This is a genomic window from Faecalibacterium sp. BIOML-A1, from assembly GCF_009679715.1.
Lineage (GTDB): Bacteria > Bacillota > Clostridia > Oscillospirales > Ruminococcaceae > Faecalibacterium > Faecalibacterium taiwanense.
Map to the genome: position 1 here is coordinate 1 of NZ_WKZJ01000016.1, position 57192 is coordinate 57192.

Annotated in this window: 47 protein-coding genes, 7 tRNA genes and 1 other annotated feature; of the genes, 23 read left to right on the forward strand and 31 right to left on the reverse strand. The window is 57.7% G+C overall.

Annotation, left to right across the window (positions count from 1 at the left end; all coding sequences use genetic code 11):
• Positions 1-360: 360 nt before the first annotated feature.
• The 7 genes from GKG36_RS13235 to GKG36_RS13265 all read right to left on the reverse strand — a co-directional run bounded on the left by GKG36_RS13235 (position 361) and on the right by GKG36_RS13265 (position 8659).
• On the reverse strand, positions 361-1032 hold the full coding sequence (locus GKG36_RS13235; protein WP_097776626.1) for a sigma-70 family RNA polymerase sigma factor: 672 nt from the start codon (positions 1030-1032) through the stop codon (positions 361-363).
• A gap of 27 nt (positions 1033-1059) precedes the next feature.
• Positions 1060-1494, reverse strand: a complete 435-nt coding sequence (gene spoIIAB, locus GKG36_RS13240) for an anti-sigma F factor (protein WP_005945484.1) — start codon at positions 1492-1494, stop codon at positions 1060-1062.
• Between the two features lie 3 nt (positions 1495-1497).
• Positions 1498-1815 (reverse strand): STAS domain-containing protein, encoded by a 318-nt coding sequence (locus GKG36_RS13245; RefSeq protein ID WP_005945481.1) that lies wholly within the window; start codon positions 1813-1815, stop codon positions 1498-1500.
• A gap of 96 nt (positions 1816-1911) precedes the next feature.
• Positions 1912-3177 carry a folylpolyglutamate synthase gene (locus GKG36_RS13250; protein WP_154261145.1) on the reverse strand — a complete coding sequence of 422 codons (1266 nt, stop codon included), beginning with the start codon at positions 3175-3177 and terminating at the stop codon, positions 1912-1914.
• A 3-nt stretch (positions 3178-3180) separates the two neighbouring features.
• Positions 3181-3693, reverse strand: a complete 513-nt coding sequence (locus GKG36_RS13255) for a VanZ family protein (RefSeq protein WP_101956512.1) — start codon at positions 3691-3693, stop codon at positions 3181-3183.
• A gap of 1 nt (position 3694) precedes the next feature.
• On the reverse strand, positions 3695-6400 hold the full coding sequence (locus GKG36_RS13260) for a valine--tRNA ligase (RefSeq protein WP_154261147.1): 2706 nt from the start codon (positions 6398-6400) through the stop codon (positions 3695-3697).
• Between the two features lie 59 nt (positions 6401-6459).
• Positions 6460-6681 (reverse strand) — a binding site (T-box leader).
• A gap of 190 nt (positions 6682-6871) precedes the next feature.
• Positions 6872-8659 (reverse strand): bifunctional homocysteine S-methyltransferase/methylenetetrahydrofolate reductase, encoded by a 1788-nt coding sequence (locus GKG36_RS13265; protein ID WP_154261149.1) that lies wholly within the window; start codon positions 8657-8659, stop codon positions 6872-6874.
• Positions 8660-8810: 151 nt separating this feature from the next.
• Between GKG36_RS13265 and GKG36_RS13270 the strand changes: the two genes are divergently transcribed.
• The 5 genes from GKG36_RS13270 (at position 8811) to GKG36_RS13290 (ending at position 13465) form a co-directional block, all read left to right on the forward strand.
• Entirely contained in the window at positions 8811-9416 is a 606-nt protein-coding gene (locus GKG36_RS13270; RefSeq protein ID WP_154261151.1) for a GNAT family N-acetyltransferase, read from the forward strand.
• Positions 9413-10678 (forward strand): GTPase HflX, encoded by a 1266-nt coding sequence (hflX, locus tag GKG36_RS13275; RefSeq protein WP_005945458.1) that lies wholly within the window; start codon positions 9413-9415, stop codon positions 10676-10678. Before GKG36_RS13270 ends, hflX begins: the two co-directional genes overlap by 4 nt.
• A 532-nt stretch (positions 10679-11210) precedes the next feature.
• A complete protein-coding gene (locus tag GKG36_RS13280) occupies positions 11211-11651 on the forward strand; it encodes an Lrp/AsnC family transcriptional regulator (protein WP_005945452.1) in 441 nt (146 codons plus the stop codon).
• A gap of 151 nt (positions 11652-11802) precedes the next feature.
• On the forward strand, positions 11803-12360 hold the full coding sequence (locus tag GKG36_RS13285) for a DUF4358 domain-containing protein (protein WP_154261153.1): 558 nt from the start codon (positions 11803-11805) through the stop codon (positions 12358-12360).
• A 103-nt stretch (positions 12361-12463) separates the two neighbouring features.
• Positions 12464-13465: a glycosyltransferase family 2 protein gene (locus GKG36_RS13290; protein ID WP_005945443.1), complete on the forward strand. Its 1002-nt coding sequence runs from the start codon at positions 12464-12466 to the stop codon at positions 13463-13465.
• 51 nt (positions 13466-13516) lie between these two features.
• On the opposite strand, the gene GKG36_RS13295 is transcribed toward GKG36_RS13290, so the two are convergent.
• Both GKG36_RS13295 and GKG36_RS13300 read right to left on the reverse strand, forming a co-directional pair.
• Positions 13517-14431: an Ice-structuring protein gene (locus GKG36_RS13295; protein ID WP_154261155.1), complete on the reverse strand. Its 915-nt coding sequence runs from the start codon at positions 14429-14431 to the stop codon at positions 13517-13519.
• A gap of 107 nt (positions 14432-14538) precedes the next feature.
• Complete coding sequence (locus tag GKG36_RS13300; protein ID WP_005945436.1) at positions 14539-14880, reverse strand: ArsC/Spx/MgsR family protein; 342 nt, start codon at positions 14878-14880, stop codon at positions 14539-14541.
• Between the two features lie 115 nt (positions 14881-14995).
• On the opposite strand from GKG36_RS13300, the gene GKG36_RS14630 reads away from it, so the two are divergent.
• The 3 genes from GKG36_RS14630 to tsaD all read left to right on the forward strand — a co-directional run bounded on the left by GKG36_RS14630 (position 14996) and on the right by tsaD (position 18888).
• Positions 14996-15184, forward strand: a complete 189-nt coding sequence (locus GKG36_RS14630) for a ferredoxin (RefSeq protein ID WP_005945433.1) — start codon at positions 14996-14998, stop codon at positions 15182-15184.
• A gap of 119 nt (positions 15185-15303) precedes the next feature.
• Entirely contained in the window at positions 15304-17877 is a 2574-nt protein-coding gene (gene polA / locus GKG36_RS13310; protein WP_154261157.1) for a DNA polymerase I, read from the forward strand.
• 3 nt (positions 17878-17880) lie between these two features.
• Positions 17881-18888, forward strand: a complete 1008-nt coding sequence (gene tsaD, locus GKG36_RS13315) for a tRNA (adenosine(37)-N6)-threonylcarbamoyltransferase complex transferase subunit TsaD (RefSeq protein WP_005945426.1) — start codon at positions 17881-17883, stop codon at positions 18886-18888.
• A 53-nt stretch (positions 18889-18941) separates the two neighbouring features.
• Here the strand turns inward: tsaD and ribF are convergent, their stop codons facing one another.
• The 14 genes from ribF to GKG36_RS13385 all read right to left on the reverse strand — a co-directional run bounded on the left by ribF (position 18942) and on the right by GKG36_RS13385 (position 35851).
• Positions 18942-19859 carry a riboflavin biosynthesis protein RibF gene (gene ribF, locus GKG36_RS13320; RefSeq protein WP_154261159.1) on the reverse strand — a complete coding sequence of 306 codons (918 nt, stop codon included), beginning with the start codon at positions 19857-19859 and terminating at the stop codon, positions 18942-18944.
• Positions 19860-19876: 17 nt separating this feature from the next.
• A complete protein-coding gene (gene truB, locus GKG36_RS13325; RefSeq protein WP_097780832.1) occupies positions 19877-20761 on the reverse strand; it encodes a tRNA pseudouridine(55) synthase TruB in 885 nt (294 codons plus the stop codon).
• Positions 20762-21751, reverse strand: a complete 990-nt coding sequence (locus GKG36_RS13330; RefSeq protein ID WP_097773879.1) for a bifunctional oligoribonuclease/PAP phosphatase NrnA — start codon at positions 21749-21751, stop codon at positions 20762-20764.
• Positions 21752-21768: 17 nt separating this feature from the next.
• Complete coding sequence (gene rbfA / locus GKG36_RS13335) at positions 21769-22161, reverse strand: 30S ribosome-binding factor RbfA (RefSeq protein ID WP_005945412.1); 393 nt, start codon at positions 22159-22161, stop codon at positions 21769-21771.
• Positions 22162-22330: 169 nt separating this feature from the next.
• On the reverse strand, positions 22331-24811 hold the full coding sequence (gene infB, locus GKG36_RS13340; RefSeq protein ID WP_154261161.1) for a translation initiation factor IF-2: 2481 nt from the start codon (positions 24809-24811) through the stop codon (positions 22331-22333).
• Positions 24808-25185, reverse strand: coding sequence for a 50S ribosomal protein L7ae (locus tag GKG36_RS13345; protein ID WP_097780834.1), 378 nt, complete (start codon positions 25183-25185; stop codon positions 24808-24810). Before GKG36_RS13345 ends, infB begins: the two co-directional genes overlap by 4 nt.
• Entirely contained in the window at positions 25169-25468 is a 300-nt protein-coding gene (locus GKG36_RS13350; RefSeq protein ID WP_005945403.1) for a YlxR family protein, read from the reverse strand. Before GKG36_RS13350 ends, GKG36_RS13345 begins: the two co-directional genes overlap by 17 nt.
• A gap of 33 nt (positions 25469-25501) precedes the next feature.
• Positions 25502-26608: a transcription termination factor NusA gene (gene nusA, locus GKG36_RS13355; protein WP_097773881.1), complete on the reverse strand. Its 1107-nt coding sequence runs from the start codon at positions 26606-26608 to the stop codon at positions 25502-25504.
• Positions 26609-26645: 37 nt separating this feature from the next.
• Entirely contained in the window at positions 26646-27131 is a 486-nt protein-coding gene (rimP, locus tag GKG36_RS13360) for a ribosome maturation factor RimP (RefSeq protein ID WP_005945397.1), read from the reverse strand.
• 137 nt (positions 27132-27268) lie between these two features.
• Entirely contained in the window at positions 27269-28510 is a 1242-nt protein-coding gene (locus tag GKG36_RS13365) for an aminopeptidase (RefSeq protein ID WP_173012981.1), read from the reverse strand.
• Positions 28511-29015: 505 nt separating this feature from the next.
• Positions 29016-30437, reverse strand: coding sequence for a glycine--tRNA ligase (locus GKG36_RS13370; RefSeq protein WP_097773884.1), 1422 nt, complete (start codon positions 30435-30437; stop codon positions 29016-29018).
• Between the two features lie 182 nt (positions 30438-30619).
• Positions 30620-31105, reverse strand: a complete 486-nt coding sequence (gene rlmH / locus GKG36_RS13375; protein ID WP_044954166.1) for a 23S rRNA (pseudouridine(1915)-N(3))-methyltransferase RlmH — start codon at positions 31103-31105, stop codon at positions 30620-30622.
• A 212-nt stretch (positions 31106-31317) separates the two neighbouring features.
• On the reverse strand, positions 31318-33567 hold the full coding sequence (locus tag GKG36_RS13380; RefSeq protein WP_154261163.1) for a DNA gyrase subunit A: 2250 nt from the start codon (positions 33565-33567) through the stop codon (positions 31318-31320).
• Between the two features lie 292 nt (positions 33568-33859).
• Entirely contained in the window at positions 33860-35851 is a 1992-nt protein-coding gene (locus GKG36_RS13385; RefSeq protein ID WP_154261165.1) for a toprim domain-containing protein, read from the reverse strand.
• A gap of 354 nt (positions 35852-36205) precedes the next feature.
• Here GKG36_RS13385 and GKG36_RS13390 point away from each other — a divergent pair.
• The 5 genes from GKG36_RS13390 (at position 36206) to GKG36_RS13410 (ending at position 36758) form a co-directional block, all read left to right on the forward strand.
• Positions 36206-36281, forward strand: a tRNA-Phe gene (locus tag GKG36_RS13390).
• A gap of 30 nt (positions 36282-36311) precedes the next feature.
• Positions 36312-36387, forward strand: a tRNA-Gly gene (locus GKG36_RS13395).
• A 29-nt stretch (positions 36388-36416) separates the two neighbouring features.
• A tRNA-Asp gene (locus GKG36_RS13400) sits at positions 36417-36493 on the forward strand.
• 86 nt (positions 36494-36579) lie between these two features.
• Positions 36580-36655: transfer RNA gene (locus GKG36_RS13405), tRNA-Gly, on the forward strand.
• A gap of 28 nt (positions 36656-36683) precedes the next feature.
• Positions 36684-36758 (forward strand) — tRNA-Cys (locus tag GKG36_RS13410).
• Positions 36759-37139: 381 nt separating this feature from the next.
• Here the strand turns inward: GKG36_RS13410 and GKG36_RS13415 are convergent.
• Complete coding sequence (locus tag GKG36_RS13415; protein ID WP_046414970.1) at positions 37140-37622, reverse strand: GNAT family N-acetyltransferase; 483 nt, start codon at positions 37620-37622, stop codon at positions 37140-37142.
• Between the two features lie 150 nt (positions 37623-37772).
• Between GKG36_RS13415 and recG the strand changes: the two genes are divergently transcribed.
• Complete coding sequence (gene recG, locus GKG36_RS13420; RefSeq protein ID WP_005945362.1) at positions 37773-39833, forward strand: ATP-dependent DNA helicase RecG; 2061 nt, start codon at positions 37773-37775, stop codon at positions 39831-39833.
• A gap of 70 nt (positions 39834-39903) precedes the next feature.
• On the opposite strand, the gene GKG36_RS13425 is transcribed toward recG, so the two are convergent.
• A complete protein-coding gene (locus GKG36_RS13425; RefSeq protein WP_154261167.1) occupies positions 39904-40596 on the reverse strand; it encodes a metallophosphoesterase in 693 nt (230 codons plus the stop codon).
• A gap of 175 nt (positions 40597-40771) precedes the next feature.
• On the opposite strand from GKG36_RS13425, the gene GKG36_RS13430 reads away from it, so the two are divergent.
• On the forward strand, positions 40772-42112 hold the full coding sequence (locus tag GKG36_RS13430; protein WP_154261169.1) for a D-alanyl-D-alanine carboxypeptidase: 1341 nt from the start codon (positions 40772-40774) through the stop codon (positions 42110-42112).
• Between the two features lie 78 nt (positions 42113-42190).
• Here GKG36_RS13430 and GKG36_RS13435 read toward each other — a convergent pair.
• Positions 42191-42264, reverse strand: a tRNA-Gln gene (locus tag GKG36_RS13435).
• 314 nt (positions 42265-42578) lie between these two features.
• Between GKG36_RS13435 and GKG36_RS13440 the strand changes: the two genes are divergently transcribed.
• The 8 genes from GKG36_RS13440 to GKG36_RS13475 all read left to right on the forward strand — a co-directional run bounded on the left by GKG36_RS13440 (position 42579) and on the right by GKG36_RS13475 (position 50910).
• The gene (locus GKG36_RS13440) at positions 42579-43037 is read left to right on the forward strand and encodes an InlB B-repeat-containing protein (RefSeq protein WP_044954164.1); all 459 of its coding nucleotides are present in this window, start codon (positions 42579-42581) and stop codon (positions 43035-43037) included.
• Positions 43038-43085: 48 nt separating this feature from the next.
• Positions 43086-43307 carry a hypothetical protein gene (locus GKG36_RS13445; protein ID WP_223388047.1) on the forward strand — a complete coding sequence of 74 codons (222 nt, stop codon included), beginning with the start codon at positions 43086-43088 and terminating at the stop codon, positions 43305-43307.
• Positions 43308-43642: 335 nt separating this feature from the next.
• Positions 43643-44185 carry a hypothetical protein gene (locus GKG36_RS13450; RefSeq protein WP_097773892.1) on the forward strand — a complete coding sequence of 181 codons (543 nt, stop codon included), beginning with the start codon at positions 43643-43645 and terminating at the stop codon, positions 44183-44185.
• On the forward strand, positions 44182-44772 hold the full coding sequence (lepB, locus tag GKG36_RS13455; protein ID WP_154261171.1) for a signal peptidase I: 591 nt from the start codon (positions 44182-44184) through the stop codon (positions 44770-44772). Before GKG36_RS13450 ends, lepB begins: the two co-directional genes overlap by 4 nt.
• 15 nt (positions 44773-44787) lie before the next feature.
• Positions 44788-47385 (forward strand): LPXTG cell wall anchor domain-containing protein, encoded by a 2598-nt coding sequence (locus tag GKG36_RS13460; protein WP_154261173.1) that lies wholly within the window; start codon positions 44788-44790, stop codon positions 47383-47385.
• Between the two features lie 103 nt (positions 47386-47488).
• Positions 47489-49114, forward strand: a complete 1626-nt coding sequence (locus tag GKG36_RS13465) for a SpaH/EbpB family LPXTG-anchored major pilin (RefSeq protein ID WP_243139127.1) — start codon at positions 47489-47491, stop codon at positions 49112-49114.
• A gap of 79 nt (positions 49115-49193) precedes the next feature.
• A complete protein-coding gene (locus GKG36_RS13470) occupies positions 49194-50039 on the forward strand; it encodes a class C sortase (protein ID WP_154261175.1) in 846 nt (281 codons plus the stop codon).
• Positions 50026-50910 carry a SpaA isopeptide-forming pilin-related protein gene (locus GKG36_RS13475; RefSeq protein ID WP_154261177.1) on the forward strand — a complete coding sequence of 295 codons (885 nt, stop codon included), beginning with the start codon at positions 50026-50028 and terminating at the stop codon, positions 50908-50910. The genes GKG36_RS13470 and GKG36_RS13475 overlap by 14 nt, the downstream gene beginning before the upstream one ends.
• Positions 50911-50989: 79 nt before the next feature.
• On the opposite strand, the gene GKG36_RS13480 is transcribed toward GKG36_RS13475, so the two are convergent.
• The 5 genes from GKG36_RS13480 to GKG36_RS13500 form a co-directional block, all read right to left on the reverse strand.
• Positions 50990-53140 (reverse strand): polyribonucleotide nucleotidyltransferase, encoded by a 2151-nt coding sequence (locus GKG36_RS13480; protein ID WP_120079681.1) that lies wholly within the window; start codon positions 53138-53140, stop codon positions 50990-50992.
• Between the two features lie 277 nt (positions 53141-53417).
• Complete coding sequence (gene rpsO, locus GKG36_RS13485; RefSeq protein WP_005933138.1) at positions 53418-53672, reverse strand: 30S ribosomal protein S15; 255 nt, start codon at positions 53670-53672, stop codon at positions 53418-53420.
• A 158-nt stretch (positions 53673-53830) separates the two neighbouring features.
• Entirely contained in the window at positions 53831-54670 is an 840-nt protein-coding gene (locus GKG36_RS13490) for a CPBP family intramembrane glutamic endopeptidase (protein ID WP_005945318.1), read from the reverse strand.
• A 108-nt stretch (positions 54671-54778) separates the two neighbouring features.
• Positions 54779-56389, reverse strand: coding sequence for a glycosyltransferase family 39 protein (locus GKG36_RS13495; RefSeq protein WP_173012982.1), 1611 nt, complete (start codon positions 56387-56389; stop codon positions 54779-54781).
• Positions 56390-57108: 719 nt separating this feature from the next.
• Positions 57109-57184, reverse strand: a tRNA-Pro gene (locus tag GKG36_RS13500).
• Positions 57185-57192: the final 8 nt, after the last annotated feature.

The window sequence follows — 57192 nt, forward strand, 5'->3', positions numbered from 1 at the left end:
ATTGTTTTTAGTGTTTTTCCAAACACTTAAAAGGTTCCTTACAAGTTTTTCGATATTGTTCAATTTTCAAGGTCCTGCGCGCCTCAGCCTTGCGGCTGAAAGCTCATTTATTTTATCACTTTCGTGATAAGCTGTCAAGCACTTTTTTGAATTATTTTTGAGTTTCTTGTGGAAGCTCATCGATTCTTCACGTTAGGACGTTCCTTCTGAAGTGTTTCATTCTGTCGGATGTCCGCCTGACAGTAATGTATTTTAGCACAGCCTTTTGCAAAAAGCAAGCATTTTCTTCATATTTTTCGCAAAAATCCGGCTTTTGGCTTTTTGCCCAGTTTTTTTCTTTTAATCTGGAAAGTATGACATCTAATCTTCTAAAAGTCGGCGGCGCAGCTGCACCAGTATCTTGCGTTCCCGCCGGGAGATCTGCACCTGTGTGGTATGCAGTACCTTTGCAGTTTCACTCTGGGTCTTGTTGCCATAAAACCGCAGGCGGATCAATTGCCTGTCCTGTTCCGGCAAAGCGTGAAGCACCTCTTCCAGACTGATACGTTCTGCCAATGCTTCTTCCGGAGATTCTACTGGAATATCCATCTGCCGGTCCTCTTCTTCATTTTCCGGGGTCAGGCTCATGGCGGGCTGTGCCGCCTGAATGGCAAGTGTGATGTTCTCTGTAGGTTCATTCAATTCTTCCGCCAGCTGAGAAAGGGTCGGCTCCGTACCGCACACTTTCATGTGATGCTCCCGTGCCGCCTGTACGCGCATTCCTAATTCTTTTAAGGAGCGGCTCACCTTGACTGTGCCGCTGTCCCGGAACAGCTTTTTGATCTCGCCTAAAATTACCGGCACTGCATAGGTAGAAAAGCATACGCCGCGGCTCTCATCAAAATTATCGCAGGCTTTTACAAGTCCCATGCATCCGGCACTGTACAGGTCATCGTACTCTATGCCCCGCCCGCGGAAGCGCCCGGCGCAGGCGTGCACCAGCCCCAGATTCTGCTCAATGAATGCGTCCCGCCGGGTCTTATCCGATACCATGCTCCTGCCTGCCTTTCCTGTTATGTATCATTCTCTCTGGGCCAGACGCTTGATGAGCAGCACCTTTGTACCCTTGCCGGGCTTTGAGATGACCTTGACCTTATCCATAAAGCTCTGCATCACCGCAAAGCCCAGCCCGGAGCGTTCCTCCGGGTTTCCGGTGGTGAACAGCGGTTCCATGGCCTGCGGGATATCCGGGATGCCGATGCCCTTATCTGCCACCGTGATGTGCACCTCCCGCCCGGGATAGACTGCAATGCTCATGGCCACCGGCCCGATGTGGTCCGGGTAGGCATGGACGATGCAGTTGGTCACCGCCTCAGACACTGCCGTTTTGATATCGGCCAGCTGCGGCACGGTGGGGTCGTACCGGGCAAGAAAGGCCGCTGCTGCGCCCCGGGCGTAGCTTTCGTTCACGCTGAGGGAATCAAACTGGATCTTTGTTGTGTTTTCCGCTTTCATGGTTTATTCCTCCTTCTGTCCTGCATCCGTGCAGGGGATGCGCGCCAGCTGCAGTACCTTTTCCAGCTGGGACGGTGTGTGCTGCACCCGCAGTGCCGTGCCCAGTGTGCGGGCAATGCGCTGCCGCCCCAGGATCAGCCCTACACCAGATGAATCCATAAATCCGACCCCGCCAAAATCCAGGATCATGGTCTGTGGGGCACGGCTGACCAGTGCATCATCCAGCTGGATGCGCAGGCTTTGCGCCGCATCGTGATCGATCTCGCCCGCAAGGTAGGCATAAAGCACATCGCCCGCCGGGCTGAAGCTTACCGTTGCCATGGTTTGTCCATCTCCTTTGCCAAAAATAAAAAGATCCCGTACACATGGTTTCAGTGTACGGGATCTTTCGTTTATTTTTTAGGGAAGCGTGTCGGCTCAGTTGTTCACCAGCAGTTCAGCCGCTTCCAGCGCGGCAGCTTCACCGCCGCAGACCAGCAGGCCGCGGCGGGTGTTGGCATGAGCCAGCTCCACTGCTTCGGCAATGCTGGTGCACATCTCGGCATCAAAATGATATTTTGCCTTTTCGGTCAAGCGGGCCGTCATCTCGTCATCGCCGCCTGCTGGGGTGACAAGATACACCTTATCAAAGGGGTTCTCACTCATGCCGGGCATGGTGGACTTATCCTTTTTCTGCTCTTCAGGGGTCAGGCCGGTCTCCAGTGCGGAGAAGAACGCTTCGGCTCCCTCCTCCTCTGCCAGACCGATGATGGCGCTCATATGGCGCACCTTGGCCATGTTGAGCACACGCAGCAAGGCCGCTGCCTGCTGCGGGGTGCGGCAGGCATCCAGAATGATGAGTGGGCGCTGCGAGATGACCCGGATGCTGCTGCGGTTCTCCACCGCAGCCAGACCTTCCAGAATGGCATCGTCGGTAATATCAAAGCCCTTGCGGCACAGCGCCAGCGAAAGCTCCACAGCCATGGCAGCGCTGCCCGCCGCATGACGGCCCAGAAAAGCCAGCGGCACGGTATATCCGCCGTAGTCCACCTTGCTGGCAAACTTTTCTGCCTCCAGAAAGGTGATATCCTCCGGGTCCGGCACCACCAGCTCACAGCCGCACTTGCCTGCGGCCACGATCAGCTCGCTGAGCACAGACTTGGGCTGCTCCGGCGCGGTGACGCAGATGCTTTCCTTGCGCATGACACCTGCTGCCAAAGCCGCAAGGCGCTCCACCGAGCGGCTCACACCGTCCGGGCCGACCGACGTGACGGCGCACACCGGCATGCCGGGCAGCGCTTCCGCAAGGCCCGCATCCGGCAGTTCCACCACGGCCAGCGTGCAGCCCGCTGCGCCAAAGCAGTTGGCCGCAGCGGCCAGCTCCGCTGCATCCTGCGGCAGGGCTTCGGCTGCGGAAAGGGCATCCGCAGTCAGAGCCAGCAGGCCCTCGTCCACCGGGGCATCATCGATGCAGATGCGCTCCGACAGCGGGCGGCACCCGGCATGGTACAGGCCGGCATGGATCCCCTGTGCGTGCAGGATGGCCGCAAGCAGACGGGCCGTCACGGTCTTGCCTGCCGTGCCTGCCACGCCCACGAACTGCACCTTCTGCACCGGCGCGGTGAACGCGGCGCGCAGCTGTTCGGTGGAGGCAAAACCGTCCGGCAGGGCGGCAAAATACTGATTTGCCTGTTCGATGGTCATTGGTTACTCCTTATTACGATGGTTGAACAACAATCTGCACAGCGCCATGAGCACCAGCGCCGTAAGGATGCCCGCCAGAACACCGGCTGAATCCAGCCACACATCGGTGACCTGACTGCTGCGTCCGGGCGAAAAGATCTGGATGGTCTCATCGGTCAGCGCAGTGAGCACACCGCCCAGCATGGGCACGCTGATGTGCCAGATATACTGCCGGGTATACACCCGCATACACAGCATGAGCAGAAAGCCCTCCAGCATATACTCGCAGAAGTGTGCCAGCTTGCGCACGATGTGGTCGGTCAGGCGCTGGGCAAGGGCCGGATGGCCCAGACGGCGCAGAGCCGCCTGCAGCAGAGTGAGCACCCGGCTGCTGGACACAGTAGACACCGAGGCGATCTTCATGGAATTGGAAAAGATGAACGCGATGCAGCCGATGAGAGCAAGGGTAAAGATCACCCGCCCTGCGGTCACCCACGGCGAAGTGCGCTGTGCGCTGCTGTTATATTCCCCGCTCAAATCAGCCCAGAGCCTTGATGCTCTGCTCGATGTTGGCCAGCTTATCCTGGCTCTTGGCGTACTTATTGCGGATATCCTCCACCAGTGCCGCCGGGGCGCGTTCCACGAACTTGGGGTTGTTCAGCTGGTTCGCGAACATGGCCATTTCTTTTTCGGCCTTGGCCTTTTCCTTGTTCAGGCGGGCCAGTTCCTTGTCGCGGTCGATCAGCTCCATCATGGGGATGAAGCCGCGGGCGGCGTGGGTGGACACCTGCACCATGCCGTCGGTGCTGCCCTCGTACTTCTCGGTAAAGGTCACGTCGGTGGCAAAGGCGAACTTTGCCAGATAGACCTGTGCCTTCTGGAAGGGTGCAGCGTCGGCGGTCTCGATGATCATGCTGGTCTTTTTGGCAGGGTGGACATTCATCTCGGTGCGCATGGTACGCACGGCCTTGATGTAGTCCATGACCTTTTCAAAGGCTTCCTCTTCATCGGCCCAGTTGTGAGCTTCGTCAAAGGTGGGCCAGCTCTGGGTCATGATGGTCTCGGCAGAGCCGGGCAGAGCCTGATACAGCTCCTCGGTGATGAAGGGCATGAAGGGATGCAGCAGCTTGAGGGCCTTGTCCAGCACATACACCAGCACACGGCGGGCGGTGTCGGCCTGCTCGGCATCGCCGGAGTTCAGGCGGGGCTTTGCGATCTCGATGAACCAGTCACAGTAGACATCCCAGATAAAGCTGTTGATCTTGGCGGCGGCCAGACCCATCTCGTAGTGGTCGAGGTTGTCGGTCATGGCACCGGCCACCTGATTCAGCTTGGTGAGCACCCACTTGTCGCTCATATCCAGCTTGTCCTCACTGGGCAGGCCCGGGGTAAAGTCCTCGGGCAGGTTCATCAGCACAAAGCGGGTAGCATTCCACAGCTTATTGGCAAAGTTGCGGGCAGCCTCCACCTTCTTTTCGATATAACGCATGTCGTTGCCCGGGGTGGAGCCATCCACCAGCATAAAGCGCAGGGCATCTGCGCCGTACTGGGCAATGACTTCCAGCGGGTCGATGCCGTTGCCCAGACTCTTGGACATCTTGCGGCCCTGACTGTCGCGCACGATACCGTGGATGCAGACCGTGCTGAAGGGTGCCTTGCCGGTGTAGGCCAGACCGGAGAAGATCATGCGGCTGACCCAGAAGCCGATGATGTCGTAGCCGGTAACGAGGGTGTTAGTGGGGTAGAAATACTTGAGGTCTTCGCTCTCTTCATTGGGCCAGCCCAGCGTGCTGAAGGGCCACAGAGCGGAGGAGAACCAGGTATCCAGCGTATCGGGGTCCTGCGTGAGCTTTGCGCTGCCGCACTTGGGGCAGGCACAGGGAGCAGACTTTGCCACCACGGTCTCGCCGCAGTCGTCGCAGTACCATGCCGGGATCTGATGGCCCCACCACAGCTGACGGCTGATGCACCAGTCGCGGGTATTCTTCATCCAGTTCATATAGTTCTTGGTGAAGCGCTCGGGCACGAACTTGATCTCGCCCTTTTCCACGCTCTCGATGGCGGGCTTTGCCAGCGGCTCCATCTTCACAAACCACTGCTTGGACACCATGGGCTCAATGGTGGAGTGGCAGCGGTAGCAGGTGCCCACCTCGTGCTTGAGGGGCTCGATCTCCTTCAGGAAGCCGCCTGCTTCCAGATCGGCCAGAATGGCCTTGCGGGCCTCGAGGGTGGTCATGCCGGCATACTTGCCGCAGTCCAGCACCTCCGGCTCATTGATGGCGTTCTTGCCGGCGGCGAACAGGGCATCGGCAGCAGCCTTGTCGGCAGCACCGGTCATGTGGCCGTCGTAGGTGAACACACGCACGATGGGCAGGTCGTGGCGCAGACCCACTTCAAAGTCGTTAGGGTCGTGGGCGGGGGTGATCTTGACCACACCGGTGCCCTTGGTCATGTCGGCGTGCTCGTCGCACACAATGGGGATTTCCTTGTTCAGCAGGGGCAGCACCACATGGCAGCCGTGCAGATGGGCATAGCGGGGGTCATCGCCGTTGATGGCAACAGCGGTATCGCCCAGCATGGTCTCGGGACGGGTAGTAGCCAGCTCCAGCATCTCGCCGGTCTCCTTGACCGGGTACAGCAGGTGCCAGAAGCTGCCGTCCTTCTCCTCGTACTCCACCTCGGCATCAGAAATGGAGGTGTTGCAGTGGGGGCACCAGTTGACCATGCGGTTGCCGCGGTAGATCAGGCCCTTGTCGTACAGGCGCACGAACACTTCCTTGACAGCCTCGGAGCAGCCCTCGTCCATAGTAAAGCGCTCACGATCCCAGTCGCAGCTGCTGCCCAGCTTCTTCAGCTGGCTGACGATGCGGTTGCCGTACTTGGTCTTCCATGCCCAAGCGCGCTCCAGAAAACCATCGCGGCCCACCATCTCCTTGGTCAGGCCCTCGGCACGCATGGCCTCCACCACCTTGGCTTCGGTAGCGATGGATGCATGGTCGGTACCGGGCACCCACAGGGCGGCATAGCCCTGCATCCGCTTGGTGCGGATGAGGATGTCCTGCATGGTGTTATCCACCGCATGGCCCATGTGCAGCTGACCGGTGACGTTCGGGGGCGGCATGACGATGGTGTAGGGTTTCTTGTCGGGGTCTGCCTTCGTGTGGAAGTAGCCGCCGTCCAGCCAGAACTGGTAGATACGGTCTTCCACCTGGCTGGGATCATACTGTTTTGCAAGTTCTTTCATAGGGTCCTCCCAGTAAAAAATGATGAAGTGGGACGAAAAAAGCCGTCCCACGGAACGTTCCATGGGACGGCTGTAATAACCGCGGTACCACCCAAATTGCGCAGAGCATCCTGCGCCCCTTGATGCCCCGGTAACGTGGGACAGCTCCGAGAGCGGCTTGCTCTTCAGCTCACCGCTCCTGCTCCAAAGTGACAGCACACCGCCGGGCCATACCGGGTTTTCAGCAGCCCCCGGCTCTCTGGATGGCAAAAGCGATGCACACTCTTCTTCAACGCATTTATAAAAAGAATATAGCGTTTTTTGTGCGATTTGTCAATTACTTTTTCTTCAAAAGAATTTATCCCGCTGCATCTTACGGTTTAGGCCTTATTCGTGAAAGCGCGTTTGGAGTGGCCCACAGGCCACGACAAACGCAAATATAAAAAATATTTTTTCCGCTATCAATGGCCAGAGCAAACGCATCGGCCATTTTCAATCCGCGATTCCTTCATCCTTCAGCCTTGCAATGAGCCGCTCCATCAGGGCGATGCGGTTGAAGGGGGTCATCAGGTAAAAGCCGTCTGCATAGGGCGCTGCGGCCTGCGCGGCCTTCACCGAGACTTCCAACCCCAGCTCTTCGCCCTGCGCACGGTCCAGCCCGGCAAAGCGCTCGATGATCTCAGCATCCACATGGATGCCGTTGACCTCGTTCTCCATAAAGATGGCGTTGCGCTGGCTCACCACCGGCATGATGCCGGCCAGAATTTTCGCCTTTTCGCCCAGCGTTTCGCGGGTCTTTTTCAGGTTCACCACCGCCTGTGCGGAGAGCACCGGCTGGGTAAGGAAGCCGCTCATGCCATTTTGCAGCTTTTCCTGTGCGCGGCGCAACTCCACATCAAAGTTGCGGGCGTTCAGGTTCAGCGCACCGAACACGGTGAGGGGCGAGGGCATCTCCCGGCCCTCCCCTGCCAGCGAGACGATGTACTGCGCCAGCTTGCGGGAGTTGAACTGGTACACGTTTTTCACTTCGTCCCGCTCCGCGGTGGGGATGGGGTCGCCGGTGATGGCCAGCACCTCCCGCACGCCCTCGGCGTACAGGCCCAGCAGCAGGGCCTTTGTGGCGTTCAGATTGCGGTCGCGGCAGGTCATGTGGGGCAGCACGTTCAGCCCCAGCTCCCGGTGCACCCGGCAGGCCACCAGCGAAGAATCCATCCGTGCCCGGGCAATGGGACAGTCCGCAATGGTCAAAAGGTCTGCACCAGCAGCCTGCAGGCGGCGTGCACCGTCCAGATAGCCGGTCAGGTCGGCATCCTTGGGGCTGTCCAGCTCAATGGCGATCACCTTTTTGCCCGTGTTCAGCTTGCGCAGAAAGGCATCGTCTTTTTCCACCTCCGGCTTTGCGGCAGTGGAGACTGCTGCTGCCGGGGCTGCAGGCAGTGTTTCCGGCAAGGCATCCAGTGCCGCACGCAGGGCCGCAATGTGGGCAGGCGTAGTGCCGCAGCAGCCGCCCAGAATGCGCACACCCTCGGCAGCAAGGCGGGCCAGCTCCCGTGCAAAATATTCCGGCCTGCCCTGATACTGCACCCGGGTGCGTGTGACCACCGGGTAGCCCGCGTTGGGCATCACTGCAAGCGGCAGCTCTGTCTCGCCAAGCTGCTGCACCAGCGCACGCATGGCACCGGGAGCAGAAACGCAGTTCAGGCCCACAGCATCCACTGCACCGCAGGCAGTCATGCTGCGCACAAGCTCTGCGCAGTGACGGCCCTCGCGGGTGTAGCCGTCCGGCAGCACTGCAAAGGACACCAGCACAAAGGCATCCGGCACTGCTTCTTTGATCTGCCGCGCGGCTTCGGCCACACCGGCATCGCTGCTCAGCGTCTCAAACAAAAAGTTCTTTGCACCCAATGCGGCAAACCGCTCGGCAAGGGCCGTATAGATCTGTGCCGCCGGGAGTGCCTCGGTGTCCGGGGCCGGGCCAAGATCGGCAAACACGGCAGCGCTGGTCTTTGCAGCGGCCTGTGCAGCCAGTTTCCAGCCTTCGTCCGCCATGGCCTCCCACATGGGGTTCTGCGCTGCTGCCATGCGCGGCAGGCCGAAGGTGTTGGTCTTGATAGCATCGGCACCCGCTTCCAGATACGCGCGGTGCACGGTCAAAATGCCGTCCGGGTCCAGCAGGTTTGCCTGCTCACATTCCTGCCCGGGCTTTGCCTTATAATATGTACCCATGCCGCCATCGAACAGCAGCGGGCGCTTTTTTAAAATTTCACGCACATCCTTCATGAGGGAGTTCTCCTTTTTCCTACAAAAACGCTTGGCTTTCAGTTTAATGCACAAATGCCGTCCGGTCAAGCGTTTTTTCACGGCGGCGCTTGCAGGAACGCAAAATTTGTGCTATCCTATGCATACTTTATAAAGTGGGGAGGTGTGTGCCATGCGCCATGCCGGAACGCAAACGCTTGAGACCGACCGGCTTTTCCTGCGCCAGCTTCTGCCCGAGGATGCCGAGCAGATGTATACGAACTGGGCATCCGACCCGGAAGTGACCCGCTTTCTGCGGTGGGAGCCGCACAAAAACGCGCTGGAGACCGTAGGTCTGCTGGCGGCATGGGCCACCCTTTACCCGAACCCGGACTACTACCAGTGGGCCATTATGGAAAAGGCTTCCGGGCAGGTGTTTGGCAGCATCGGCATCTTCGATGCTCTGCTCGGTGACCCGGCACAGAAAGCGCTCTGGCCGCAACAGGACTGCACAGACGGTATCTGGGAAGCAGGCTACTGCATCGGGAAGCACTGGTGGAACCATGGTTTTGCAACCGAAGCTTTAAAAGCAGCAGTAACCTACTGGTTTGAGAATACAGACGGCGGCTGGCTCACCTGCTGCCACGCAAAAGAGAACCCTGCCAGCGGCCGGGTGATGGAAAAAGCCGGTTTTGTGTACCACCACGACACCGTTGATCACAAGTTTGACGGCACACCGGTGGAGTGCAGAAGCTATCTGCTGACAAGAGAACGATATAACAGAAAGGACTTACTTTGAGCGAACTTTACGATATTTTGGTAGAAACACCCCCGACGAAGGTCATTCTGCTGGCGCTGGATCAGGGCCTGTGGGACTGCGAGCGCAGCCTTGCAGAGCTTTCCGCCCTGTGCGAAGCAAACCACATGGAAGCCGTGGCACAGGTGACCCAGAAGCGCCAGACCCCAGAGACCGGCATCGTGCTGGGCAGCGGCAAGCTGGAGGAAGCATCCCTTGCCGCCGAAACGCTGGGCGCGGAATGCGCCGTATTTGACGGTGAACTGACCGGCAGCCAGATCCGCAACATCTCCAATGCGCTGGGCGGACTGGAAGTGATCGACCGCACCATGCTGATCCTTGAAATTTTCCGTAGCCGCGCCGTCACCAACGAGGGCAAGCTGCAGACCGAACTGGCCCTTCTGCGCTACCGCCTGCCCCGTCTGCAGGGCATGGGCGAAGCGCTCAGCCGTCAGGGCGGCGGTGGCGGCGGCGGCGGTGGTGCCCGCCGCGGTGCCGGTGAGACCAAGCTGGAACTGGACCGCCGCCATGTGCATGCCCGCATCGATGCGCTGGCTGAAAAGCTGGCCGAAATGGAAAAGCGCCGGGGCGAGAGCCGCAAGGCCCGTGCCAAGACCGGGATGCCGGTGGTCAGCCTTGTAGGCTATACCAACGTGGGCAAATCCAGCCTGATGAATGCTCTGTGCGGCCCCAGCGTAGCGGAAGCGGACATGCTGTTCGCCACACTGGACCCCACCAGCCGCAAGCTGATACTGCCCAGCGGCATGGCGGTGCTGCTGGTGGACACGGTGGGCTTTGTGTCCCGCCTGCCCCACAATCTGGTGGAAGCCTTCAAGTCCACGCTGGAAGAAGCGGCATGGTCGGACGTGATCATCCGTGTGGCAGACGCAGGCGATGAGCAGCGGGAAGAGCAGCTGGCCGTCACGGACGAGGTTCTGGACGGGCTGGACTGTGCGGACATCCCCCGCCTGACCGTCTACAACAAGTGCGATAAGCCGGGTGCCATGAGCTTTGACCCGGACATCCTGCTCACCAGTGCCAAGACCGGCTACGGTCTGGACACCCTGCTGGCAAAGCTGGACGAGGTGCTCAGCGACCGGGTGCACACCTTAAAGGTGCTGCTGCCCTACGATAAACTGGGCCTTGCCGCCCCCATGCGGGAGCGCGGCAGCGTGCAGGTGGAGGAATACCGGGAGGACGGGCTGTATCTGGAGGGCATCGTCAAGACGGAAGACCTGCACTGCTTTGAAGGGTATCTGGTCTGATAGGCGTACACGATCTAAATCGCCTCCGCTGTGCTCCGGCTATCATCAGCGGAATAATATTTTGAGATAGAACAAGCCCGGAAAGTCCGCAGACTTTCCGGGCTTGCATTTTCACGGGCGGGGTCGCAGCCGAAAGCAGCTGCTCTATGGGTCGAGTACATTGTCTGCCACTGCTTTTTTCAAAAAGAAAAAATCCCCAACAAACACAAAAACCCGCCTGGCAGCGGGCTTTTGTGTATAGAGGGGTGGGAAAGTATATAAAGTGGTGAATCTCAAATTCAAAGCGGCAGGCGCTTTCTGTTCTGCGCTGCCTTGCATGATGTATTATACCCCTTTTTGTTTTCTTGTCAAACAAAATTTTCCGGTTTTGCTTTAAATTAAGTCTTTACTTTTTCGGTAAAACTTTATATAATTAACGCAAAGCAAAGCAAAAGCAAAATTTTTTGACTTTTGTATGTTTGCACCAACAATAAAACTTTACTTTCAAAAAATTTTATACAATCCAACATATTTTCAAAAAGGAGTATTCCCCATGGATGATCTGGATCGTAAGATTCTCTCCCTGCTGGCAAAGAACGCACGGATGCCGGTCAAGGAGATCGCCGAGCAGGTATCGCTGACCAGTCCTGCCGTTTCCAGCCGCATTCACAAGCTGGAAACGGATGGCATCATCAGCGGCTACACCGTCACCCTGAACCGCCCCGCTGACCGGATGTATGTGGATGCCCTCATCAGCCTTTCGGTAGCACCTTCCAAGCAGGATGCCTTTCTGGAGCTGCTGCAAAGCAGCAAGGAAGTGCTGCAGTGCTACCACGTCACGGGTGCATACACCTTCCTTGTCAAGGTGAGCTGCGGCAGCATGCCCCAGCTGGAACACCTGATCCTGCAGTTCCAGAAGCTGGGCACCACCAGCACCCAGATCATCCTTTCCACGCCGGTGAACCACGGCGAGCTGGATGCCCTTATGCTGTAACGCTGTTCATAAAATGGTTACGTTTGCGGTGCAATTCTGCCGGGGTGTTCTTTCGTATTATGGATAGCAGGCGCAAAACAGCACACAATAGCTTCAAAACCGCTGCGCCCGCTTTCACACGAAGATTTTCACACACGAAAGGATTTCACTTATGAAACGTATCATTGCTTCCCTGCTTGCCGGTCTGTGCCTGCTTGCTCTGGTGGGCTGCTCTGCCGGCAGCAAGGCCGACTCTTCCGCCCCGAAGGACTACTCCCAGATCATCCACGATGCCCGCACCGACGAGGACAACGAATACGATATGATCTTTACCAAAGGTGAGGACGGCAAATTCACCGCCATCGACGGCTACAGCGCCGAGTATGAGGCCGACCAGCTGAATGACGAGCTGAAAGACATCGTGTTCCCCCTGCTGGGCCTTGAGGACGGCAGCTACGAGAGCTTTGCTGCCTCTGTTTCCTCCATGATGGTGCGCAGCTACGCCGTTGCCATCGTAAAGCCAGCCGAGGGCAAGACCGATGCCGTGAAAGCCGCACTGGAAGCCTATGTGCAGAGTGAGCAGCAGTCCATGGAGCACTACCTTGAGGATCAGTATCTGGTCGCCAAGGCGGCCACCGTCACCGTAGCTCCCACCGGTGAGGTGGTTCTGGTGTGCGCCGAGGATCACGACACCATTCTTTCCAACATCGAGAAAGCCCTTGCCGCATAATTTTTGCCCTGCCGAAGCCGCATCCTGCCGGGATGCGGTTTCTTTTTGTGTGCAGATATGCTATACTGTTCCCGTGAACTTGCACTGAAATACAGGAGTATTTATGTATAAAGCGACTATCGTGATCCCGAATATCAACGGCAAGGGCTGGCTGAAGGATTCTATCGAGTCGGTCTATGCCCAGACCGAACAGAACTTCCGGCTCATTGTGGTGGACAACGGTTCCACCGACGAAAGCCTGGAGCAGGCCCGCAGCTATTGCAGCCGCGAAAATTTCACCCTCATCGAAAACGGCACCAATACCGGCTTTTCCCATGCAGTGAATCAGGGCATTGCGCTGGCGGACAGTGAATATGTGGTGCTGTTCAACAACGATGCCTTTGCCGAACCCCAGTGGCTGGAAGAGCTGATCCGCACCGCTGAGACCGACCCGAAAATCTTTGCAGTGCAGAGCCTGATGATCCGACACTTTGACCGGGAGCTGGCCGACGATGCCGGCGATTATGTCACCTGGATGGGCTTTGCCTGCAAGACCGGCGATGGCCGCCGCGCAAGCCGCTACACCCGACAAAAGCGCATTTTCTCGGCCTGCGGCGGTGCGGCGCTCTACCGCAAGAGCATTCTGGACGAGATCGGCAATTTTGACGAGAACTTCTTTGCCTACTTTGAGGATGTGGACCTGAGCTGGCGCGCCAACAATGCAGGCTATAAAAACCTGCTCTGCCCCACCGCCAAGTGCTACCACATCTGCGGTGCCAGCACCGGCGCGGTGAAGTACAACGCCTTCAAAAGCCAGCAGAGCGGCCGCAACAGCATCCTGCTGCCCCTCAAGAACGAACCGCTGCTGATGCTGATTTTAAACTTCATCCCGCTGGCCGTGGGCTACCTGCTCAAGTGCTACAAGTTCCACAAACAGGGCTTTGGCGAGGCATGGGACAAGGGGATGCACGAAGCCTTTGCCCTGCTGAAAAGCGGCAGGCTGGGCAAGCGGCCTTTCCGCCTGAAGGATCTGCCCAACTACATCCTGATGGAGCTGTGGATGATCTGGAACATGGTGCCGTACCTGTGGTACCGGCTGGTGATCGTAAAATTTGACCTCAAATAAAAAATACCGGATACGAAGCATCTGCCTTGTATCCGGTATTTTTGTTTTGTATTATGCCGCCGGGCTGGCTGTGCTTTCGTCCGCCTGTGCCTCGGTGCTGTCGGCGGGCTGTTCCTCCGCCTGTGTATCCACGCCCTCGTCTGCAGCGGTGCTGTCTGCCTCAGCCGAAGCAGAATCTGAACCGGCTGCTGCAAGAATGGCATCCTGCACATCGCTTTCTGCCATGGGTTCCGGCACATTCGCGGCCGGTGTGCTTTCCGTGCTCTCGGCCTTGGTCTCGCTCTCGGTCAGGCCGGTGAGATACCAGCTGCCGCTCTGGCGCTCGAACAGATAATCCATGTACTTGGTGGGCGTATCCGAAGAAACATTGATGATGCTGTCGTCCGTGCTGGTGGTGGGGATATAGCCCACGGTCACATGCAGCTTGCCGCTGCGCTTGAACAGCTTGGTCACGACTGCGCGGTAGTAGCCCACCGTGCCGGTGACCGGAATCTTATAGCACTGGGTGGCATCGTCAAACTCGATGGTCATATCCTCCATCTCAAAGCTGCGGTGGGTCAGCTTGAAGCCGGGGCCAAGCAGCTTTGCAAGGTAGGCATCCACATCCAGCGAGGGCAGCAGCAGCTGTTCGGTGTCGGGGTCGGTATTGTAGTTGTCAAAGCCGCCCTGCGTTTCCTGAATGCTGTAGATGCACCCCCACACCGCAGCTTCGCGCAGAGTCAAGTCGTCGATGTTCTCAATGCCGTCAAATGGCATGGGGTCAAACAGCACAAGCCCTTCCAGCTTATCTTCATATTCCTGCTTTTGGGCGGTATCATCGAACAGGTTCGCCACCGCGCCCACACCGGCCCGCAGCACGGTAACAAAGCCCACGATCACCAGAATGGCAACCAGAAGGCCCAGTGCCTGCCGCCCGCGGCGGCGCTGCATCCGGGCATGTTCTTCAGGGGTAATATAATGTTTCATAGTTGTTTTATCTCCCAGGGTTCTCAAATGCTACAGTGTCCAGTATACCACATACCGGCCCATTGTGCAAAACTATGCCCGTGGTTTTTTTGTGAAAAGCGCATTCCTTATTCCCATGTCTTCCACACATCGGGCTGGTAGCCCACGGTGGCCTTGCGGCCATTGCGTACAATGGGCGTTAAAAACAGCTGCTGGTTCTCAAACAGCTTGTCCTCCTTCTGCCAGTCCACCAGTGCGTCCAGAAGTGCAAGGGTCTGCTTGTCCTTCGCATTGGGGTCCACCAGCTTTTCCCAGCCGCCAAGAGCGCGGGCCACGTTCTCGAACTCGCCGCGGCTCATCTCTTTTTCCTTGAGGTCGATCATCTGGAACTTGATGCCGCGCTCCTTGAAATAGCGCTGGGCCTTTTTGGTATCAAAGCATTTGCTTGTGCCAAAGATCTGAATATTCATGGTCTGTACCCTCCTGAATTTTTATTGTACCACATCCTGTGCCCTCTGCATAGGCATAATTCGCAGCCGGATGGGCCATACTGCCCGCAGGGCATTATCAGAAGGAGGTTTTTCTATGAACGCATATGTTGACCCTGATCTGTGCATTGGCTGCACCCAGTGCGCCGGGCTTTGCCCCGCCGTGTTCCAGATGGAAGGCACGCTGGCCGTGGCCCAGCCCGGGCCGATCCCACCGGAGGAGGTGCCGCAGGCTGTGGACGCAGCCAACGCCTGCCCGGTAAGCGCGATCCGCATCGAGGAGTAAGAGGGAAGGCCGTCAACCATGTTGGCGGCTTTCTCTCTTTTTTACGCAAAAATCCCCCGCTGGGCACGGTTTTGTGGTATAATGCAGAATGTGTAATAATGCAATGGAGGAACACGACTATGCGTTTACTGGTCATTGACGGCAACAGCATTGCCAACCGTGCTTTTTTTGGCATCAAGCTGCTGACCACCAAGGACGGACGATACACCAACGCCATCTATGGCTTTCTGAATATCCTGCTCTCCCTGCTTAAGGAGTGCGAACCCGACGAGGTGGCTGTTGCCTTTGACCTGAAGGCTCCCACCTTCCGCCACAAAATGTACGATGGCTACAAGGCCACCCGCCATGGCATGCCCGAAGAGCTGGCCCAGCAGATGCCGGTGCTCAAGGAACTTCTGGCAGACCTCGGCTACCGCACCGTCACCGCCGAAGGCTGGGAAGCGGATGATATTCTTGGCACGCTGGCCGCTGCCTGCGCCGCCCGAAAGGACGACTGCTTCCTTGCTACGGGAGACCGGGACAGCCTGCAGCTGGTCAGTGACACCACCACTGTGCTGCTTGCCGCCACTGTCATGGGACGCAGCAAGACGGTGACGATGGACGTGGACGCCATTCAGGAAAAATACGGCATCCAGCCCAGACAGCTCATTGAGGTGAAGAGCCTGATGGGCGATGCTTCGGATAATATTCCGGGCGTGAAGGGCATTGGTGAAAAGACCGCCCTGACCCTTGTGCAGAACTTTGGCACGCTGGAAGGCGTGTACGAGCACATCGACGATAAGCTCATCAAGCCCAAACAGCGGGAACATTTGCTGGAATGCCGCGAGATGGCCCAGCTGAGCCACACCCTTGGCACCATCCGCACCGATGCACCCATCGACACGGCCGAGGGCACCTATGCCGTGGGCGAGGGCAACAAAGCCGAGGCCGTGCGCCTTTTGCAGGAATTGGAGATCCACTCTCTGATCCCTCGCTTTGGACTGGACGGCATTGCACCTGCCGCCCCGGAAGAAGAGGACGGCATCGAGCTGGCTGAAGCAGAGCTGGAAGCCCTGCCGCTGGCTCCTTCCGGCACCTATCTGGTGGCATCGCGCCCGGCCGTGATGGGCAAGCAGGGCACCCGCAACGTGGTGCTGCAGCCGGAGAGCTGGTACGCCGTGCAGGACTGCACCGTTTACCCGCTGGAGAATGCCGACCTTATGCGCCTGCTGGACAACGCAGACGTAACGCTGGAAGTGTTCAATGCAGCGCCCCTCTATGCCAAGGCCATGGCCGCAGGCGGCTGGGGCAGCAGCATCGTGTGGGATGGCAAGCTTGCCGCCTACCTGCTGGACGCTTCTGCTTCCAAGTATCAGATCAGCGAGCTGACCGCCAGCTACCGCGCCGCTGCTGCCTTTACCTGTGCCGATTACCCGGATGCAGGCCGCCTTGCAGACCTGTTCTGCAAGATGAAGGCCGAGATCACTGCCTGCGGAGAGGACAGCCTTTACAATGAGATCGAGTTCCCGCTGGCACAGGTGCTGGCCGATATGACCCGCACCGGTGTGCTGGTGGACAAAGACGGCATCGAGCAGTTCGGCGTAAAGCTGCGCACTGAGCTGGAGCAGGTGCTCACCCGCATCCACATGGAGACCGGCAGCGCCAGCTTCAACCCCAACAGCCCCAAGCAGTTGGGCGAAATGCTGTTTGACACCATGGGCCTGCCCCACGGCAAAAAGACCCAGCGCGGCTGGTCCACGGATGCCGAAACACTGGAAAGCCTGCGGGATTACCCGCTGGTGGAGGACATTCTGCAGTACCGCGCCTACCAGAAGCTGAACTCCACCTACGTGGAGGGCCTTTTGAAGGTGATTGGCGAGGATGGCCGCATCCACTCCACCTTCAACCAGACCGAGGCCCGCACCGGACGGCTTTCCTCCGATAACCCCAACCTGCAGAACATCCCCATCCGCACCGAGCTGGGCAGCCAGCTGCGCGCCTACTTTATTGCAAAGCCGGGCTGTGTGCTGGTGGATGCCGACTACAGCCAGATCGAGCTGCGCATCCTTGCCCACATTACCGGCGATGAGCACATGCAGCAGGCGTTTTTGAACGGCGAGGACATCCACCGCAGCACCGCCGCAAAAATTTACGGCATCCCGCAGGAAGAAGTCACCTCCCGGCTGCGCTCTTCTGCCAAGGCCATCAACTTTGGCATCATGTACGGCAAGGGCGCTTACAGCCTTGCCAAGGATATCGGCGTGAGTGTGAAGGAGGCAGATGCCTTCCTCAAGAACTATCTGGCCGCGTTCCCCAAGGTGAGCGGCTACATGGATAAGACCATCGCGGACGCCAAGGCCGTGGGCTATGTATCCACCCTGTTCGGCCGCCGCCGTGCTCTGCCGGAGCTGGCAAGCAGCAACTTCAATGTGCGTTCCAGCGGCGAACGCATGGCCCGCAACACCCCCATTCAGGGCACTGCGGCCGACGTGATCAAGCTGGCCATGGTGCGGGTATGGAAGCGGCTGCGGAACGAAAAGATGGAAAGCCGCCTGATCCTGACCGTCCACGATGAACTGATCGTGGAAGCACCGCAGGCTGAAGCCGAAAAGGCTGCGCAGATCCTGCGGGAGGAAATGGAAGGCTGCGTGCAGTATGCCGTGCCCCTGAGCACCGATGTGCACGCAGGCAAAAACTGGCTGGAGGCCCACTAAAACATGATTATTTTGGGAATTGAATCCACCTGCGACGAGACCGCCGCAGCTCTGGTGGAGGACGGCCGGCACCTGCTGAGCAACGTCATTTCCACCAGCGTAAAAGAACAGGCTCTTTACGGCGGCGTTGTGCCGGAGATCGCCAGCCGCCGCCACTGCGAATTTATCAGCGCTACGGTCAAAAAAGCCCTGCTGGATGCAGGCAAGACCATCGACGATGTGGATGCTGTGGCCGTCACCTTTGCGCCGGGCCTCATCGGTGCAGTGCTGGTGGGCGTGAATTTTGCCAAGGGTCTGGCCTACTCGGCCAATAAGCCTTTGGTGCCGGTGCACCACCTGCGCGGACACATTGCCGCACTGTACCTCACCCACCCGGAACTGAAGCCGCCCTTCCTCTGCCTTGTGGCATCCGGCGGCCACAGCCACATTGTGGAGGTGCAGGACTACACCCATTACCACATCCTTGGTCACACGGTGGACGATGCCGCCGGTGAAGCCTTTGACAAGGTGGCCCGCACGCTGGGTCTGCCCTATCCCGGCGGCCCCAGCGTGGCCAATGCCGCCAAGACCGGCAACCCCAAGGCCTATCGCCTGCCGGTGCCCCATGTGGACGGCAAGTACAACGTGAGCTTTTCCGGCCTGAAAACCGCCGTGCTCAATGAGGTGAACAAGGCCCAGATGAAGGGCGAAGAAATCAATGTGCCCGACCTTGCCGCCAGCTTTCAGGACCGCATTGCGGGCATTCTGGCCGAAAAGCTGCTGCTGGCCGCAGCGGACACCGGCGCAAAGCAGGTGTGTCTGGCAGGCGGCGTTGCCGCCAACGGACGGCTGCGCCAGCTGGTGAACGACGGTGCCCAGAAGCTGGGTGCAAAAGTTTATCTGCCGGAGCTGAAATTCTGCGGTGACAACGGCGCTATGATCGCGGCGCAGGGGTATTACCAGTACATTGCAGGCCACACAGCGGGCCTTGAACTGAACGGTCTGCCCACTTTACCCATCGACTACGAATAAGCAGTAAAAAAAGACCTGCCTTTCCGGGATCTCCGGAAGGACAGGTCTTTTTCTTATGCAAAATATTCCTGTGCACGCTTTGCAGCGTTGTTGATGCAGGCCCGCAGCTCGTCCAGCGTATCAAACTTTTTGCTGGGGCTGAGGTAGGCGTGGAACTCCACCACCGGGTCGGTGCCGTAGAGGTCGCCGGAAAAGCCCGGGATAAAGGTCTCGCAGGTCACCTTGGTGGCATCATCATTGACGGTAGGGCGGCTGCCAAGGCCGGTGGCCGAAGGGTACCACACCCCGCCAATGTGGGTGCGGGTGATATAGATGCCGCTGCGGGGCAGTTGAAAGCCCTCGGGATACAGCTGGTTGATGGTGGGCACCCCCAGCGTATGGCCCAGACCTGCACCGTGCTGCACCTCGAACCGGATGGCGTAGGGCATCCCCAGCATGGCGTTTGCTGCCGGGATGTCGCCGCCTTCCAGCGCGGTGCGGATGCGGGTGGAAGACACCGGCTTTTCCTCAAACTGCGCCATGGGCACCACGATCACCTCCACGCCCAACGGAGCGCAGAGGGTGCGCAGCAGCTCCGGGTTGCCGGCCGCTTTGGCACCAAAGGTAAAGTTTTCGCCGCAGACCAGCGCACGGGCATTGCAGTCCCGCACGATGCCCAGCACGAACTGCTCCGGGGTCAGGCCCTTGATCTCCTCAAAGTCCGGCGTGAGGTAATACTCCACGCCAAGGCTTGCGATCAGAGCATGCTTATCCGCTGTGGAAAGCAGGCGCTTGCCCTTCATCTTATTCACCACCGGCAGCTTGAAGGTAAACACCGCCGGGGCGGCATCGTGTTCTTTGGCCCACTGCACGGCGCTTTCGATCACCGCACGGTGGCCGATGTGGATGCCGTCAAAAAAGCCCATTGCCACTGCGGTGCCTTTTTCCGGCTGCGCCAGCGGCAGCGGTGCAAATTGTGAAATGATCTGCATGGGTTTTGTTTCCTTTTTCAATTACGTTCTACGAACAGTTTTTCCACCCGCAGCACACCCTGTACGATATTGGCAAGGCCCAAAAACTGTCCGGCGGCATTGCGCACCCGGTAGCGGCCATCTGCTGCCGGATACCGGCTGGTGGGACAGCCGTTGTACAAATGCTGTTCCACCCAAGGCTCCACCACCAGCAGCGGCAGGCTTTCAAACACGCTTTCCACCGGCAGCATCAGCGCTTCCAGCGCGTCCATGCCCTGCTCTTTTGCGGCAAGAATTTCCTCCAGCGTGTGGGCATCGGCTTCGGTGTACACGCCCGCCGAGGTGCGGCGCAGTGCGCTCATGGTGCCCTTCTGGCCCATGGCGGCGGCAATGTCTTCCAGCAATGTGCGGATATAGGTGCCCTTGGAGCACGTTACATCCAGCACATACTCATTTTCGGCCGGGCTGCCGCCGTAGGTGATGCTGTAAATTTCAATGGGGCGTGCCTTGCGCTCCACGGTCACGCCCTCACGGGCCAGCTTATACAGCGGCTGACCGTTCAGCTTGATGGCCGAGTACATGGGCGGCACCTGCATCTGCGGGCCGATGAATTGCGGCAGCACGGCCAGCAGTTCCCCTTCGCCCGCCGTGACCGGAGCCGTTTCCAGCACAGTGCCGGTCACATCGCCGGTGTCGGTGCGCGCGCCCAGTTTTAAAACCGCACGGTAGCTTTTATTGTGGTTCAGCTGCAGGTCCACTGCCTTGCTGGCACCGCCGCAGAACACCGGCAGCACGCCGGTGGCCATGGGGTCCAGCGTGCCGCTGTGGCCCAGCTTGCGGGTGCCCAGCACGCCGCGCAGCTTTGCCACCACATCAAAGCTGGTCCAGTCCATGGGCTTGTCAACGATCAGGATGCCCTGCATTTATGCTTCCTCCTGCGGTGCGTCCAGCTCGGCTTCCACCTCTGCCAGAATTGCATTTTTTGCGTTTTCCAGATTGCCCAGCAGCTCACAGCCTGCAGCGCGGCTGTGACCGCCTCCGCCCAGACGCCGGGCGATGGCGCAGGCGTCCACGCCCTTTGCGGTGCGCACGCTGATGCGGTAGCTGCCGCCGGGCTGCTGCCGCAGAGTCAGGCCCACCTTTACGCCCTCAATGCTCACAGGCAGGCTGGTCAGTTCTTCCAGATCGGCCGGGTCCACCCCGCTCTGCTCGATCTCGTCCCGGGTGAGGTAGATGAGCGCGCACCGGCCATCCAGATAGTATTCCAGATGGTTGCGGGCAATGCGCTCGGCCTCCATGCGCTCACGGGGCTTGGTATCGAACAGCAGGGTGTTCAGCTCTTCCACATGACAGCCCGCCTCAATGAGCTTTGCCGCCACGATGTGGGTGTTTGCCGTGGTGGAAGAGAATCGGAAGCAGCCGGTGTCGGTTGCAAGGCCGGTGTAAAGGCAGTCTGCAATGTGCGGCGTAATGGCAACGCCCATGGCGTTGATCACCTCGTACAGCAGCTCTGCCGCCGCTGCGGCGCTGCCATCCAGCAAGGTGAAGTCGGCATAGCCGCTGTTGCCTGCGTGGTGGTCGATGCACAGGTCCACATGGCGCGAGAACTGCGTCATACCGTTGTTTTCTCCAAACAGCTGCACGCTGGCGACATCCACCGCTACCACCGTCTGCGGCTCAAACTCACCTTTGAACATATGTGCGTTGGTAAACGCATACCGGTTGGGAATGGCATCGGAGCAAAGCACTGCCACATTTTTATCCAGTGCTTTCAGTGCACAATACAGCGCGCTGCCGCAGCCAATGGTATCGCCATCCGGGTTTTTGTGACACAGAATCAAAATGTTGTCCGCCGTCATCAGGCGCTGGGCCATCTGCTGCACATTCAACTGTTCTGTCATTCCATGATCCATCCTTTCCGCAGGCGGAATTATTCTTCGGTCTCCTCCGGTGCGCTGGCTTCGGTGTCAGCGTCGCCGTTCACGTTCAGCGTGCGGAGCAGCTCGTTGATGTGGGCTGCATAGGCGGCACCGTCATCCTCTACGAAGATGAAGCGGGGAGCCTTGCGGATGTGCATTTTCTTGCTCACTTCAGTGCGCACATGGCCTGCCGCGCGGTTCAGTGCCTCGATGGCGGGCTTTGGGCCGTCCTCGCGGCCCATCACGCTCACATACACCTTGGCCACATCCAGATCAGGGGTCACATCCAGACGGGTGACGGTGAGCAGGCCGCCCTCCAGACGCGGGTCCTTCAGCCTGCCGATGATGGCAATGATCTCGCGCTTCATATCCTGCGCCAGACGGCCCATATTCTTCTGAGACATAGTATTTCTCCCTATAAAAGAAAACCCTCTCAGCCTCGCTTCGCTCGGCAGCTCTCCCGAGGGACGAGCTTTTTGCGTGGATACGGCAAACGTTCCGTTTCTCTGCAAACCTCCCACCTCGGGGGAGGTGGCATTGCGCCAGCAATGACGGAGAGGGATATTTCAGATCTTAATCGCGGTACTCTTCCATCTTGAAGGCTTCGTACACGTCGCCTTCCTTAACGTCGGCAAACTTTGCCAGAGTAACGCCGCACTCGTAGCCCTCGGCCACTTCCTTGGCATCATCCTTGAAGCGCTTCAGGGATGCGATCTCGTCCTCGGTGATCACGATGCCGTCACGCACCACGCGCACCTTGCTGTCGCGGGTGATCTTGCCGCTGGTCACGCGGCAGCCTGCAACGGTGCCCACATTGGAGATCTTGTACACCTGACGGACCTGCAGCTCGCCCAGAGACACCTCGCGGAACTTGGGAGCCAGCATGCCCTTCATAGCGTCGGTGACATCGTTGATGGCATCATAGATGACGCGGTACATACGCATTTCCACCTTGGTGGCAGCAGCTTCTTCCTTGGCCACATTGTCCGGGCGGACGTTGAAGCCGATGATGATGGCGTTGGAGGCATCGGCCAGATCCACGTCGGACTTGCTGATGGCACCGACACCGGCATGGATGACACGCACGCGCACCTCTTCGTTGGAGATCTTCTCCAGACTCTGCTTCACAGCCTCGGCAGAGCCCTGCACATCGGCCTTGACCACGATGGCCAGTTCCTTCATGTCGTTCTGAGCCATCTGGCTGAACAGGTTATCCAGCGTGACCTTCTGGAAGGAGGAGAACTGCTTTTCCTTGGCGGCAGCAACGCGCTGTTCGGCCAGCTCACGGGCCAGACGCTCGTCCTCAACAGCCTCGAACAGGTCGCCTGCTTCCGGCACAGCGGTCAGGCCGGTGATCTCCACAGGGGTAGAGGGGCCGGCATCACTCAGAAGCTGGCCCTTGTCGCTGCGCATGGTGCGCACGCGGCCCACAGCGGTACCGGCAATGATGACGTCGCCGGAGTGCAGGGTGCCGTTCTGCACCAGAATGGTGGCAATGGGGCCCTGGCCCTTGTCCAGACGGGCCTCGACGACCGCACCCTTGGCGCGGCGGTTGGGGTTTGCCTTCAGCTCCATGACCTCAGCTTCCAGAACGATGCGCTCCAGCAGGTCGTTGATGCCCATGCCGGTCAGGGCAGACACCGGGATGCAGGCCACATCGCCGCCCCAGTCCTCGGTGATGATGCCGTACTTGGTCAGGCCTTCCATCACGCGCTCGGGGTTTGCGGTGGGCTTATCCATCTTGTTCATTGCCACGATAATCTTGACATTTGCAGCCTTGGCGTGGTTGATGGACTCGATGGTCTGGGGCATGATGCCGTCGTCGGCAGCAACCACCAGAACGGCGATATCGGTCATGTTGGCACCGCGGGCACGCATGGAGGTGAACGCCTCGTGGCCCGGGGTATCCAGGAAGGTGATGAGGCTGTCGTTGACCTTGACCTGATATGCACCGATGGCCTGCGTGATGCCGCCGGCCTCGCCTGCGGTAACGTTGGTCTTGCGGATGGCATCCAGAATACTGGTCTTGCCGTGGTCAACGTGGCCCATAACGCAGACCACCGGGGGACGCTCCACCAGATCCTCCTGCGAATCCTCTTCCTGCGTGAACAGGCGCTCCTCGATGGTCACATGCACCTCGTGCTCGACCTTTGCGTGGAACTCCTCTGCCAGCAGAGAAGCGGTATCAAAATCGATCACATCGTTGATGGCGTGCATCTCGCCCATCTGCATGAACTTGGCAATGACCTTGCCGGCCTGCTGCTTCAGGCGGGCAGCCAGCTCGCCCACGGTGATCTCGTCGGGGATCATCACCTTCAGCTGTGCGCTGCGGGCCTTTTCCAGCTGGATGCGCTGCAGACGCTCGAACTCGGTCTCGCGCTTGCCCTTCTGGAACTGCTGGCGCTGGCGCTGACCGCGCTGGGTGAACTTTTGCTTGTTGCCCTGCGGGGTGGGCTTGCGGCGGTTCTCGGTGTTCTTGGTGGAAGCCAGATCATCGTAACGGGCATCGAAGCGGTCCACGTTCATATCCACAGTGCGGGTATCCACGGTGACCTGATTGTCCTCGCGGCGCACGGACACAGCCTGTGCCGGAGCAGCGGATGCCTTGGCACCGGTCTCACGAGCCAGTTCGCTGAGAGAAACGGTCTTTTCCTCGCGCTTCTTGTGCTGCTCGTTCTTCTTTTCGTTATGCTTATTGCCGTTCTTATCCTGCTGGGCAGGCTCTGCCTTTTTGGCGGCAGGCTGCTCCGGCTTCTTTTCCGCCTTGGGAGCTTCGGGCTTTTTCTCGGCCTTCTTCTCGGCCTTCTTCTCGGCCTTCTTCTCAGTGGGCTTCGGCTCTTCCTTTGCGGCCTTGGCGCTGTTCAGGAATTCGTCCAGATTTGCCACGCTGTTATCCTTGCTGAACTTTTCCAGCAGGTAGTTCAGCTCGTTCTCTTCCAGATTGGAGCTGTTCTTCTTGCCGGTGCTGCCCATGGCGTTCAGCTCATCCAGGACCTTCTTGGCGGAAAGGTTCAGGTCCTTTGCAAAATCACTCACTTTATATTTTACGATCATTCGGTCATATCCTCCTCATTTTTGATTGCTCCGCAGTCCGACAGGCGGTCAAAGCAGAGCTTTGCGAGGTTGCGGTCAGTCACCGCGTAAACAGCCACAGGCTTGCGGCTGATATCGGCCAGTTTATCCTGCGTAAGCGGCATGGTGATCACATCCACCAGATCGCCCACAGAATAGTCGAGGCGCTGCACGGTCTTGGCGCTGGCATCGCTTGCCACCATCACCAGCCATGCCTTGCTCTTGACGCAGGCATCTTCCACGGCATCAAAGCCCATGGTCAGTGCGCCCGCCTTGCGGCACAGGCTCAGCGCCTGATACAGCGCTTCCTCCGGCGGCAGCTTGGGCTTTGCGGGGGTGTTATTCTTCTTTGCCATTTGCTGCTGCCTCCTTTGCGGCTTCGGCCAGCTGTGCGGCCAGAGCCTCGTAAACTTCGGCGGGAACCGGCTGCTCAAAGCAGCGCTCCAGCGCCTTTTTCTTTTTTGCCTTGGTCAGGCAGTCGGGGTTCGGGCAGAGATACGCGCCGCGGCCCGGCTTTTTGCCGACCAGATCAATGCTGATCTCTCCGCTGGGTGCACGCACCACACGCACCAGCTCCTTTTTGGGGCGGCTGGTCATGCAGCCGATGCACTGGCGGGAAGGGATCTTTTTCTGTGCCATCCGGTTTCCCTCCTTTGGCCATCTGCGCCGGAATTACTCGGTGTCGGTCTCGGCTTCCTTCTTCGGCTCTTCCTCGCCATAATAGCCGCTCTCGGGGCGGATATCAATGTTGTAGCCGGTCAGGCGTGCGCACAGGCGTGCGTTCTGGCCCTTGTTGCCAATGGCAAGGCTCAGCTGCTGGTCGGGCACGGTCACACGGCAGGAACGGGTCTCGCCGGGCAGCAGTTCCACCTTGACCACCTTGGCCGGGCTGAGTGCTGCGGAGATGAACTCGGAGATATCCTCGCTCCACTTCACAATGTCGATCTTTTCGCCGCCCAGCTTTTCCACAACAGCAGCTACACGGGCACCGTGCTCGCCGATGCAGGCGGAAACAGGGTTCACGTTGGGGTCCTTGCTCCAAACAGCCATCTTGGTGCGTGCACCGGCCTCGCGGCTGATGGCCTTGACCTCCACAGTGCCGTCAAAAATTTCGGGCACTTCCAGCTCAAACAGGCGCTTGACAAGGCCGGGGTGGGTGCGGCTGATCATAACGCGGGGGCCGCGCTCAGTGCTGACCACGTCCACAACGTAGACCTGCAGGGTCTGGCCCTCGGTGTACACCTCGCCGGGCACCTGCTCGTTGTGGGGCAGGATAGCCTCGCCGCCCTTGCCCAGATCCAGAGCAACGATGCCCTTCTCCGGGTCCACGCGGGTAACGGTGGCCTGCACGATGTCGTGTGCACGGGACTGGATCTCGCTCAGCTGCTGGCTGCGCTCAGCCTCGCGGATGCCCTGACGGATCACGTGCTTTGCGGTCTGGGCTGCAATGCGGCCGAAGTCCTTGGTCTTGAGGGGGGTCACAATGCGGTCGCCCACTTCGTAGCTCTTGCGGATCTTCTGTGCCTCGGTAATGCCGATCTCAGAGTGCTCGTCGTACCAGTCCTCGTCGGCCACAACGTCCTGGATCAGGGCCACATCAAAGCGGCCCGCGGCGGGGTCGATATCCACCTTCACGTGGTCCTCTTCCACCTCATAGTTCTTCTTGACGGCAATGATGATCGCAGCCTTGATCTTTTCGATCAGGTATTCTGCGGTGATGCCGCGCTCGTGCTCCAGCATGGAGAGAGCTTCAAAAAATTCATTGTTCGCTGCTGCCATTTTTCGGGTTCCTCCTGTAATTTACTCTCTATCTATGTTAGTCAAACAGGTCTTCATCGTCGCACAGGTTCACGCTGGATGCGGCGTTCACCTCAAAGGTGACAGCGCCCGCATCGGTGTTCACCGTAACGGTGCTGCCCTCGCGGCCTGTCAGGATACCAGAAAACTCACGCACGCCGTCTGCATTCGGGCGGATGAGCTTTACCCGGATCTTCTGGCCCTTGAGGGCTTCATAGTGCTCCGGGCGGGTCAGCTTACGGCCAAGGCCGGGGCTGCCCACTTCCAGATAATAGCTCTGGTCGATGGGGTCTGCCTCGTCAAGGATGGGATCCAGCGCATGGGAAACATCCGCGCAGGTGTCGGTATCCATGGTGCCGTCCTTGTCGATGAGCACGCGAAGATACCAGTCTGGACCTTCCTTTTCAAAAACCACATCCCACAGGCGCAGGCCCATGCCCTCCACGGTGGGGCGGACAAGCGCTTCGACTCTCTGGGCGGTGTTGCCGCCAGACTGCTTCGCCATAAAAAACCTCCAAACAAACAAGAAACGCGGACCTTGCGGCCCACGTTTCAGGTTAAACTATATCGTACTACTAGAATATACCATACATCCCGCGATTATGCAAGCATTTTCGCAGATTTTTTTCGCCGCAGGGTCTTTTACAGCACCCACACGCCGTCCCGGAACAGCTCCACGGTGCGGCCATCGCGGCATTTGCCGGTGATATGGCTGTCCTCTGCACCGATCATCACATCCTCATGCAGGCGGGACTGGTTCATGCCGCGGGCCAGCAGCTCTTCCTTCGTCAGCGCCGTGCCGTCCTTCGTGGTGCCGGGGTAGCTGGCACCAAAAGCGATGTGGCAGGCGGCATTTTCGTCAAACAACGTGCTGTAGAACAGCTTGCCGCTGCGATTGATGGGGCTGCTTGCCGGCACCAGTGCCACTTCGCCAATGCTGCGGGAGCCTTCGTCGCCGTCCAGCAGACGGCCCAGCAGCACCTGTCCCTGCTCGGCGTGGTAGTCCACAACCCGGCCCTTCTCAAAGGTGACACGGAAGTCCTTGATGAGCTGGCCGTTGAACACATAGGGCTTTGTGCCGTAGACAACGCCCTCTACCCTGTCCTTGTGGGGCGCAGTGAACACTTCCTCCGTGGGGATGTTGGGCAGGAACACCACGCCCTTTTCGCTCTTGCTGGCGGCGCTTTCCCACACAGCCTGATCCGCAAGACCCACGGTCAGGTCCGTGCCATTGCTGCTCTCAAAATGCACGCTTTCCAAGTCCAGCGCGTTCATTTTATCCCGCAGAGTGCTGAGCCGCTCCATATGGGCCTGCCACTCGTTCACCGGGTCGCCACCAGTGACCCGGCACACGTCAAAGATCAGCTTCCACAAAGCCTCCATTGCGGCATCCGCGTCCAGCTCCGGGAAGACCTTCTTTGCCCACGGCACACTGGGCAGGGCCGCAATGGACCACTGCACCCGGTCGTTCATGGTGTACTCCTGCCACTCCTCCATAAAGGCGCGGCGGGCGGCATTCACCCGGCTGATCTTATTGCCGTCAATGCCCACATACAGCTCCGGGTCGTCCGCAATGAGATGCAGTACACACACGCCGCCCTCGCTTTCAGCATAGTCAAGATAGCGGCGCAGCTGCCATGGCTTGAGGTCGGTCAGGGCCTCCTCGCTGCCCAGCTCCATGCGGGCACGGGCCACAGCGTCATCGCTCCAGTTCACCTGCACATCCCGGGCACCGGCTTCGTAGGCACTGCGCACGCACAGCCGCGCCAGCGGCGCGCCCTCCAGCGGGCAGTTGATGATGAGGGTCTGGCCCGGCTGCGGGTTCACCCCCACCCGGACGATGAAATCGGCATATTTTTTCAGCAGTTCGTCAAAGTTTTCCACGGTAGAACCTCCTGCGGTGTAAAAATCATGTTTTTCTGTTTTTCAGTATACCCGGTACAAGCCGTTCTGTCCAGTAAAAAGAAAACAGACACCTCCCGCTGTTGAAAAAGCAGGAAACGTCTGTTATACTGTCTTTTGAGAGTGCTGTCTACATACGGCAGGCGGTCTATGCCTTTTCGGCCCTGCGTCGGGAAGGCGAACATTTTTGTCGTACCCCGACGCTTTGCAGCGAAGGGGGTGATGCTTCATGACGCTTTTAGAAACTCTGGCTCTGCTCACATTGCTTGCAACCGTGAGCTTTGGCATTTTCGATATCGCGTGGAAGATCTTCAACAACAAAAAATGACCGCCCTCAGCGTCCAAACCTGAGCGGTCATCTTTTGATTATCGCGCCGGAAAGGTACTGACCGTTTGCCAGACAGCACTTTCTTTATTTGTATTATAGCACAGCCCCGCCGAAATTGCAACGGCGGGGCTGTTTTTATCGCCTGAAAGCGAAATTTTCTCAGAACTCGATCTTGCTCTCGATATAAGCTTTCAGCTCGGAGATGGGCATACGAACCTGCTCCATGGTGTCGCGGTCACGGACAGTGACGCAGTTGTCGGCGGCAATGCCCTTGGCCTCGTCACCCACGGTATCAAAGTCCACAGTGATGCAGTACGGGGTGCCGATCTCGTCCTCGCGGCGGTAACGCTTGCCGATGGAACCGGTATCGTCGTAATCCACCATGAAGTACTTGCTCAGCTCGTTGCGGATCTCCATGGCCTTCTCGCCCAGCTTCTTGCTCAAGGGCAGCACAGCGCACTTGTAGGGAGCCAGAGCCGGATGCAGATGCAGCACGGTGCGGATATCCTCCTTGCCCTTGCTGTCGGTCAGGTGCTCCTCGTCGTATGCTTCGCACAGGAAAGCCAGAGCCACACGGTCACAGCCCAGAGACGGCTCAATGACGTAGGGGATGTAGTGCTCGTTGGTCTCGCTGTCGAAGTACTCCAGGCTCTTGCCGGAAGCTTCCTGATGGCGGGTCAGGTCGTAGTTGGTACGGTCTGCAATGCCCCACAGCTCACCCCAGTCGGTGAACGGGAAGGCGTACTCGATATCGGTGGTAGCGCGGCTGTAGAAGGCCAGCTCTGCAGGCTCGTGGTCACGCAGGCGCAGGTGCTCCTTCTTGATGCCAAGGCTCAGCAGCCAGTTCTCGCAATAGTCCTTCCAGTAAGCGAACCATTCCAGATCGGTGCCGGGCTTGCAGAAGAACTCGCACTCCATCTGCTCGAACTCACGGGTGCGGAAGGTGAAGTTGCCCGGGGTGATCTCGTTGCGGAAAGCCTTGCCCACCTGGCACACGCCGAAGGGCAGCTTGCGGCGGGTGGTGCGCTGGATGTTGGCAAAGTTGACAAAGATGCCCTGTGCGGTCTCAGGACGCAGATAGCAGGTGGAAGAGCTGTCCTCGGTGACGCCGATGGCAGTCTTGAACATCAGGTTGAACTTGCGGATGGGGGTAAAATCGTGCTTGCCGCACACCGGGCACACGATGTCCTCATGCTCTGCGATGAAAGCATCCATCTCGTCAAAGCTCATGGCATCCACGTTCACCTCGGGGTGCTCCTCACCGATCAGCTTGTCGGCGCGGTGGCGTGCCTTGCAGGCGCGGCAGTCCAGCAGGGGGTCCGAGAAGCTGGAGACGTGGCCGGTGGTCACCCAGGTCTGAGGGTTCATGATGATGGCCGCATCCAGACCCACATTATAGGGGCTTTCCTGCACGAATTTCTTCAGCCATGCCTTTTTGACATTGTTCTTGAACTCGACGCCCAGCGGGCCGTAGTCCCAGCTGTTGGCCAGACCGCCGTAGATCTCGGAACCGGGGAACACATAACCACGGTTCTTGCAGAGATTGACGATCATATCAAGGGTCTTTTCGCTCTGTTCCATTGTAGTACATCCTTTCCGTCCGCGGCTGGTTTGCCGTGTCGTTGTTGTATCGTTCCGGCAGCTTTCCCCACTGCCGGGCGTGCTTTTCAAAGGGAAAGCACAGTATCTTTACTGTACCATGTTTTGCGCCGCTTGTAAAGCCGAAAACCGGCCTGCTTTGGGGAACAGACCGGTTTTTGCACTTATTTATGGTATTTCATTCCTGCATTGATGGTGCAGGCACGGTAGATCTGTTCCGTGAGCACAAGGCGGGCCAGCTGGTGGGGCATGGTGATGCGTCCCATGCTGAACTTGAGTGCAGCGGCCTTTTTCACCTCATCGGACAGGCCGTGGGACGAGCCGATGACGAAAGCCACATCCCCCGCCCCGCTGTTTGCGCGGTCGGCAAGGAACTGCGCCAGCTCGTCGGAGGAGATCTGCCTGCCTTCAATGCACATGGCCACGATGGCAGCACCCTTGCGCACGTTGGACAGGATGGCCTTGCCCTCCTTGTCCAGTGCCTTTTTTACCACGGCATCCGAGGCGTTTTTCTCCTCGATCTTTTCCTCCGGCAGCTCGATGATGCGGAAGGACGCGAAGGCGGCAAGGCGCTTCTGGTACTCGGCCACGCCCTCGGCGAAATATTTGGCATTCAGCTTGCCCACACAGATCAGGTCGATGTTTTGCATTGCAGTTTCCTCTTTTATATAGAAACGATTTAAAATTGTCTCCGCTACTGCTTGAACTCCCTCAGTCACGGCTTACGCCGTGCCAGCTTCCTCGGAGAGGGAGCCTCTGGCGAAACCGGATACTTTGCAATTCAACCAGAGGCTTTGCCGCCATGCCAAAGGCCCCATCCTAGAGGGGGCTGTCGAGCGAATGCGAGACTGGGGGAGTTTTTTTACAGCAGGCTCATCTGCTCGCCCTCGTCCTCGGCGCGGAGCAGCGCACCGGTAGCGGGCAGGCTGCGCACACGGTAGCGGTGGGGGTTCGCCAGCTCCAGCGTGTCCGCAGGCACCACCGAAGCGATGGTCTGGTTCTTTTTCAAAGTAACCACTGCCACGCCCTGACTGTCGCGGGTGGCCTTGGCCGCGATCTGCGCCGTGCCCACCAACAGCATCCGACTGGCGCTGGTGCGGATGGCAAGTTCGGTCTCCTCCGGCAGGAACAGCAGCGTTGCCAGCGGCTCCTTGTCGCAGTAGGCCTTGAGCAGCTTGCGGCGGTTCTGCTTGGTGGCGTAGGAGCTGAGCGGAATTTTCGCGCACTTGCCGCTGGCAAAGAAGAACAGCATAAAGCCGCTGTAGTCGCTGGTGATCACCATGGAGAGCACGTTCTCGCCCTCGTCCATGCCCAGACGGCCCGGGATGAAAATGCCCATCTGAGCCACCTTGCCGTCCTCCAGCTCTGCCAGACGCACCTTGTACACCTGCTGCTTGTCGGTAAAGAACAGCGCTTCCACGTTGTTGCGGGTCTCGATCTGCTGCACGATCTCGTCGCCTTCTTTCAGCTTATGGGCACCGGCGGTGCGCAGACCTTGCGGCGGGATCTTTTTGAAATAGCCCTCGCGGGTAAAGAACACCGTCACGGGGTAATCCGGCGCTTCTTCCTCCTCGGAGCCGTTCTCATCCTCAGGCAGATCGTACAGGATCTCGCTGCGGCGGGGCTGGCCGTACTTCTTGGCAACATCGTTCAGCTCATTGATGATGATGCGGCGGATGCGGGCGGGCTTTGCAAGGATATCGTTCAGGTCGGCAATGTCCTTCTCCAGCTGTTCGATCTCGCTGGTGCGCTTGAGGATATATTCCCGGTTCAAATGACGCAGCTTGATCTCGGCCACATAGTCGGCCTGCACTTCATCGATGCCAAAACCGATCATCAGGTTGGGCACCACTTCGGTCTCTTCCTCGGTGGTGCGGATAATTTTGATTGCCTTGTCAATGTCCAGCAGGATGGCAGCAAGACCCTTGAGCAGGTGCAGGCGCTTTTCCTTGCCGTGCAGGTCATAGTAGGTGCGGCGGCGCACGCACTCCACGCGGAAGGCCGTCCACTCCTTGAGAATTTCGCGCACGCCCATCACGCGGGGCTGGCCGGACACCAGAATATTGAAGTTAGCGCTGAAGCTGTCTTCCAGAGGGGTAGCCTTAAACAGCTTTGCCATCAGCTTGTCGGCATCCACGCCGCGCTTGAGGTCCAGTGTCAGCTTCAGGCCGTTCAGGTCGGTCTCGTCACGCATGTCGCTGATCTCCTTGACCTTGCCGGCTTTGACCAGCTCTGCGATCTTGTCCATGATGGCCTCCACCGTGGTGGTTGGCGGGATCTGGGTGACCTCGATCATGTTCTCGCCCGGCACCACATTGTAGCGGGCGCGTACCTTCACGCTGCCGCGGCCGTTCTCGTAAATTTCACGCATCTGCGCTTCATCGTACAGAATCTGACCGCCGCCCACGAAGTCCGGGGCGGGCATGGTGGTGGAGATGTCGTGGTGCTCGTCCTTCATCAGGGCCACGGTGGTGGCGCACAGCTCTGCCAGATTGAAGGAGCAGATGTTGCATGCCATGCCCACCGCGATGCCCAGCGTGTTGTTGGCCAGAATGGTGGGGAAGGTGACCGGCAGCAGGGTAGGCTCGGTGGTGGTGCTGTCGTAGTTGGGCACAAAGTCCACGGTCTCCTTGTCGATATCCCGGAACAGCTCCTCGCACACACCCTCGAGCTTCGCCTCCGTGTAACGGGCAGCAGCGCAGGACATATCCCGGCTGTAGGCCTTGCCGAAGTTGCCCTTGCTGTCCACAAAGGGCACCAGCAGGCTCTCGTTGCCGCGGCCCATGCGCACCATGGTGTCGTAGATGGCGGCATCGCCGTGGGGGTTCAGGTGCATGGTGCTGCCCACGATGTTGGCAGACTTGGTGCGTGCGCCCTTGAGCAGGCCCATCTCGTACATGGTGTACAGCAGCTTGCGGTGCGCCGGTTTGAAGCCGTCGATCTCTGGCAGCGCGCGGCTGACGATGACGCTCATGGCGTAGGGCATATAGTTGGTTTCCAGCGTGCGGGTGATGGGATCCTCCAGCACACTGCCGGCATTTAAAATTTCAACGCCGTCGCCCAGCTGCGGGCGCACCGGCTTGAGTGTTTTCTTGGTCGATTTTCTAGGCATCTTCTAACCTCTTGACGATTTTAAATGGGCGCCGCTCTCGCTCTGCCCATATTCAGCGGAAAATATTTTTTATTTTTGCAGTTCAGGATGGCCTGCGGGCCATCCTGAGCTGCTCTTTCACAGATGGAGCCGTTCCGGTTTTCTGCATTTTTCCCTTAAAATGCCGTGACCCGTTGGGGCCTTCTTCGTGAAAACGTGATTTGGAGCAGCCCGCAGGCTGTGACAAATCACCAAATTAAAATAACGTTACCTCTGTCATTGCCAGAGCGCAAGCGGAGGCAATTTAAAATCATCAGCTCACATCCAGATCGTCCAGATATTCTGCGCCGTGCTGCGCAATGTGTTCCTTGCGGCCTGCAAGGTTATCACCCAGCAGGATATCGAACACCTGCGCGGTCTGCACCACATCAGTGGGCATCACCTTGATCAGACGGCGGCTCTCCGGGTTCATGGTGGTCAGCCACATCATCTCAGGGTCGTTCTCACCCAGACCTTTGGAGCGCTGGATGGTGTATTTTTTCTCGCCGATCTCTTCCAGAAACGCTGTCTTTTCCGGCTCGGTGTAGGCGAAATAAGTTCGGTCTTTCGTTGTAATTTCATACAACGGCGACTCTGCGATATACACATAGCCCTTCTCGATCAGGGTCGGGGTCAGGCGGTAGAGCATGGTGAGCACCAGCGTGCGGATTTGGTAGCCGTCCACATCGGCATCGGTACAAATGACGATTTTATTGAACCGCAGATTATCGAGATTGAAGGTGGCCAGCTCCTTGTTGTGTTTGCCGCCCAGTTCCACGCCGCAGCCCATCACCTTGATGAGATCCACGATGACATCCGATTTAAAGATGCGGGCATAGTCGGCCTTCAGGCAGTTCAAAATTTTGCCGCGGATGGGCATGATGGCCTGATATTCACTGTCGCGGCTGGACTTGACCGCACCCATAGCGGAATCGCCCTCCACGATATACAGCTCGCGGCGGGATGCATCCTTGGTGCGGCAGTCCACGAATTTCTGCACCCGGTTGGCAAGGTCGATTTGGGTGGACAGGGTTTTTTTGATGCTCTGGCGCGTTTTTTCCGCATGCTCACGGCTCTGCTTGTTCACCAGCACCTGCTGGCAGATCTTCTGGGCCTCGTCCGGCTTTTCCAGAAAATACACTTCCAGATAATGCTTGAGGAAGTCGGTCATAGCCTGCGAGACGAATTTGTTGGTGATGGCCTTTTTGGTCTGGTTCTCGTAGCTGGTGCGGGTGGAAAAACTGGACGAGACATACACCAAGCAGTCCTGCACATCCTGAAAGCTAATGGCGCTCTCACCTTTTTTATAGAGGTTCTTTTCCTTCAGGTACTTGTTGATCTGATAGACAAAGGCGGTGCGCACCGCGTGCTCCGGGCTGCCGCCGTGCTCCAGCCAGGAAGAGTTGTGGTAATATTCCAGCATCTGCACCTTATTGGAGAAGCAGAACGCCGCGCTCATGCGCACCTTGTAATCCGGCTGGTCCTCGCGGTCCCGGCCCACAGCCTCACTCTCGCAGCTGAACACCGGGGTCAGGGTATCCTCCCCTGCCACCTCGGCCACATAGTCCGCGATGCCGTGCTCATAGCACCAGCTCTCGTACCACGCCTTGCCAGTGGCAGGGTCTTTCTCCTTTTCATCGGTGAAGTTCAGGGTCAGGCCTGCGTTGACCACCGCTTGACGGCGCAGGGTATCCTTATAGTAGCTGCCAGGCACATCGATGTCGGTGAACACCTCGTCGTCCGGCTTCCAGTGAATGATGCTGCCGGTGCGGCGGCCCTTGTAGGCTTCCTTCTGCAGGCCGCCCACATTCTCGCCCTTTTTAAAATCAAGGTGATAGTGGTATCCGTCACGGTAGATATCGGCGGTCATCCATGCAGAAGCATACTGGGTAGCGCACAGGCCCAGACCGTTCAAGCCAAGGCTGAACTCGTAGTTATCCTCACCCTCGCCATACTTGCCGCCTGCATACATCTCGCAGAACAACAGCTCCCAATTGTAGCGCCCCTCGCCGTTGTTCCAGTCCACGGGCATACCGCGGCCAAAGTCCTCAACGATAACGCTGCCATCCTTACAGCGGGTCACGTTGATGGTATCGCCGTGGCCGTCGCGGGCTTCGTCGATGGAGTTGGAGACGATCTCAAAGATGGAGTGGGCGCAGCCCTCCACGCCGTCTGAGCCAAAGATAACGGCCGGGCGCTTACGCACACGGTCGGCACCCTTCAAAGAAGTAATGCTCTCGTTGCCATATTCCTGTTTTTTTGCCATGCTGCTCCTCCCGGCCCGGCCTTTCTTGCAAAAAAGCGGGCCGTCTGTAGTCAAATCATAAAACGCCACTGCCCTTTTTTACTATAATATAGGTATATGCAGAGAAAAAGGGCAAAAGTGCCTGAATTATTTTATTTTCATTAAACCATAGGTTGTTGAATTTGTCAATTTCTGTTTGGCGCGCCCGCACACAGCACGTCCTGTGCCGGATGTGCCGAAAGCAGGTTGAAAAAGTCATTCTTATTTTACGCGCTGGAGCGACCAAAATCAAGAAAGTTTCAATTTTCTGAAAAAAATTTGGATTTACCCCTTTACAAAATCGAAATTTCAGGTATAATAATCATCGTCCGGTGCGCCTCTGTAGCTCAGTCGGTAGAGCAGGGGACTGAAAATCCCCGTGTCATTGGTTCGATTCCGATCGGAGGCACCAGCTAAGGAAATCCAGCAGGGTTTCCAATATGCGGCCGTAGCTCATCTGGTAGAGCGCCACCTTGCCAAGGTGGAGGTAGCGAGTTCGAGCCTCGTCGGCCGCTCCATAACGGAGCAGCAACGGTTGCTCCAATATGGCCCGGTAGCTCAGTTGGTTAGAGCACCAGCCTGTCACGCTGGGGGTCGTCGGTTCGAGCCCGATCCGGGTCGCCACCAAGAAAGCGCAAGCTTTCACCTACTTTGAAACTTGTTTTCAGGGCATCAGAAATGATGGGTGCAAGGTAAAATGCACCGAATATGCGGCCGTAGCTCATCTGGTAGAGCGCCACCTTGCCAAGGTGGAGGTAGCGAGTTCGAGCCTCGTCGGCCGCTCCAACAGGAGTGGAATCCCACTCCTAAATATGGTGACGTGGCCAAGTGGTAAGGCAAGGGTCTGCAAAACCCTCATCCACCAGTTCAAATCTGGTCGTCACCTCCAAAAGAATCCCGGGAACTTCGGTTCCCGGGATTTTTTGTTTTTGCGCTGTTCCCTATCAGCCTCCTCGCCCTCTCCGTCACCTACGGTGACAGACTCCCCCTTTTGTCACCTGCGGTGACATCTTCCCCCGGAGCGGGGGAAGTCTTTCCTCAAAGGGAGAGCCTCTGGCGAAACCGGTCACTTTGCAGCTAAGCCGAAAAGTCTGCCGCAGTGCCGCACTTTCGCAGAAAGCGGCACTGCAAATGCCGTCTACCTTTACGCCCCCTCCAGTGAAAATGCAATGCCGGAGCTTCCGCGGACGCTCCGGCATTGCTCTCTTAAAAATTATTCTTCCGCTGAATACGGCCGGAGCAAGGCGTAGGCCATTCCAGATCGTCCCCCTCAGAACTTCAGCCGCATCTGGTACCACACCACGCCCCCGTGGGTGGAGCCGGAAACGCCCTCGTTCACAAAGCCGAACTTTGCATAGTAGTGCACCAGGGCCTCCTTGCAGGTCAGTACCAGCCCCTTCCGGCCTTGGGCCCGGGCGTCGGCAATGGCCTGCTGCAGCAGCTGCCCGGCGTACCCCTGTCTGCGGCAGGCCGGGATGGTGTTTACCCCAAAGATCATCTGCCAGGCACCATTCTCCCGGTGGAGGGAGGCGTCGGCGTACATCTCATCGGTCAGGTCCGGCCAGTCGGTGCAAAAGCCGTCCACAAAGGCCAGCAGCCTTTCCCCCTCCCACAGCAGCCAAAAATGATCGCCGTACTGCTGCAGCCGCCCGGCAAACTCCTCTGCCGTAGCCGCCTCTGCCGCCGGGAAGCAGGCCGCCTCCACCGCTGCAATGGCCTCCAAGTCCTTTAAGGTCCCCTTACGGATCTCCATAAATATTCTCCCCTCTTTTTCTTCCGAGTGTACCACAGTTCCTGCCCAAAGGCAAAGGTCCTGCCGGTTTTTCCTTTTTGGGCCATTTGCATCCGCTGCCGCTCCGTGTTACAATGGCTATATTGCATCCAGGAAAGGAGCTGACACGCCATGCCCGCCGAAAACCATACCACCCTCACCCCGGATACGCCGGTGCGCTACCTGAAGGGCGTTGGCCCCAAGACCGCTGAGCGGTTCGAGAAGCTGGGCATCGTGACGCTGGCCGACCTGCTGTGCCACTACCCGCGCAGATATATCGACTTCACCAAACCCTATTCCATCGCCGAAGCGCCCACCGATGTGGAGTGCGTCGTCAGGGCCGAGGTGTTCGCCAAACCCGGCGGGCGTATCCTGCCGGGCGGGCGGCGGATGGAGCGCATCACTGCGGGGGACGATGTGTCCAGTCTGGAGATCACATGGTTCAATAATCCGTATGCCGCCCAGAAGCTGCAGCTGGGGCAGGAATACTATTTTCAAGGCATCGTTACCGGCGGGATGCTGCGCCGCCAGATGGTCAACCCGCAGGTGCGCACCGCTGAGCAGATCAAGGCTTCTCCCTTTGAAGCGGTCTACCCCCAGACCGAGGGCCTGACCAGCAATGCCATCGCCAAGTGCGTGCGGCAGCTGCTGCCCCATGCAGAGCTTCTGCCCGACCCTCTTCCGCCGGAAATGCTGGCAAAATACCGTCTGCTCTCCAAGGCAGATGCCGTGCGGGCCATCCACTGCCCCGCCACCGAAGAGCAGGCCTATGCAGCCCGGCGGCGGCTGATCTATGAAGAACTTCTGGTTTTGCAGCTGGGCATTGGCCGGATGAAAAACCGGGGTGCCGCTGCCACCGGTGCGCCCATGCAGCTTGCCGACCCGTCCCTGTTCTGGGCCAGCCTGCCCTTTTCCCCCACCGGAGCCCAGCGCCGGGCCGTGAGCGAGATTCTGGCCGACATGGCGGGCGAGACTTCCATGAACCGCCTTTTGCAGGGCGATGTGGGCAGCGGCAAAACGCTGGTGGCGGCTGCCGCCATCTGGGCCTGCATCCGAGCGGGGTATCAGGCCGCGCTGCTGGCCCCGACGGAAATTCTGGCCACCCAGCACGCCGAAGGCCTGAACCGGATGCTTGCCCCCTTCGGGATGCGGGTGGCCCTGCTGACCGGCGGCATGAAGGCCGCTGCACGCCGCACCACCCTTGCCGCCATCCGGAACGACGAAGCCGACCTTGTGGTGGGCACCCACGCCATCCTCAGCGAAGGCGTAGAGTTTGCCCGGCTTGGTCTTGCCGTGATCGACGAGCAGCACCGCTTTGGGGTACGGCAGCGCGGAATGCTGGCCGAAAAGGCCGCGAATCCGCACCTGCTGGTGATGAGCGCAACGCCCATTCCCCGCACGCTGGGCCTGCTCATCTACGGCGATTTGGACATCTCCATTCTGGACGAGCTGCCGCCGGGCCGCACCCCGGTCAAAACCCGCTGCATCACCGGCAAAAAGCGGCGCGACCTCTACCATTTTCTCGATCAGGAGATTGGCAGAGGGCGGCAGGTGTATCTGGTCTGCCCCGCCATCGAGGACACACCGGATGGCGGGCTGAACGCCGTTAAGAGCTACTACGAGGACATTGCCAAAGCCCTGCTGCCGGAGCGCCGGGTAGGCCTGATGCACGGCAAGCTCAAACCCAAGGAAAAAGCTGCCGTGATGGAGGACTTCAAAGCCGGACGGCTGGACGCACTGGTGTCCACCACCGTCATTGAGGTGGGTGTGGATGTGCCCAATGCCAGCGTAATGGTGATCGAAAACGCAGAGCGCTACGGTCTGAGCGCCCTGCATCAGCTGCGCGGCCGCGTGGGACGCGGTGCAGCGGAGAGCTGGTGCTTTCTTGTCAGCGACAACCAAAGCGAAAACGTACAAAAGCGGCTGAAATTTTTGTGCAGCACCACGGACGGCTTTGCGGTGGCGCAGTACGATCTGGAGACCCGCGGCCCCGGCGACTTTTTCGGCAGCCGCCAGCACGGCCTGCCCACCCTGCAGATCGCCGACCTGATGAACGACACCCGCACCCTGCACGCTGCGCAGGCGGAAGCCGTTGCCATGCTGGCCGACGACCCGCTGCTGGAAGCGCCGGAGCACGCACTGCTGGAACAGCAGGTGCAGCAGATGTTCGAGAAAGCCGGAGCCATGAACTGATCCGGAGTTTTTTTGCGCACAAGCAACAGCAAATGCAAAAGCCGCTGCACGGCTGGTGCAGCGGCCCCTGTTATCGAACGGAACGCTTTGCGTGCCGTTCGCCCATGCTTATCACATCGCAGAACACGCAGCGGCTTTTGGTGGAAAGCTGGGTATCCTTATGGTAGCAGCCAAAAAACCACTTGTCGTAGGTCAGCTTCAACAAAATTTTATCCAGAAAGCTGTGCAGCTGGTTGGTCTCGCCGCTGGCAAGGGCGGTAAAATCCAAAAATCTGCTTGGCGCATCGTGGGTCAGCACATAATCCACTTTGTAATCGCACGCTGCAAGGTTCTCCTCACAAAAGGCGTATTCCTCCTCCGAAGGCATTTCTTCCTTCCACCAGTTCACGCCGGGTTCCCGATCCTCCACATCCTGGCTTTCCGCACCGCCAAAGCACAGGTATTTTTTATTCTCCAATTCCAGCACACTGCCGCGGCACACATGGTACACATTGCCACCCAGTGCCTGCACCTTCCCGCCAAAGCGTTCCTCGGTGGGATACTGCTTTAAAAGGTCGTAGTTTTCGTGGCTGCCGTCCAGAAACAGCAGGGTATACGGGCGCTTGCGCAGCCAATCCAGCTTTTTCTGTTCCTCCTTGCTGCCGTCCCACACAAAGCCAAAGTCGCCCAGTACCACCACGGTATCCCGTTTGCCCAGCCAGCGCAGCTTGCCGTGCTTGAAGCGGTCGATGTCGCCGTGGGTGTCCCCTGTCAGATATACCATTCCTGTCCTCCCTGACCGGATGTGAAATCGGCACAATAAGCCTTGTCACACCCCGCCAAACCTGTTATTATAAAGAATACAGCCTTCCGCTGTGATCTCGTTCTTACCCGGCGCACGGCGCTTGTGCCGTGCTGCCTGTTGTTTTATATTATCGCTTTTTAAAGGAATTGTCCACATGAAACGTATTTTTGCGCTGGTTTTGTCGTTCGCTGTCCTGTTCAGCTGCCTTGTGCTGCCCGCCGGGGCTATGTTCGACCCCACCCCGGTCTATCAGGTGCAGGCACAGAGTGCCTATATCGTCAACACCGATACCAATATCATCGTCTATGATAAGGACAGCACAAAGCAGGTATCCGCCGGTGGTCTGACAAAGTACATGACCATTGCCCTGCTGCTGACCAACTATGCCGACCATCTGGACGACACCTTCCAGATGCCCTTTGCCATCTCGGATTACGTTTATAACACCAACAACGCCGATATGCGCTCCAACGAGACCTTTACCTACCGCGAAGCCATGTACGCCATGCTGACCCGCAACGCCAACGAAGCCGCCATGGGCCTTGCCTACGCCCTTTCCGGCGGCGACCTCGCGGGCTGGGTGAGCCAGATGAACATCCTGTCCCAGCGCATCGGCACCACCGGCAGCACCTGGACGGATGCCTGCGGCATCGACAGCGGCAACGTGACCTGTGCCGTGGATATGTACCTGATCCTGCGCTATCTGATGAGCTTTGATGCCTTTGTGGAGGTTTCCGGTGCGCCCAGCTTTACCATGCCCGCCAAAGAAAAACACCGTTCTTCGTCTGTTCTGGTCAGCCAGAACGCCGCGCTGAGCAAATCCAGCGGCGGCAAATACTACCGCAGCGCCATGCAGGGCGGCATGTGCGATGTGACCGCATTCAAAAGCGACAGTGGCAATCAGAGCTATGTTTCATGGGCCAATAAGGATGGTGCCACCTATATTTTCTGCGTGATGCAAAGCCCGGACACCTGCGACGATTTCGGCTACGCCAACCGTCGCCCGGCCCTGTGCGAGACCGTGAAGCTGATGGACTGGGTGTTCGACAGCTTTTCCATTCAGGCCGCGCTGGACACCGACCTTACGCTGGCCGAGATCCCGGTGAAGTATTCCTCCGATACCAGCTCCCTGCAGCTGTATCCCGCCGACAGCATGATGACCCTGCTGCCCTCCACCGGCGACGGCAGCGTGACCCAGAAATATTTCCACCTGCCGGATGCGGTCAGTGCGCCCATCCAGCAGGGCGATGTGGTGGGTACCGTGGAGCTGAAGCTTGCCGGTGAGACCATTGGCGTGGTGGACCTGATCGCCGGGCAGGACGTCAGCCTGAACCCGCTGCTGTTCACGGTGGCGCGTTTTCAGGAATTCTTAGGCAGTCTGTACCTCAAAGTTGTAATAACATTGAGTATTATTTCCATCATCATCTACTTTGCGTGGGTCCTTTTGAACAACTGGAACCGCCGCAAGCCCACCAGAAAGATCCGCCGCCGCTGAGCTTTGCACCGTTCAGCCGCATTTTGTGGAAAAGTGATGCAAAAAGCCCCGTCAGCCTTTTCAGGATGACGGGGCTTTTGGTTGCGCCAGCAGGAGTCGAACCTACGATGGGGGAGTCAAAGTCCCCTGCCTTACCGCTTGGCGATGGCGCATCGTGCAAGATATTATACCATATTCTTTGTTTTTCCACAAGGGGAAGGTTCCACTTTTCCGCTTTTGCGGCGGCTCTGTGCCGCCTTTTGCAGCCTGCAATTTGTGAAAAACCAATTTTTTTCATCATAACAACAGAATACGCCCATTTTGTTGCACTTTTGTTACACTATATGTGGTAAATATAGGATTGAATAAACCTCCTCTTCCCGGCTTTTTCGTCTACTGCCTCATGGCGGGGACATCGAGGTCTGTTCTGGTGTTTCCGTTCCCGGCAGGCACCACATCCCAATTCGTCAGGAAAGCGAGGAGTCATATGAAAAAGATCTTGAAAATGCTGGTCCTCGGTCTGCTCAGCGCTGCACTGCTCTGCTGTGCACTGCCCTCTGCCTTTGCCGCAGAAGACAAGGATTCGCAGGTCTACACCATTGGTTTGGATGCCATGGGCGGCAGCAGCTCCACTGTGGCAGTCACCACCAATCTGAGCGGCAAACTCAGTGCCCTGCCCGCGCAGCCTACGCTGGAAGGCTACACCTTTGACGGCTGGTATACCGAGCCGGTGGGCGGCACAAAAATCAGCACCTCTACGGTGTTTACCGGTGATACCACTGTGTACGCACACTGGACCGTGAAAAATGCCACCACTTCCACCAGCACATCCACGCCCGCTCAGCCGGAACAGACCGCGCAGGAATACGATGACGGCCCGATTCTGAGCGTTCTGACGGTAGCCGGTGCTCTGATCACCACGCTGGCCGTGGCTGCCTTTATTTAAGTCTTTTCACACACTGTATCAATTTTATCAATAGAAAGGAAAATCTCCATGTCTACTATGAAACTGCCCGCAAACTATGCCTCCATCAGCGAAGAGGAAATGGTCTATCTGGACGGTGGTGCCCGCGACGCTTACAACAGCTTCCTGAATGTCGGTAAGGTGTTCAACGCCATTGCCCGCATCTTCTCCGGTGCAAGCTCCATCATCAACAATGTCAACGTGATCTACCAGTCCTTCCTGACTCTGGGCGATCTGCTGAAGAGCTTCTGATCCGGCTTCTATTTTCATCTGTTTTTCAAGAACTGTCTCCGTTGTGGGGACAGTTCTTTTTGTTTTTAACGCATTTTCAGTCCGGCGTAATCGTTTACATCAAAAGAAACAATTTTTTTATTCTTTGGCAAAAAAATGCACGGAAAAGGCATTTTTGTTACGTTTCTGTTGCGCATGCTGTGCTAACATATAAGGTGGACGGTCATTCATCAAACTGGCACCGTCACGCCGAAAACTGATATATCAAATGTGGTTTTGTGGTGCGAAATTTTCGTATTTGTCGAAAGTTTTCGTTCGCCTAATCCGACCACTTTTTGCGGGAGAAATCGATCATTATGCCAGACCGTGAACTGCGGCACATGCGCCGCACCGAATTAGTCGAGATCATTCTGGCGCTCAAGCAGAGCGAGGACCAGCTCCGGGCAGAAAACGCTGCCCTGTCTGCCCAGCTGCAGGAACGGCAGATCCATATTGAAAATGCAGGTTCCATTGCGCAGGCTGCACTGGAGCTGAACAAGGTGTTTGAAGCGGCGCAGGCTGCGGCTGATGAATACGTTGCATCGGTGCTCGCAGCAAACAAAAACACCGATGCCGCTGCCAGCGCTCTGCGCGCTCAGGCGGAAGCCGAAGCCCAGCAGATCCTTGCACAGGCACAGACCGAGGCTGCGAACCTGAAGGCCCGCACCCAGCAGCAGTGCGACGCGGAAACGGAAGCCGCCGCACGCAAGCGCGCCCAGACCGAAGCGGACTGCAAGGCAATGCTTGCCCGGACGCAGCAGGAGATCCAGCAGCGCCGGGCCGCTTTTGACCGCCGGGCCAGCGAACTGCTGGACGGCTATCACAGCACGGAATTCCTGCCGGAGGAGCGCGCCAAATGAAAGAGCAAAAGATCAGGTTCACGCCCATTCCATCCACAGCAGAGGTGGAAGCAGAGCGCGAACGTCTGGCCTACCGCAGCCGTTATATGCGGGTGCTGCGCAGCACTGTCTACACGCTGCTGGTGGTCGCGGCCATTGCCGTGCTGCTGGCCACCCTGTTTCTGCCGGTGCTGCAGGTCTCCGGCGACAGCATGAACCCCACTCTGCAGGACCGGGACATCATTCTGCTGGTCAAGGGCAGCGACATGAAGACCGGCGACCTTTGCGGATTTTACTGGCAGAACAAGCTTCTGCTCAAGCGCATCATCGGCCTGCCCGGTGATGTGATCGAACTGGACGAGGACGGTGTGGTCACTGTGAACGGCCAGACGCTGGATGAGCCCTATGTAGATGAACTGGCTCTGGGCGAATGCGACATCAAATTTCCCTATCAGGTGCCGGAAAACCGGTATTTCGTACTGGGTGACCATCGGGCCACCTCCATTGACAGCCGCAGCAGTGTGATCGGCTGTGTGGAAAAAAGTCAGATCGTAGGCAAGGTTTTTTTGCGGGTATGGCCCTTGTCCAACTTCTCGTTGATCCACTAAGGAGGTTTAGGAATCATGCGGGATATTGTGAAAGAATATCAGAAAAAGTTCCGTCGGAACCACCAGCGCGCCAGACGCTATACTGCGCTGTTGCTGGCACTGGCGCTTACCACCAGCCTGTTCGTGAACTGGCAGCTGCACGGCGTGGGCATTGCCAAAACGGCCGAATATCTGTGCGGCGAGTTGGAGCACGAGCACACCGCTGCCTGCTATGAAAAGCAGCTGGTGTGCGGCTATGAGGAAGGCGAACCGGAGGACTGGAACGCCACCATGACGGACGACGGCACGTCTTTTGATGATACATTCGGCATGGATGCGGATGATCCCGGCATTGCAGCCTATTCCGCAGAGCCGGAGTACATCTTTGTGCCCCATGAGCACACCGACGACTGCTACCAGGAAGTGCAGGAGCTGACCTGCCTGGAAGAAGAGCACGAGCACACCGATGACTGCTTTGATCCTGAGGACGGCAGCCTGATCTGTGGTCTGTTCTGTCACACCCACGACGACAGCTGCTACACCACCACCTATGAGCTGGTGTGCGGTCTGGAAGAGGGCGAGCTTGTAGAAGAAGTGAACCCCGATTATGACCCGGTGGCCCTGTTTGAGGAGCCGGTGGCCGCAAAGCCCGTGGTGGTCGATCCTGTGACCGAGACCCCGGTGCACCACCACACCGATGCCTGCTACGAGGAAGTGCTGGTCTGCGGCCTGCCAGAGCATCACCACACGGTGAACTGCCTGTCCGACCCGCTGGACGGCACGCAGGACGAGGACGAATGGCTGGCACAGACCGGCACCACGCTGAGCGGCAACTGGGCCGACGACCTGCTGGCCGTAGCCGAGAGCCAGCTGGGCTATGAGCAGAGCGAGCGCAACTTCCAGCTGGACGATGCCGACGGCGAGACCGTGCGCCACTACACCCGCTACGGCAACGACTACGGCAACGACTACGGCCCATGGGACGTGATGTTCCTTTCCTACTGCCTGAAATATGCCGATATCCCCCAGAGCGCTATCCCGCAGGTTTCCAGCGTGCTGTCTTTGCACAGCCAGCTGCGCAGCGCGCTGTACAACGAAGAGACCGGCAGCGGCTATGCCATGGATTTTGACGGTGATCTGCCGTCTGATGCCGCAATGCCCGGTGATATCGTCATTTACAATGGCACCGTGACCAAGGCTGTGGCCGCGGAAAGCCAGCCGTTGCAGGTGCAGGATGATTCCGCCGATGCCGACATTGCCCTGCTCTCCATGGATGCTGCGGCCACCACCGACACCGCGCCCCACATTGAGGAATATACCGTGGATGCCAGCACCGTTGGCATCGTGAGCGATGTGGACGAAGATTTCGGCACCCTGACCGTGATCTCCGGCGATGTGGACGGCAAGGTGGCTAAAGTCACGCTGAATGCTTCGCAGGTGACAACGCTGGTGTCTGTGGCAAATGCGCAGCAGGCCGATTACGGCGTTGCTACGCCGTATTACAAAGTCGAAGATGACGCAGATGCCATTACCACCATCAAAGGTCTGGATGCACTGGATTACCTCACTGCTCTGGAGGTGCAGCGCAAGAATGGCACTGAATACGAGGATACCAACGTCACCACCATTTCGGAGCTTCTGCACAGCAGCCTTACCGTCACAGATATCCCGGCCCAAGAGATCCAGGACAACGACTACTGTGTCCATGTTAAGCTGCCCAAGAGCTTTGATGTGCTGAACGATGAGCTTATCTCCGGCAAACTGGAAGATACCGGCAATTATGACACCTGCGGCAGCTACCGGCTGCTCAAGGGGAATGACGGCTGCTGGTACGCCGTGCTGCGGTACGACCAAGACTATATCAAGCAGAAAGAAGCGGAAGACGCAGGCGCGGATACTTCCGATGCCAAGGTCACCAGCAACGTTTCCTTCAATTTCCAGTGGAACCAGAGCGAGGTCACCAGCAGCGGCTTTAATCTGATCGAGGTCAACAAAGATTACGCCCTTGATATCACCATCAACCCGGATGAAACCCCCGATGAGGATCAAAAAGACGATAAGAACTATGACCTTAACCAGAGCGTGAAGGAACCGCGCTGCGATGGCAGCGATGCCTACCTGGATTACACTGTTACGCTTGTGGTCAAGAACGAACAGGCCGGCCCGCTGACGCTTGCGGACAGCATGACCCTGCCCACCGGCGTAACCGCCGAATATGTCGAAGACTCGCTCCAGCTCAGCATGGAAAACGGCAATACAACGCTCAGAATCACTTGGGAAAATGTTAATGATGAGCGCAAGATCACCTTGGGTTCTGCCGGTTCCCCCATTGCCGCAGGCACCTATTCTATCCGCTACACCGTCAAGCTGAAGGACTTTGGCAAAACGGCTGTTGACGGTGAAGTAATCAATAACATCAGGATTCTGGACACGACCATCAGCGATGATGCCGAAAAGTCGGTAAAAACCGACAGCCTTGTGATCACCAGTCAGGCCGATCCGTCCGACTACGAACTTCCCTCTACCGGCGGGGCCGGTACCAAACTGTATACAGCAGGCGGCGGTGCGCTGATGCTTGCCGCTCTGGTGTGCGGGGTTTGCAGAAAGCGCAGACGCGAAAGGGGGGCACGTTAAAAAGCCTGCATCCTTCCTGACACGGCGGCAAAATTGATTCTGCGCCGGAAGCAGACCCTGAAAATAGGAATCAGAAAAACTTGAAAGGAGACTTTCGCAAATCATGATGAAGAAAGTAATCAAAAAGCTGCTGGCCGCACTGCTGGCAGTTGCCATGGTGTGCGCCATGGCGATCCCGGCGTTTGCATACGACACTAAGGAGGACATCGACAAAAACCACTGTTACGACGCTTTCCAGATCTTCAAGGGTGATGTTAGTGATGACAATACGATTTCCAACGTTCAGTGGGGCCAAAACATCCCTGATGATAAGGATTTTCTGGCCCAATTGAAGGAAGATCCTACCCTCAGGATTCCGTTTCAAGACGCAAATAGCCTCCAGGAAGTCCTTGATGTTATGAAGGGCTGGACAACTTCTGATGATAACAGCATCGCTTTCGCGCGTTTTGTATGCAACTATATCTACACGGATGCCCATGCAAACTCGACACCCGTCAAACAAGGTGGTCACACCGGTGGCTTCGAACTTGATGAGGCAGGTTATTATCTGATCGTTGATACTTCCTCCTTTAGCAGTAGCGCTGATGGCGATTCCTATCATGCCTACAATTCCTTCCTGTTGAAGGTTAACAAAGCACACTATCACGTTCAAATTACGCCTAAGGTTGTAAAGCCCACTGTTGAGAAGAAAGTCTACGACAACGACGATGGAAGCTCTTCTGGTGACAATAACGGTTGGGGCAGTTCCGCTGACCATGCGATCAACGAAGAGTTCCAGTTCCAGCTGATCGCTACCTTGCCCGAAAGCGAAAACAATGGCCGTGCTTACGATTACTATAACGAGTACACTGTTCGCTTCAATGATACCTTGTCCAATGGCATTACTTATGACAGACTCGATAGTGTAGTCATTAATTCCGATGGCCACACCTATGATATCACCAACGATTCTTCGATGTATGAAGTTGATGATAGCCAACTTAAAAATGATAACTCTTTTGTGGTAAGCATTCCTGATGTCAAAACCTGTGCATCAGGCCTCAATTTGAATGACGGCGCTACGATTACGGTCACCTACACTGCACACCTGAACGACAAAGCCTTTGTCAATACTACAAGTGGCTCTTCTACCGAGAACAAAAACAGCGTACAGCTCCAGTACTCTAATAACCCCAGAGATACCGAAGCATACTGGGGCTTCACTCCCAAAAGCGAAGTCTGTGTGTACACCTACCAGCTGAACAACACCAAGTATCACGATGATGATACCCCGGGCAACGAGTTGGCGGGCGCTGGTTTCCGTCTGTACAGCGATGAAGCTTGCACTCCGGAACAGGAAGTAAAGCTCTACAAAAAAGACAACTTCTACTACCCCATCAAAGACGCAACCGATAAAGCCCAAGACGCTGTTGAGATGTTCTCTGACGAACATGGTCAGTTCAATGTCAAGGGTCTGGACGCGGGCACCTACTACCTGAAGGAGACCAAAACTCCTGACGGTTACAGTGCCTGTGACAAAACTGAAATCGTCATTTCTGCAACGCACGACGTATACCATGTTTCTCTGTCCGGTAACCTGAGTAATAAAATCATCAACAAAAAAGCCGGCGGCATTACCCTGCCCTCCACCGGCGGCATCGGCACCACCCTGTTCTATGTGGTCGGCGGCGGCCTGATGGTTGCGGCCATCGTTCTGCTGGTCACCAAGAAGCGCATGGAGAACAAGTAAGCTCCATTTCCCCCAAGAACCCGGAGCAAAGGGGCCGCAAGGCCCCCGCTCCTATCCTTATAACATTAGGGAGTAGCCCATGAAAAAGAACAAAAGCACCGTCATCCTGATCCTCGTCTTTTTCGTGGGTCTATCCGTGATGTTATACCCCACCCTCAGCGATTACGTCAACCAGCTGCATCAGTCCCGTGCCGTGGCCACCTATGCCGAGGATGTGGACAAGCTGACCGATGCCGACTACAGCGCCTATTTCGAGGCGGCAGATGCGTTCAATGCGCAGATCGCCGCCGACCCGGACGCGCTGTTCCATGCCGACCGGTTCACCAGCTACAACGCCACGCTGGATGTCACCGGCACCGGCATTATGGGCTACATCACCATTGAAAAGATCGGTGTGGAGCTGCCCATCTACCACGGCACCAGCGATGGCGTGCTGCAGATCGCCGCAGGCCACTTGGAAGGCACCAGCCTGCCGGTGGGCGGCGGCAGCACCCACGCGGTCATTTCGGCGCACCGCGGCCTGCCCAGCGCCAAGCTGTTCACCAATCTGGACCAGCTGGAAGTGGGCGACACCTTCACCATCACGGTGCTGGACCGGGTGCTGACCTATGAGGTGGACCAGATCTCCATTGTACTGCCCACCGAGACGGACAACCTCAAGGTGGTGGACGGCAAGGACTACGTCACCCTGATGACCTGCACCCCCTACGGCATCAACTCCCACCGCCTTCTGGTGCGCGGACGGCGCATCGAAACGCCGGACAAGCTCAAGCACATCCGTGTAACAGCCGATGCCATCAAGATCGAACCGATCATCACAGCTCCCATCATGGCACTGCCCCTGCTGCTGGTGCTGCTGCTCTGGCTGCTGTTCTCCAACCGCAAACGCAAATCTACAAGAGGTGAAAAACATGAAACGCACTGATCTCAAAAAGCACGCTGCGGCCCTGCTTTTGGTGCTGTGCCTTCTGGTAACAAGTGCGCTGCCTGCCCTTGCCACCAGCGCAAACATCAAGCTGGTGGACAGCAGCGGCAATCCCACTACCGGCACCATCCGCGTTACGCTGTACGACAGCGCCAACGATAAGGCGCTGAGCGGCGGCAAGCTCACTTTGTACCGTGTGGCCGAGGTAAAGCGCCAAAACGGCAACCTGAGCTACGAATACTGCGGCGATTTCTACGGCTGCGGCATTGCGCTGGGTGATTTGACCGACAGCACCCTTGCGGCCCAGCTGCAGGAGTATCTGCCCCAAAGCGCCGAGGGCACCACAAAGACCATTGATGCGGACGGCAACGTGACCTTCCGTGGTCTGGAGCTGGGCCTGTATCTGATCGTGCAGACCGAGGCTTCCAAGGGCTATGAGCCGATCAATCCGTTCCTTGTCTCTCTGCCCATGGCGGAGGATGGCAAGTGGAATTATGCGGTGGATGCCAGCCCCAAGGTGGGTGCTTACACCCCCACCAAGCCGGACACGCCGCCTACGCCCCCTACCCCGCCTACGCCCGATTATCCTGATACGCCTACCCCGCCGGACAACCCGGATAACCCGGTCTTTCCCGGTAATCCGGTCTCTCCCGGTAATCCGGACAATCCCGTGGCTCCGGGCCACCCGGATCATCCGGCAGCACCCGGTAATCCAGACAGCCCCGTTCTGCCGGGCCACCCGGATAACCCGGCAATGAGCGGTCTGCCGCAGACCGGTCAGCTGAACTGGCCCGTGCCGGTGCTGGCTGTCAGCGGTGTGGTGCTGTTTGCATTCGGCTGGGCGCTGGATCGCAAATACCGCACAGTATAATTTTATTCTGATACAACAAAGAGGACCCGATGCATCTGCATCGGGTCCTCTTTTTCGGTTTCTTTTATGCAGTCAGGGTTTACTGCTGCTGTGCCTGCTGCTCGGCACGCTTGGCTTCCAGCGCCAGAATGGCATCGCGGCGGCTCAGGTTGATGCGGCCCTGCTGGTCGATGTCGGTCACCTTGACCACGATGGCATCACCCACGGCCACCACATCCTCCACGCGCTCCACACGCTTGGTGTCCAGCTTGGAGATGTGCACCAGACCTTCCTTGCCCGGTGCGATCTCAACGAAGGCACCAAAGTTCATCAGGCGGGTCACTTTGCCCTTGTAGATGGCACCGATCTCGGGGTCCTCCACAATGGTCTTGATGGTAAAGATGGCGCGCTTTGCGTCCTCCTGATCCACAGCAGAGACGAACACATGGCCGTCCTCCTGCACGTCGATCTTGCAGTTGCAGGTAGCGCAGATGTCCTGAATGACCTTGCCGCCCTTACCGATCACGTCCTTGATCTTATCGGTGGGGATCATCATGCTGAACATCTTGGGTGCGTAGCGGCTCAGCTCATGGCGGGGCTCTGCGATCACCGGCTTGATGATCTCGTCCAGAATATACAGGCGGCCCTTGCGGCACTTCTCGAAAGCCTCGGCAATGATGTCGTAGGTCAGGCCATCGATCTTGATGTCCATCTGGATGGCAGTGATGCCCTTGCGGGTGCCGCCCACCTTGAAGTCCATATCGCCGTGGAAGTCCTCCACGCCCTGAATGTCCAGCATGGTCATCCAGCGGTCGCCCTCGGTGATCAAGCCGCAGGAAATGCCGGCAACGGGTGCCTTGATGGGCACGCCTGCATCCATCAGGGCCAGCGTAGAGCCGCAGATGGATGCCTGAGAGGTGGAACCGTTGGAGGAGAGCACCTCAGACACGCAGCGGATGGTGTAGGGGAACTCTTCCAGAGAGGGCAGCACGGGCACCAGAGCACGCTCTGCCAGTGCGCCATGGCCGATCTCGCGGCGGCCGGGGCTGCGCGGTGCGCGGGCCTCGCCCACAGAGTACGGCGGGAAGTTGTAGTGATGGATATAGCGCTTGGTCTGCTCATCGGTCAGGTCGTCCATGAGCTGGTTGTCCTTGGTGCCGCCCAGAGTGCAGGTGGTGAGCACCTGCGTCTGGCCGCGGGTGAACATGCCGGAGCCGTGCACGCGGGGCAGGATGCCCACTTCGGCAGCCAGCGGGCGGATCTCGTTGATGCCGCGGCCGTCCACGCGCTTGCCCTCGTCCAGCAGCCAGCGGCGCACCACGAACTTCTGCATCTTGTAGCTGACCAGATCAAGGTCTGCAGCGGTCAGGTCGGGGTACTCCTCGGCGATCTTGTCCATGATGGGCAGCAGAGCGGCATCGCGCACATTCTTGTCGTCGGTGTCCATAGCGGCCTTGAAGTCGTCCAGATACTTGTTCTGGATGGCGTGGAACACGTCCATATCCAGACCCACCACCTGAAAATCGATCTTCGGCTTACCGCGCTCGGCCACGATGCGGTTGATGAACTCAATGGTCTTTTTGATCTCCACGTGAGCGGCCTTGATGGCGTTCAGCATGGTGTCCTCGTCCACCTCGTTGGCACCGGCCTCGATCATGACGATCTTATCCATGGTGGCGGCAACGGTCAGGGCAAGGTCGCTCACCTTGCGCTGTTCCTGCGTGGGGTTCAGCACGATCTCGCCGTCCACCAGACCCACCTGCACGCCGCCGATGGGGCCGTTCCACGGGATGTCGGACACGGCAGTGACCAGAGAAGCACCGATCATACCGGCGATCTCAGGGCTGCAGTCGGGGTCCAGACTCATGACGGTCATGGTGATGCACACGTCGTTGCGCATTTCCTTGGGGAACAGCGGGCGCATGGGGCGGTCCACCACGCGGCTGGTCAGGATGGCGCGCTCACCGGGGCGGCCCTCACGGCGCATAAAGCTGCCGGGGATGCGGCCTGCGGCGTAGAGCTTTTCCTCATACTCCACGTTCAGGGGGAAGAAATCCACACCCTCGCGGGGCTTGGGGCTCATGACCACGTTGCACAGAACGCAGGTCTCGCCGTAGCGGATCAGTGCACTGGCGTTGGACAGACCGCACATTTTGCCCATTTCTACCTTGAACGGGCGGCCTGCCAGCATGGTCTCGTAGACCTTGTAGTTCTCAAAGGTCTCTCTGCGGGAACCAAATTCAATTGCCATTGTTTTTGCCTCCTTGTTTTTTCGGATTTTTTCTATCCAAAAGGCGGTGGCACGCGCATCATAGCAATAAATCCAGCGTCCGTGCCGTTCACATCCGGTTTTGTTTGAGATATTTCCCCCACCGGGGGAATGTCTCTGCCGTTGATGTGAGCCGTCCGCGCCATGAAAAAGCATTCGGGGCACAGGCGTTCGATTTACTGCTGCAATACGCAGCCGCTGCCATTTGTATACAAAAGCAAAAGGCAGGCACCTTTGCGGTACCTGCCCTCTGTTTAAATTACTTACGCAGACCCAGAGTTGCGATCAGAGCACGGTAACGCTCGATGTCCTTCTTCTGGAGATAAGCCAGCAGATTGCGGCGGCGGCCAACCATCTTCATCAGGCCGCGGCGGCTGTGGTGATCGTTCGGGTTCTTCTTCAGGTGCTCGTTCAGCTCGTTGATGTGAGCGGTCAGCAGAGCGACCTGCACTTCGGGAGAGCCAGTGTCCTTCTCGGTCAGAGCGACTTTGGCCATAACTTCCTGCTTGTTCATAGTTACATACCTCTTTATAAAATTTTATGTGCCAATGGAACAGCGGCGGGAAACGGCATTCCCAAAAAGCGGGCATACTCCCAACCCCGTACCACGGTAACAGATACAGTATACCAGAACCCTGTGCAAAATGCAAGGATATTTTTTGCATCCTGCCTTTATTTTTTTACGTACTGGTGCCAGTACAGCTGTACCTCCGGCAGCTTCTTTTTGCGCAGCAGAACTGCGGTGGGGATCAGATACAGCAGCACCGAAAGCAGCATGGATGCATCGTAGCCGCTTACCGCATCGGCCACGGTAGTGGTGCCGTACAGCCCACCGATGAGCATGGACGAAATATCCATGGCACCATGCAGGAATACCGTCACCCACAAATTGCCGGTGCGGAAGTAGATCGCCGCAAAAAGAGTGCCAAGCGATGCTGCAAACACGCACTGCATCAGCACACCGAAGGGTGCCGAACTGAGGATATTGGTCAGGTGCGCCGCACCAAACAGCACACCGGACAAAAGGCAGGCCTTCCACACACCGGCGCGGCTGGTGCCAAAGTGCTCCAGCAGGGTCTGGGCAATGACACCGCGGAAGATGAATTCCTCGGCCACACCCACCATGGCCATGCTGACAAGGAAGGTGCAGATGCGTGCCGCAGGCTGCAGCACGCCGTTCTCCGGCCGGCCCAGCACCAGCGAACCAAAGGCATTGTAGCCAATGAACACCAGCGGGTACATGCCCACCAGCAGGCCATTGAAAAAGCCGCTGCCGCGGCGGCGCAGCAGCCCAGCACGGTCTGTCCGTACCAGAAACAGCACTGCCACCATGGCCCCCACCAGCTCCTGCAGAGTGCTGTAGAGGTATGTATCAATGGACGCAAAATCCGCCCGAAAAAGAACCAATGCAATGGTAAAGACAAGATCTGTTACAAACAGGCTTGCCAGAAAGACCACTTCTGCCAGAACGCAGAATAAGATCGGGTGCGCTTTGCGCAGTCGTTTGAGCATGGGATACCCTCCTGAATCGTTGATGGTACTATTCTAGCACACTTTACCTTAAAACGATATAGCACGCGCAAAAAAGGCAGTTTTCCCTTCTGCTGTGCCGCAAAGCGTTCACTTTTTCAAAACAAAGATCTGTTCAAACTCCTGCGTTGCCAGCAGCGAAACATCCTCATAGCCGCCCTGTCGGGCAACGTTCCACGCAGTTTCCATGTTCTGGGCCGTGATCTGCTCCACCTGTTCTGCCGTCACGAACTGCCACAGCCCCCGGCCTCCAATGAACAGCACCAGCGTATCATTTTCGCCGGTGTTATACTGCACCAGCAGCTCACTGGAATCGTCCGGCACCACACAGACATCCTGAAATTTGAGAAGCTCCTGCACGCCGGAAGTGAAACTGCCAAGGTCCCCGGTAATATCCACGCAGGCGGCCTGACTGTATTGTTCCAGTTCCTTGTCTATCTTATAAGTACCGCTGTACATGCGCTCCGGCTCGATCACAAATGCAAGCACGACCATTGCAAGGCACACGATCTGCAGAATGCGCTTTCTGGTGCCTGCACGCAGCGTATCCAGAATGGAGAAAAGGCCGCAGCCACAAAACAGCGCTTCCAGCGGTTGCAGATGGTACACATACCGCAGCGACTTATACGGCGAGATCACCGCGATAACCAGAAATGCAGCAAGCGCCGGGACCGTGATCAGCTTGACATCCTCGGGGATCAGCGTAGTGCCGCGCAACTTGCCCGGCAGCCAGCGCTGCCCCAGCTTCGTCAGGATCAGCACGGCCATAATGCCTGCGCCTACAGCAAAGCCGACGATGCTCCAGCCGATCAGCTCCAGCGGGCCTTTGGGGTACTGCGCCAGATCCAGCAGATTGTTTGCTGTTGACTCCAGCGAAACCGTATCCTGCGAGTGCAGCTGTGCATACCAGCACGGAAAGGTGAGCAGCATTCCGCCAACACCCGCAAGTGCCGGAAGCGAAAATGCAGCAGCATTTTTCCATTCGCGCCGGAACATCAGGTAAAGGTCATATGCTGCGCACAGCAGGAAGGCATAGACCACAAAGAAATACTGGGTCATCATGCCAAGATAGATGGTTACACCGATCAGAAGATATTTGGGCACAGACGGCCTGCGAAGAGACTTTGCCACCAGCAGCGCAAGCAGGATCGTCAGCAAGGTCATGAGCATATACATGCGCACCATCGTCACATTCGAGATCATTTCACGGTTGAACGCATACAATGCACAGACGAACAATGCTTTTTTCCAGTCTGCAAACAGCTCCATGCCCAGCGCATACAGCGCTGCCAGCGTGCCGCCCAGCAGCACAAAATTCATCCCCAGACCCGTCCATTTTGTAAAGCTGCCCGGAAATAATGAGCACACCGTGTGCAGCAAAAAGTAGAACAGCGGCGGATGAACGTCCTGTGTCTGGTTATAGTAGACCGACGCATAGTCGAACCGTGTGCTTCCCTGCGGGGCAACATAATTCAGAAACTCGCTCTGCGTGAACACTGCCTCCGGCAGCTTGCCGTTTGCCACCTGTTCTCCACCATGGAGCCAGCTTAAAAACGGAACATAACTGCTGTTTGCAAGGCCGTAGGAGTAGATCTCATCCAGAAAGAACCCCTCTTTCCGCACAGCCCACCAGCCGCAAAGGCAGATCAGAACGATCACAAAAAGCGCGACCGCCCGTTTTGTCTTTTTTATTTCCTGCATAGTTTCTGTTTTTCCTCGCTTTTTTTGTCCGTTCTGCAGCCAAATATGGCTTTGCTTTTCCAGTATATCATATTTAGAACACAAGTCAAAACTTTTCGGGTTGCAGATTCCACTGCTCCTAGCAGCATGCACCCTGTTAGACATTCCTAGCCGGTGGGACCCGCGGGCTAAACAAAGCCATACTATGGCTTTGTTTGCGGTGCTTCGCACCGCCGCCCTGTTCAAATCCCGCGCGGAGACAAAAAAGAACCAGTACACGAATGTGTTAGCAGCTTGCACCTTGTTAGACATTCCTAGCCGGTGGAACCCGCGGGCTAAACAAAGCCATACTATGGCTTTGTTTGCGGTGCTTCGCACCGCCGCCCTGTTCAAATCCCGCACGGAGACAAAAAAGAACCAGTACACGAATGTGTTAGCAGCTTGCACCTTGTTAGACATTCCTACCGGTTGGGACCCGCGGGCTAAACAAAGCCATACTATGGCTTTGTTTGCGGTGCTTCGCACCGCCGCCCTGTTCAAATCCCGCGCGGAGACAAAAAAGAACCAGTACACGAATGTGTTAGCAGCTTGCACCTTGTTAGACATTCCTACCGGTTGGGACCCGCGGGCTAAACAAAGCCATACTATGGCTTTGTTTGCGGTGCTTCGCACCGCCGCCCTGTTCAAATCCCGCGCGGAGACAAAAAAGAACCAGTACACGAATGTGTACTGGTTCTTTTTGGTCGGAGCAGCGGGATTTGAACCCACGGCCTCCTCGTCCCGAACGAGGCGCGCTACCAACTGCGCTATGCCCCGAAAATACC

What these genes read in the sequence shown, in the direction of transcription:
- GKG36_RS13235 (WP_097776626.1), bottom strand. Translation starts at nt 1,032, where the DNA reads ATGGTATCGGATAAGACCCGGCGGGACGCATTCATTGAGCAGAATCTG.
- spoIIAB (WP_005945484.1), bottom strand. Translation starts at nt 1,494, where the DNA reads ATGAAAGCGGAAAACACAACAAAGATCCAGTTTGATTCCCTCAGCGTG.
- GKG36_RS13245 (WP_005945481.1), bottom strand. Translation starts at nt 1,815, where the DNA reads ATGGCAACGGTAAGCTTCAGCCCGGCGGGCGATGTGCTTTATGCCTAC.
- GKG36_RS13250 (WP_154261145.1), bottom strand. Translation starts at nt 3,177, where the DNA reads ATGACCATCGAACAGGCAAATCAGTATTTTGCCGCCCTGCCGGACGGT.
- GKG36_RS13260 (WP_154261147.1), bottom strand. Translation starts at nt 6,400, where the DNA reads ATGAAAGAACTTGCAAAACAGTATGATCCCAGCCAGGTGGAAGACCGT.
- GKG36_RS13265 (WP_154261149.1), bottom strand. Translation starts at nt 8,659, where the DNA reads ATGAAGGATGTGCGTGAAATTTTAAAAAAGCGCCCGCTGCTGTTCGAT.
- GKG36_RS13270 (WP_154261151.1), top strand. Translation starts at nt 8,811, where the DNA reads ATGCGCCATGCCGGAACGCAAACGCTTGAGACCGACCGGCTTTTCCTG.
- GKG36_RS13280 (WP_005945452.1), top strand. Translation starts at nt 11,211, where the DNA reads ATGGATGATCTGGATCGTAAGATTCTCTCCCTGCTGGCAAAGAACGCA.
- GKG36_RS13285 (WP_154261153.1), top strand. Translation starts at nt 11,803, where the DNA reads ATGAAACGTATCATTGCTTCCCTGCTTGCCGGTCTGTGCCTGCTTGCT.
- GKG36_RS13290 (WP_005945443.1), top strand. Translation starts at nt 12,464, where the DNA reads ATGTATAAAGCGACTATCGTGATCCCGAATATCAACGGCAAGGGCTGG.
- GKG36_RS13295 (WP_154261155.1), bottom strand. Translation starts at nt 14,431, where the DNA reads ATGAAACATTATATTACCCCTGAAGAACATGCCCGGATGCAGCGCCGC.
- GKG36_RS13300 (WP_005945436.1), bottom strand. Translation starts at nt 14,880, where the DNA reads ATGAATATTCAGATCTTTGGCACAAGCAAATGCTTTGATACCAAAAAG.
- GKG36_RS14630 (WP_005945433.1), top strand. Translation starts at nt 14,996, where the DNA reads ATGAACGCATATGTTGACCCTGATCTGTGCATTGGCTGCACCCAGTGC.
- polA (WP_154261157.1), top strand. Translation starts at nt 15,304, where the DNA reads ATGCGTTTACTGGTCATTGACGGCAACAGCATTGCCAACCGTGCTTTT.
- tsaD (WP_005945426.1), top strand. Translation starts at nt 17,881, where the DNA reads ATGATTATTTTGGGAATTGAATCCACCTGCGACGAGACCGCCGCAGCT.
- ribF (WP_154261159.1), bottom strand. Translation starts at nt 19,859, where the DNA reads ATGCAGATCATTTCACAATTTGCACCGCTGCCGCTGGCGCAGCCGGAA.
- truB (WP_097780832.1), bottom strand. Translation starts at nt 20,761, where the DNA reads ATGCAGGGCATCCTGATCGTTGACAAGCCCATGGACTGGACCAGCTTT.
- GKG36_RS13330 (WP_097773879.1), bottom strand. Translation starts at nt 21,751, where the DNA reads ATGGATCATGGAATGACAGAACAGTTGAATGTGCAGCAGATGGCCCAG.
- rbfA (WP_005945412.1), bottom strand. Translation starts at nt 22,161, where the DNA reads ATGTCTCAGAAGAATATGGGCCGTCTGGCGCAGGATATGAAGCGCGAG.
- infB (WP_154261161.1), bottom strand. Translation starts at nt 24,811, where the DNA reads ATGATCGTAAAATATAAAGTGAGTGATTTTGCAAAGGACCTGAACCTT.
- GKG36_RS13345 (WP_097780834.1), bottom strand. Translation starts at nt 25,185, where the DNA reads ATGGCAAAGAAGAATAACACCCCCGCAAAGCCCAAGCTGCCGCCGGAG.
- GKG36_RS13350 (WP_005945403.1), bottom strand. Translation starts at nt 25,468, where the DNA reads ATGGCACAGAAAAAGATCCCTTCCCGCCAGTGCATCGGCTGCATGACC.
- nusA (WP_097773881.1), bottom strand. Translation starts at nt 26,608, where the DNA reads ATGGCAGCAGCGAACAATGAATTTTTTGAAGCTCTCTCCATGCTGGAG.
- rimP (WP_005945397.1), bottom strand. Translation starts at nt 27,131, where the DNA reads ATGGCGAAGCAGTCTGGCGGCAACACCGCCCAGAGAGTCGAAGCGCTT.
- GKG36_RS13370 (WP_097773884.1), bottom strand. Translation starts at nt 30,437, where the DNA reads ATGGAACAGAGCGAAAAGACCCTTGATATGATCGTCAATCTCTGCAAG.
- rlmH (WP_044954166.1), bottom strand. Translation starts at nt 31,105, where the DNA reads ATGCAAAACATCGACCTGATCTGTGTGGGCAAGCTGAATGCCAAATAT.
- GKG36_RS13380 (WP_154261163.1), bottom strand. Translation starts at nt 33,567, where the DNA reads ATGCCTAGAAAATCGACCAAGAAAACACTCAAGCCGGTGCGCCCGCAG.
- GKG36_RS13385 (WP_154261165.1), bottom strand. Translation starts at nt 35,851, where the DNA reads ATGGCAAAAAAACAGGAATATGGCAACGAGAGCATTACTTCTTTGAAG.
- GKG36_RS13415 (WP_046414970.1), bottom strand. Translation starts at nt 37,622, where the DNA reads ATGGAGATCCGTAAGGGGACCTTAAAGGACTTGGAGGCCATTGCAGCG.
- recG (WP_005945362.1), top strand. Translation starts at nt 37,773, where the DNA reads ATGCCCGCCGAAAACCATACCACCCTCACCCCGGATACGCCGGTGCGC.
- GKG36_RS13425 (WP_154261167.1), bottom strand. Translation starts at nt 40,596, where the DNA reads ATGGTATATCTGACAGGGGACACCCACGGCGACATCGACCGCTTCAAG.
- GKG36_RS13430 (WP_154261169.1), top strand. Translation starts at nt 40,772, where the DNA reads ATGAAACGTATTTTTGCGCTGGTTTTGTCGTTCGCTGTCCTGTTCAGC.
- GKG36_RS13440 (WP_044954164.1), top strand. Translation starts at nt 42,579, where the DNA reads ATGAAAAAGATCTTGAAAATGCTGGTCCTCGGTCTGCTCAGCGCTGCA.
- GKG36_RS13445 (WP_223388047.1), top strand. Translation starts at nt 43,086, where the DNA reads ATGTCTACTATGAAACTGCCCGCAAACTATGCCTCCATCAGCGAAGAG.
- GKG36_RS13450 (WP_097773892.1), top strand. Translation starts at nt 43,643, where the DNA reads ATGCCAGACCGTGAACTGCGGCACATGCGCCGCACCGAATTAGTCGAG.
- lepB (WP_154261171.1), top strand. Translation starts at nt 44,182, where the DNA reads ATGAAAGAGCAAAAGATCAGGTTCACGCCCATTCCATCCACAGCAGAG.
- GKG36_RS13460 (WP_154261173.1), top strand. Translation starts at nt 44,788, where the DNA reads ATGCGGGATATTGTGAAAGAATATCAGAAAAAGTTCCGTCGGAACCAC.
- GKG36_RS13465 (WP_243139127.1), top strand. Translation starts at nt 47,489, where the DNA reads ATGATGAAGAAAGTAATCAAAAAGCTGCTGGCCGCACTGCTGGCAGTT.
- GKG36_RS13470 (WP_154261175.1), top strand. Translation starts at nt 49,194, where the DNA reads ATGAAAAAGAACAAAAGCACCGTCATCCTGATCCTCGTCTTTTTCGTG.
- GKG36_RS13475 (WP_154261177.1), top strand. Translation starts at nt 50,026, where the DNA reads ATGAAACGCACTGATCTCAAAAAGCACGCTGCGGCCCTGCTTTTGGTG.
- GKG36_RS13480 (WP_120079681.1), bottom strand. Translation starts at nt 53,140, where the DNA reads ATGGCAATTGAATTTGGTTCCCGCAGAGAGACCTTTGAGAACTACAAG.
- rpsO (WP_005933138.1), bottom strand. Translation starts at nt 53,672, where the DNA reads ATGAACAAGCAGGAAGTTATGGCCAAAGTCGCTCTGACCGAGAAGGAC.
- GKG36_RS13490 (WP_005945318.1), bottom strand. Translation starts at nt 54,670, where the DNA reads ATGCTCAAACGACTGCGCAAAGCGCACCCGATCTTATTCTGCGTTCTG.
- GKG36_RS13495 (WP_173012982.1), bottom strand. Translation starts at nt 56,389, where the DNA reads ATGCAGGAAATAAAAAAGACAAAACGGGCGGTCGCGCTTTTTGTGATC.